57 protein-coding genes, 2 tRNA genes and 1 other RNA gene (2 of these 60 only partly in view) are annotated in these 54712 nt (G+C 69.5%); 30 read left to right on the top strand and 30 right to left on the bottom strand.

Going from position 1 to position 54712, the window contains the following annotated elements:
• The 10 genes from pruA to ACLQ2T_RS05275 all read right to left on the bottom strand — a co-directional run.
• Positions 1-1300 carry the 5' portion of an L-glutamate gamma-semialdehyde dehydrogenase gene (pruA, locus tag ACLQ2T_RS05320; protein WP_425764829.1) on the bottom strand. 326 nt of this gene lie to the left of the window's left edge, so the window shows 1300 of its 1626 coding nt (coding positions 1-1300); the start codon lies at positions 1298-1300; its stop codon lies beyond the left edge, outside the window.
• A gap of 19 nt (positions 1301-1319) precedes the next feature.
• Positions 1320-2249 carry a proline dehydrogenase family protein gene (locus ACLQ2T_RS05315; protein ID WP_425764828.1) on the bottom strand — a complete coding sequence of 310 codons (930 nt, stop codon included), beginning with the start codon at positions 2247-2249 and terminating at the stop codon, positions 1320-1322.
• 1 nt (position 2250) lies between these two features.
• A complete protein-coding gene (locus ACLQ2T_RS05310) occupies positions 2251-3198 on the bottom strand; it encodes a carbon-nitrogen hydrolase family protein (protein WP_425764827.1) in 948 nt (315 codons plus the stop codon).
• Between the two features lie 28 nt (positions 3199-3226).
• The gene (locus ACLQ2T_RS05305) at positions 3227-4465 is read right to left on the bottom strand and encodes an amidohydrolase family protein (protein ID WP_425764826.1); all 1239 of its coding nucleotides are present in this window, start codon (positions 4463-4465) and stop codon (positions 3227-3229) included.
• 17 nt (positions 4466-4482) lie between these two features.
• Positions 4483-5178 carry an ABC transporter ATP-binding protein gene (locus ACLQ2T_RS05300; RefSeq protein WP_425764825.1) on the bottom strand — a complete coding sequence of 232 codons (696 nt, stop codon included), beginning with the start codon at positions 5176-5178 and terminating at the stop codon, positions 4483-4485.
• Complete coding sequence (locus ACLQ2T_RS05295; RefSeq protein WP_425764824.1) at positions 5165-5959, bottom strand: ABC transporter ATP-binding protein; 795 nt, start codon at positions 5957-5959, stop codon at positions 5165-5167. The genes ACLQ2T_RS05300 and ACLQ2T_RS05295 overlap by 14 nt, the downstream gene beginning before the upstream one ends.
• Positions 5956-6984, bottom strand: a complete 1029-nt coding sequence (locus ACLQ2T_RS05290) for a branched-chain amino acid ABC transporter permease (protein ID WP_425764823.1) — start codon at positions 6982-6984, stop codon at positions 5956-5958. The genes ACLQ2T_RS05295 and ACLQ2T_RS05290 overlap by 4 nt, the downstream gene beginning before the upstream one ends.
• On the bottom strand, positions 6981-7856 hold the full coding sequence (locus tag ACLQ2T_RS05285) for a branched-chain amino acid ABC transporter permease (RefSeq protein WP_425764822.1): 876 nt from the start codon (positions 7854-7856) through the stop codon (positions 6981-6983). Before ACLQ2T_RS05285 ends, ACLQ2T_RS05290 begins: the two co-directional genes overlap by 4 nt.
• 66 nt (positions 7857-7922) lie before the next feature.
• A complete protein-coding gene (locus ACLQ2T_RS05280; protein WP_425764821.1) occupies positions 7923-9158 on the bottom strand; it encodes an ABC transporter substrate-binding protein in 1236 nt (411 codons plus the stop codon).
• Positions 9149-9664, bottom strand: a complete 516-nt coding sequence (locus ACLQ2T_RS05275) for a hypothetical protein (RefSeq protein WP_425764820.1) — start codon at positions 9662-9664, stop codon at positions 9149-9151. Before ACLQ2T_RS05275 ends, ACLQ2T_RS05280 begins: the two co-directional genes overlap by 10 nt.
• A 137-nt stretch (positions 9665-9801) precedes the next feature.
• Between ACLQ2T_RS05275 and ACLQ2T_RS05270 the strand changes: the two genes are divergently transcribed.
• Positions 9802-10392 carry a TetR/AcrR family transcriptional regulator gene (locus tag ACLQ2T_RS05270; protein ID WP_425764819.1) on the top strand — a complete coding sequence of 197 codons (591 nt, stop codon included), beginning with the start codon at positions 9802-9804 and terminating at the stop codon, positions 10390-10392.
• Between the two features lie 46 nt (positions 10393-10438).
• Here the strand turns inward: ACLQ2T_RS05270 and ACLQ2T_RS05265 are convergent, their stop codons facing one another.
• Genes ACLQ2T_RS05265 through ACLQ2T_RS05250 form a run of 4 tightly spaced genes read right to left on the bottom strand, consistent with a single transcriptional unit; the run spans position 10439 to position 12571 of the window.
• Positions 10439-10969 (bottom strand): hypothetical protein, encoded by a 531-nt coding sequence (locus ACLQ2T_RS05265; RefSeq protein ID WP_425764818.1) that lies wholly within the window; start codon positions 10967-10969, stop codon positions 10439-10441.
• 40 nt (positions 10970-11009) lie between these two features.
• Positions 11010-11567 (bottom strand): hypothetical protein, encoded by a 558-nt coding sequence (locus tag ACLQ2T_RS05260; protein ID WP_425764817.1) that lies wholly within the window; start codon positions 11565-11567, stop codon positions 11010-11012.
• A gap of 42 nt (positions 11568-11609) precedes the next feature.
• A complete protein-coding gene (locus ACLQ2T_RS05255) occupies positions 11610-11807 on the bottom strand; it encodes a DUF397 domain-containing protein (RefSeq protein WP_425764875.1) in 198 nt (65 codons plus the stop codon).
• Positions 11804-12571, bottom strand: a complete 768-nt coding sequence (locus tag ACLQ2T_RS05250) for a Scr1 family TA system antitoxin-like transcriptional regulator (RefSeq protein ID WP_425764816.1) — start codon at positions 12569-12571, stop codon at positions 11804-11806. The genes ACLQ2T_RS05255 and ACLQ2T_RS05250 overlap by 4 nt, the downstream gene beginning before the upstream one ends.
• A gap of 420 nt (positions 12572-12991) precedes the next feature.
• On the opposite strand from ACLQ2T_RS05250, the gene ACLQ2T_RS05245 reads away from it, so the two are divergent.
• A complete protein-coding gene (locus tag ACLQ2T_RS05245) occupies positions 12992-13252 on the top strand; it encodes a flavin reductase (RefSeq protein ID WP_425764815.1) in 261 nt (86 codons plus the stop codon).
• 111 nt (positions 13253-13363) lie between these two features.
• Here the strand turns inward: ACLQ2T_RS05245 and ACLQ2T_RS05240 are convergent, their stop codons facing one another.
• Together ACLQ2T_RS05240 and ACLQ2T_RS05235 are read right to left on the bottom strand one after the other, a co-directional pair.
• On the bottom strand, positions 13364-14668 hold the full coding sequence (locus ACLQ2T_RS05240; RefSeq protein WP_425764814.1) for a hypothetical protein: 1305 nt from the start codon (positions 14666-14668) through the stop codon (positions 13364-13366).
• Positions 14665-15006 carry a PadR family transcriptional regulator gene (locus ACLQ2T_RS05235; protein WP_425764813.1) on the bottom strand — a complete coding sequence of 114 codons (342 nt, stop codon included), beginning with the start codon at positions 15004-15006 and terminating at the stop codon, positions 14665-14667. Before ACLQ2T_RS05235 ends, ACLQ2T_RS05240 begins: the two co-directional genes overlap by 4 nt.
• A gap of 950 nt (positions 15007-15956) precedes the next feature.
• On the opposite strand from ACLQ2T_RS05235, the gene ACLQ2T_RS05230 reads away from it, so the two are divergent.
• The gene (locus tag ACLQ2T_RS05230) at positions 15957-16832 is read left to right on the top strand and encodes a DUF4231 domain-containing protein (RefSeq protein ID WP_239089175.1); all 876 of its coding nucleotides are present in this window, start codon (positions 15957-15959) and stop codon (positions 16830-16832) included.
• 127 nt (positions 16833-16959) lie between these two features.
• On the opposite strand, the gene ACLQ2T_RS05225 is transcribed toward ACLQ2T_RS05230, so the two are convergent.
• The 3 genes from ACLQ2T_RS05225 to ACLQ2T_RS05215 all read right to left on the bottom strand — a co-directional run bounded on the left by ACLQ2T_RS05225 (position 16960) and on the right by ACLQ2T_RS05215 (position 19035).
• Complete coding sequence (locus ACLQ2T_RS05225) at positions 16960-17514, bottom strand: cysteine hydrolase (protein WP_204292915.1); 555 nt, start codon at positions 17512-17514, stop codon at positions 16960-16962.
• 4 nt (positions 17515-17518) lie between these two features.
• Entirely contained in the window at positions 17519-18685 is a 1167-nt protein-coding gene (locus tag ACLQ2T_RS05220; RefSeq protein WP_425764812.1) for a hypothetical protein, read from the bottom strand.
• Between the two features lie 128 nt (positions 18686-18813).
• A complete protein-coding gene (locus tag ACLQ2T_RS05215) occupies positions 18814-19035 on the bottom strand; it encodes a helix-turn-helix transcriptional regulator (protein WP_146017628.1) in 222 nt (73 codons plus the stop codon).
• 558 nt (positions 19036-19593) lie between these two features.
• Between ACLQ2T_RS05215 and ACLQ2T_RS05210 the strand changes: the two genes are divergently transcribed.
• The 12 genes from ACLQ2T_RS05210 (at position 19594) to ACLQ2T_RS05155 (ending at position 29350) form a co-directional block, all read left to right on the top strand.
• Positions 19594-19842, top strand: coding sequence for a DUF6284 family protein (locus ACLQ2T_RS05210; protein WP_425764811.1), 249 nt, complete (start codon positions 19594-19596; stop codon positions 19840-19842).
• On the top strand, positions 19842-20216 hold the full coding sequence (locus ACLQ2T_RS05205; RefSeq protein WP_425764810.1) for an RRQRL motif-containing zinc-binding protein: 375 nt from the start codon (positions 19842-19844) through the stop codon (positions 20214-20216). Before ACLQ2T_RS05210 ends, ACLQ2T_RS05205 begins: the two co-directional genes overlap by 1 nt.
• A complete protein-coding gene (locus ACLQ2T_RS05200; RefSeq protein ID WP_425764809.1) occupies positions 20213-21088 on the top strand; it encodes an ABC transporter permease in 876 nt (291 codons plus the stop codon). The genes ACLQ2T_RS05205 and ACLQ2T_RS05200 overlap by 4 nt, the downstream gene beginning before the upstream one ends.
• A 90-nt stretch (positions 21089-21178) precedes the next feature.
• A complete protein-coding gene (locus ACLQ2T_RS05195; protein ID WP_425764808.1) occupies positions 21179-21646 on the top strand; it encodes a DUF3307 domain-containing protein in 468 nt (155 codons plus the stop codon).
• 95 nt (positions 21647-21741) lie between these two features.
• Positions 21742-23955: a cell division protein FtsK gene (locus ACLQ2T_RS05190; protein ID WP_425764807.1), complete on the top strand. Its 2214-nt coding sequence runs from the start codon at positions 21742-21744 to the stop codon at positions 23953-23955.
• Positions 23956-24099: 144 nt separating this feature from the next.
• Positions 24100-24342 carry a hypothetical protein gene (locus tag ACLQ2T_RS05185; RefSeq protein ID WP_425764806.1) on the top strand — a complete coding sequence of 81 codons (243 nt, stop codon included), beginning with the start codon at positions 24100-24102 and terminating at the stop codon, positions 24340-24342.
• A complete protein-coding gene (locus tag ACLQ2T_RS05180; protein ID WP_425764805.1) occupies positions 24339-24632 on the top strand; it encodes a hypothetical protein in 294 nt (97 codons plus the stop codon). The genes ACLQ2T_RS05185 and ACLQ2T_RS05180 overlap by 4 nt, the downstream gene beginning before the upstream one ends.
• A gap of 182 nt (positions 24633-24814) precedes the next feature.
• Entirely contained in the window at positions 24815-25726 is a 912-nt protein-coding gene (locus ACLQ2T_RS05175; protein ID WP_425764804.1) for a bifunctional DNA primase/polymerase, read from the top strand.
• The gene (locus ACLQ2T_RS05170; protein ID WP_425764803.1) at positions 25723-27324 is read left to right on the top strand and encodes a YfjI family protein; all 1602 of its coding nucleotides are present in this window, start codon (positions 25723-25725) and stop codon (positions 27322-27324) included. The genes ACLQ2T_RS05175 and ACLQ2T_RS05170 overlap by 4 nt, the downstream gene beginning before the upstream one ends.
• 339 nt (positions 27325-27663) lie before the next feature.
• Positions 27664-27861 carry a hypothetical protein gene (locus tag ACLQ2T_RS05165; RefSeq protein WP_425764802.1) on the top strand — a complete coding sequence of 66 codons (198 nt, stop codon included), beginning with the start codon at positions 27664-27666 and terminating at the stop codon, positions 27859-27861.
• Positions 27858-28067 (top strand): helix-turn-helix domain-containing protein, encoded by a 210-nt coding sequence (locus ACLQ2T_RS05160; protein ID WP_425764801.1) that lies wholly within the window; start codon positions 27858-27860, stop codon positions 28065-28067. The genes ACLQ2T_RS05165 and ACLQ2T_RS05160 overlap by 4 nt, the downstream gene beginning before the upstream one ends.
• 17 nt (positions 28068-28084) lie before the next feature.
• Positions 28085-29350 carry a tyrosine-type recombinase/integrase gene (locus tag ACLQ2T_RS05155; RefSeq protein WP_425764800.1) on the top strand — a complete coding sequence of 422 codons (1266 nt, stop codon included), beginning with the start codon at positions 28085-28087 and terminating at the stop codon, positions 29348-29350.
• Between the two features lie 89 nt (positions 29351-29439).
• Here the strand turns inward: ACLQ2T_RS05155 and ACLQ2T_RS05150 are convergent.
• Positions 29440-29524: transfer RNA gene (locus ACLQ2T_RS05150), tRNA-Ser, on the bottom strand.
• 81 nt (positions 29525-29605) lie between these two features.
• Here ACLQ2T_RS05150 and ffs point away from each other — a divergent pair.
• From ffs to ACLQ2T_RS05105, 9 genes are all read left to right on the top strand, one after another.
• Positions 29606-29695: signal recognition particle sRNA small type (gene ffs, locus ACLQ2T_RS05145), an RNA gene on the top strand.
• A gap of 193 nt (positions 29696-29888) precedes the next feature.
• Positions 29889-32663: a DNA polymerase III subunit gamma and tau gene (locus ACLQ2T_RS05140; protein WP_425764799.1), complete on the top strand. Its 2775-nt coding sequence runs from the start codon at positions 29889-29891 to the stop codon at positions 32661-32663.
• 254 nt (positions 32664-32917) lie between these two features.
• On the top strand, positions 32918-33226 hold the full coding sequence (locus ACLQ2T_RS05135) for a YbaB/EbfC family nucleoid-associated protein (RefSeq protein WP_327027373.1): 309 nt from the start codon (positions 32918-32920) through the stop codon (positions 33224-33226).
• 8 nt (positions 33227-33234) lie between these two features.
• On the top strand, positions 33235-33828 hold the full coding sequence (gene recR, locus ACLQ2T_RS05130) for a recombination mediator RecR (RefSeq protein WP_425764798.1): 594 nt from the start codon (positions 33235-33237) through the stop codon (positions 33826-33828).
• Between the two features lie 349 nt (positions 33829-34177).
• Positions 34178-35842 (top strand): ABC transporter substrate-binding protein, encoded by a 1665-nt coding sequence (locus ACLQ2T_RS05125; protein WP_425764797.1) that lies wholly within the window; start codon positions 34178-34180, stop codon positions 35840-35842.
• Between the two features lie 77 nt (positions 35843-35919).
• A complete protein-coding gene (locus ACLQ2T_RS05120) occupies positions 35920-36924 on the top strand; it encodes an ABC transporter permease (protein WP_425764796.1) in 1005 nt (334 codons plus the stop codon).
• Complete coding sequence (locus ACLQ2T_RS05115) at positions 36921-37889, top strand: ABC transporter permease (RefSeq protein WP_425764795.1); 969 nt, start codon at positions 36921-36923, stop codon at positions 37887-37889. Before ACLQ2T_RS05120 ends, ACLQ2T_RS05115 begins: the two co-directional genes overlap by 4 nt.
• 4 nt (positions 37890-37893) lie before the next feature.
• Entirely contained in the window at positions 37894-38982 is a 1089-nt protein-coding gene (locus tag ACLQ2T_RS05110) for an ABC transporter ATP-binding protein (RefSeq protein WP_425764794.1), read from the top strand.
• Positions 38979-40082, top strand: coding sequence for an ABC transporter ATP-binding protein (locus ACLQ2T_RS05105; RefSeq protein WP_425764793.1), 1104 nt, complete (start codon positions 38979-38981; stop codon positions 40080-40082). The genes ACLQ2T_RS05110 and ACLQ2T_RS05105 overlap by 4 nt, the downstream gene beginning before the upstream one ends.
• Positions 40083-40145: 63 nt before the next feature.
• On the opposite strand, the gene ACLQ2T_RS05100 is transcribed toward ACLQ2T_RS05105, so the two are convergent.
• Entirely contained in the window at positions 40146-40577 is a 432-nt protein-coding gene (locus tag ACLQ2T_RS05100) for a hypothetical protein (protein ID WP_425764792.1), read from the bottom strand.
• Positions 40559-41221, bottom strand: a complete 663-nt coding sequence (locus ACLQ2T_RS05095; RefSeq protein WP_425764791.1) for an HNH endonuclease family protein — start codon at positions 41219-41221, stop codon at positions 40559-40561. The genes ACLQ2T_RS05100 and ACLQ2T_RS05095 overlap by 19 nt, the downstream gene beginning before the upstream one ends.
• A 108-nt stretch (positions 41222-41329) precedes the next feature.
• Here ACLQ2T_RS05095 and ACLQ2T_RS05090 point away from each other — a divergent pair, with 108 nt between their 5' ends.
• On the top strand, positions 41330-42763 hold the full coding sequence (locus ACLQ2T_RS05090; protein ID WP_425764790.1) for an MFS transporter: 1434 nt from the start codon (positions 41330-41332) through the stop codon (positions 42761-42763).
• A 62-nt stretch (positions 42764-42825) separates the two neighbouring features.
• Here ACLQ2T_RS05090 and leuA read toward each other — a convergent pair whose 3' ends face one another.
• From leuA to ACLQ2T_RS05075, 3 genes are all read right to left on the bottom strand, one after another.
• Positions 42826-44604, bottom strand: a complete 1779-nt coding sequence (gene leuA, locus ACLQ2T_RS05085; RefSeq protein WP_425764789.1) for a 2-isopropylmalate synthase — start codon at positions 44602-44604, stop codon at positions 42826-42828.
• A gap of 220 nt (positions 44605-44824) precedes the next feature.
• Positions 44825-45373 carry a nitroreductase family protein gene (locus tag ACLQ2T_RS05080; RefSeq protein ID WP_425764788.1) on the bottom strand — a complete coding sequence of 183 codons (549 nt, stop codon included), beginning with the start codon at positions 45371-45373 and terminating at the stop codon, positions 44825-44827.
• A gap of 83 nt (positions 45374-45456) precedes the next feature.
• A complete protein-coding gene (locus ACLQ2T_RS05075; RefSeq protein ID WP_425764787.1) occupies positions 45457-46281 on the bottom strand; it encodes a hypothetical protein in 825 nt (274 codons plus the stop codon).
• A gap of 260 nt (positions 46282-46541) precedes the next feature.
• On the opposite strand from ACLQ2T_RS05075, the gene ACLQ2T_RS05070 reads away from it, so the two are divergent.
• Entirely contained in the window at positions 46542-47807 is a 1266-nt protein-coding gene (locus ACLQ2T_RS05070; RefSeq protein WP_425764786.1) for an aspartate kinase, read from the top strand.
• 5 nt (positions 47808-47812) lie between these two features.
• Entirely contained in the window at positions 47813-48874 is a 1062-nt protein-coding gene (locus ACLQ2T_RS05065) for an aspartate-semialdehyde dehydrogenase (protein WP_425764785.1), read from the top strand.
• A 100-nt stretch (positions 48875-48974) separates the two neighbouring features.
• Here the strand turns inward: ACLQ2T_RS05065 and ACLQ2T_RS05060 are convergent, their stop codons facing one another.
• Positions 48975-50393: a diguanylate cyclase gene (locus tag ACLQ2T_RS05060; RefSeq protein WP_425764784.1), complete on the bottom strand. Its 1419-nt coding sequence runs from the start codon at positions 50391-50393 to the stop codon at positions 48975-48977.
• 195 nt (positions 50394-50588) lie between these two features.
• Here ACLQ2T_RS05060 and ACLQ2T_RS05055 point away from each other — a divergent pair, with 195 nt between their 5' ends.
• Complete coding sequence (locus tag ACLQ2T_RS05055; protein ID WP_425764783.1) at positions 50589-51368, top strand: phosphodiesterase; 780 nt, start codon at positions 50589-50591, stop codon at positions 51366-51368.
• Positions 51369-51652: 284 nt separating this feature from the next.
• Positions 51653-52111 (top strand): lamin tail domain-containing protein, encoded by a 459-nt coding sequence (locus tag ACLQ2T_RS05050; protein WP_425764782.1) that lies wholly within the window; start codon positions 51653-51655, stop codon positions 52109-52111.
• A 69-nt stretch (positions 52112-52180) separates the two neighbouring features.
• Here ACLQ2T_RS05050 and ACLQ2T_RS05045 read toward each other — a convergent pair whose 3' ends face one another.
• The 3 genes from ACLQ2T_RS05045 to ACLQ2T_RS05035 all read right to left on the bottom strand — a co-directional run bounded on the left by ACLQ2T_RS05045 (position 52181) and on the right by ACLQ2T_RS05035 (position 53782).
• On the bottom strand, positions 52181-52513 hold the full coding sequence (locus ACLQ2T_RS05045) for a hypothetical protein (protein WP_425764878.1): 333 nt from the start codon (positions 52511-52513) through the stop codon (positions 52181-52183).
• A gap of 125 nt (positions 52514-52638) precedes the next feature.
• A tRNA-Pro gene (locus tag ACLQ2T_RS05040) sits at positions 52639-52715 on the bottom strand.
• A gap of 173 nt (positions 52716-52888) precedes the next feature.
• On the bottom strand, positions 52889-53782 hold the full coding sequence (locus ACLQ2T_RS05035) for a metallophosphoesterase (RefSeq protein ID WP_425764781.1): 894 nt from the start codon (positions 53780-53782) through the stop codon (positions 52889-52891).
• A gap of 25 nt (positions 53783-53807) precedes the next feature.
• Here ACLQ2T_RS05035 and ACLQ2T_RS05030 point away from each other — a divergent pair, with 25 nt between their 5' ends.
• Positions 53808-54263: a GatB/YqeY domain-containing protein gene (locus ACLQ2T_RS05030; RefSeq protein ID WP_425764780.1), complete on the top strand. Its 456-nt coding sequence runs from the start codon at positions 53808-53810 to the stop codon at positions 54261-54263.
• A 103-nt stretch (positions 54264-54366) separates the two neighbouring features.
• Here the strand turns inward: ACLQ2T_RS05030 and ACLQ2T_RS05025 are convergent, their stop codons facing one another.
• Positions 54367-54712 carry the 3' end of a penicillin-binding protein gene (locus ACLQ2T_RS05025; protein WP_425764779.1) on the bottom strand. Its footprint extends 2111 nt past the window's final position, so 346 of the gene's 2457 nt are visible here — the last part of the coding sequence; its start codon lies off the right edge, out of view; the stop codon is at positions 54367-54369.

The raw sequence follows: 54712 nt of genomic DNA, 5'->3' as shown, positions 1-54712 counted from the left end.
GCACCGCGAGGATCGGCCCGAAGTACTCCGTCGTGAAGACCTCGTCGGTCGGGTCGGTGCACTCGATGATCGTGGGCCGGACGAACCAGCCTTCGCTGTCGTCGTACCCCCCACCGGCGAGGATCTCGCAGCTGGCGGTGGCGCGGGCCCGCTCGATCGCTACGGCGTGCCGGGCGAAGGCCCGCCCGTCGATGACCGCCCCCATGAAGTGGGACAGGTCGGTGACGTCGCCCATGGTCAGCGACTCCACCTCGGCGATCAGGTCCTCACGCAGCTGGGGCCAGAGCGACCGGGGCACGTACGCCCGGGAGGCGGCCGAGCACTTCTGCCCCTGGAACTCGAACGCCCCCCGGATCATGGCGGTACGCAGCACGTCGACGTCGGCCGACGGGTGGGCGACGATGAAGTCCTTGCCGCCGGTCTCGCCGACGATCCGCGGATAGCCGCGGTAGCTGCCGATCCGCTCGCCGACCGTGCGCCACAGGTGCTGGAAGGTGGCGGTCGAGCCGGTGAAGTGGATGCCGGCCAGGTCCGGGTCGGCGAGTGCCACATCGGAGACGGCCAGACCGTCACCGGTCACCATGTTGATGACACCGGGCGGGAGGCCGGCCGCCTCCAGCAGGCGCATCGTCCACCATGCGGCCAGCTGCTGGGTCGGCGACGGCTTCCACACCACCGTGTTGCCCATCAGGGCGGGGGCGGTGGGCAGGTTTCCGGCGATGGCGGTGAAGTTGAAGGGCGTGATCGCGTAGACGAAACCCTCCAACGGCCGGTGGTCGACCCGGTTCCACACCCCGGGCGAGGACTGCGGCTGCTCGGCGCGGATCTGCCGGGCGAAGTGCACGTTGAAACGCCAGAAGTCGATCAGCTCGCAGGCCGAGTCGATCTCCGCCTGGAAGGCCGTCTTCGACTGGCCCAGCATGGTGGCCGCGTTCAACGTCTGCCGCCACGGTCCGGCGAGCAGATCGGCGGCCTTGAGGAAGACCGCCGCCCGCTCGTCGAAGGAGAGCGCCCGCCAGTCACCGGCGGCCTGCTTCGCCGCGTCGACCGCCGCCCGGGCGTCGTCGTGGGTGGCGTTGCCGAGGGTGCCGAGCACATGGCGGTGGCGGTGCGGCTGGACGACGTCGATCCGGTCGCCGCCGCCCATCCGGCGTCGACCACCGATGGTCATGTCCAGTTCGAACCGCCGGCCGGCGAGGTCGCCCAGCTTCGCGGCCAGCCCGGTGCGTTCCGGGCTGCCCGGCGCGTACGAGAGGTTCGGCTCGTTGACCGGTGCAGGGGTGGTGGTGATGGCGTCCATCAGACTGGCTTGCTCCTGGTCAGTTGCGGCTGGTGAGAGCCCGGAAGAAGAACATGAGGTTTGCCGGGCGCTCGGCGAGACGCCGCATGAGGTAGCCGTACCACTCCTCGCCGAACGGCACGTACACCCGGACCTGGTGGCCTGCTTCGGCGAGCCGCCGCTGCTCGGCAGGGCGGATGCCGTACAGCATCTGGAACTCGTAGCCGGTGACGCCGCCGGGGCGGTCGGCGGCCAGCCGGGTGCCGGCCAGGATCAGCTCGGGGTCGTGCGTGGCCAGCATCGGGTAGCCGGGACCGGCCATCAGGATCTCGGCGCAGCGGAGGTACGCCTGGGTCACCTCGGCGCGAGCCTGGTAGGCCACGCTCGCCGGCTCCCGGTAGGCACCCTTGCAGAGTCGGACCCGCGAACCGGCGGTCGCCAGGTCACGGCAGTCGCCTTCGCTGCGCCGCAGGTACGCCTGGATGACCGCGCCGGTCTCCGGGAAGTCCCGGCGCAACTGGGCGACGATGCCCAGCGTCGAGTCGGTGGTCGTGTGGTCCTCCATGTCCACGGTGACCGTGGTGCCCGCCCGGGCGGCGGCCGCGCAGATGCGGGCCGCGTTGTCCAGCGCCACGGCCTCGCCCTCGCGGGGCAGGGCCTGACCGAGCGCGGACAACTTGATCGACACCTCCGCCATGCCGGTCAGCCCGGCATCGGCGAGCCCGTCGAGCAGCGCGACGTACTGCCCGGTGACGTGCTCGGCGTGGGCCCGGTCGGTGGTGTCCTCGCCGAGGTAGTCCAGGGTGGCGAGACAGCCGGTGCCGTGCAGCCCCTCCGAGGCGCGTACGGCGGCGGGCACGTTCTCACCGGCGACGAACCGGTCCACCACGGCACGGGTGAGCGGGGTGGCCTCGATCGCCCGCCGGGCGCGGCGGCTGGCCGCGGTCTTCAGGATGACCTGGCGCAGCATGTCAGCCGACCTTCTGGTCGAGCGGACCGCGCGGGGTGGGCGCGGGACGGTCGGTCGGCGCGTACGGGTCGGTGGCGACGATCGGGCCGTAGAGGTCGGGACGCCGGTCCTGGATCAGGTTCAGCCCGAAGAAGCCCTCGGTGCGGCTGGCCAGGGTGGTGGCGTCCAGGTCGGCGGTGTGCGTGACCAGGCCCTCCTCGTCGGTCAGCATCGCGACGACCTTGCCGTACGGGTCGACGATCTGGCTGTGCCCCCAGTAGTCGAGCCCAGCGGTGTAGACGCCCTTCTCACAGTGGTTGGAGACGACCAGCCACATCTGGTTGAAGAAGGCGTTGGCCTGGGCGGAGAGGTCCATGGCGAAGCCGTGGTAGTCGTCGGCCGGGTCGTGGCCCTTCATCGGCCACGCCGTCGACATCAGGCCCAGCGTCGCGCCCTGCAGCGCGAAGACCCGCATCAGCTCCGGGAAGGCCAGGTCGTAGCAGATCAGGCTGGCGGCGCGGGCGAACGGCAGGTCGAACACCGGGGTGGACTGGCCGGCGTTGAAGTACGGGAACTCGAAGGTGTTGTGGGTCTTGCGGTACACGCCCACCACGCCGTCGGGGCCGATCAACGCGGTCGCGTTGAGGATCACGTTGCCGTGCCCGGCCCGCTCGGCGAGCCCGAGCTGGACGTACATGCCGTGCTCGGCGGCCTTGGCCCGGATGGCCTCGGTGGCCGGGCCGGGCACCGGCTCGGCCTCGCGGAAGTAGTACTGCTTCTGCGCGGCGGTGCCCTTGTCGCCGAGGCCGAACGCGAAGTCGGCGTAGCCCTGGAGACCGACCTCCGGCAGCACCAGCACGTCGACGCCCTTGGCGGCGGCCTCGTCGATCATCTCCAGGAACTTGGCCAGGTTGCGCGCCTTGTCGTGCTCGATACGCACGTTCGCGGCGGCGAGGGTCACGGGGGCCATGGTTTTCCTCCTCGTCAGGGGTGTCAGATCAGGAGAGCTCGTACTTGACCAGGTCGCCGCCCTTGATGACCACGGGCACGGCGGTGGGGTCGGCGAAGACCGCGATGTCCTCCCAGGGGCGTCCGTTCACGACGATCAGGTCGGCGAGCTTGCCGACCTCGACCGTGCCGAGCCGGTCGGCCAGGCCGAACAGCTCCGCGTTGACGCGGGTCGTGGCGATCAGCACCGCGGCGGCCGACATGATCTCCGCCTTGAGGGACAGCTCCCGGTGCTTGTGCACGAACATCGGCCCGAGCAGGTCGGAGCCGCTGGCGATGCGGACGCCGGCACGGTAGGCGTACTCCAGCGAACGCAGGCCCTGCTCGTGGGCCATCCGGATCTTCTCCAGCGGCTCCGGGGCGACCCCGTGCTCGGCACCCTGACGGTGCAGCAGTTCGTAGGTGGAGAGGGTGGGCACCAGGTAGGTGCCGACCTCGGCGAGCAGCGCGGCGGTCGCCTCGTCCATCAGGTTGCCGTGCTCGATCGAGCGGACACCGGCTTCGACGCAGTTGCGGATCGCGGCGGAGGAGTAGGCGTGCGCCAGCACGTACTTGCCGGCCGCCTCGGCGGTCTGCACCGCCATCCGCAGCTCGTCCGGGCTGTACTGGATGGTGTCCAGCTCGTCGGCGGGGGACATCGCGCCGCCGCTGGCCATGACCTTGATCTGGTCGGCGCCGGTACGGATGTTCTCCCGTACGCCCTTGCGGATCTCCTCCGGGCCGTCCGCGACGATCGCGTTCATGCCCACCTGGGAGCAGCACTCGACGGTGTTGCCGCGCTCGGTGGGACGCCGCCAGTCGGCGTGACCTCCCGTCATGGACAGCGGCGCGTTCGACACCAGCAGCCGGGGGCCGAGGATGTCACCCTGCTCGACGGCCTGCCGGAAACCCGCGTCGCAGCCACCGGCGTCCCGCACGGTGGTGTAGCCCTGCATCAGGGTGCGGTTCAGGATCCGCCCCATCTTCAGCGCCGCGTGGCTGGTCTGGTAGTTCCGGTGCTGTTCGAGGATGTTGACGTCGATCGCGCCGATGTGCACGTGTGCGTCCATGAGGCCGGGCATCACGGTCCGGCCGCCGCAGTCGATCACCCGGTCGGCGCTGTTCGGCACCGCGCCGCCGGCCGCTACGTCGACGATCACCTCGCCGTCCACCACGACGGTGGCACCCTCCACGGGCTCCGCGCCGGTGGCGTCGAAGACAGTGGCGTTCGTCAGTGCGATGGTGCTCACGTGAGTCCTTTCGATTGTCAGTGATGGACGCCGAACGCGTCGGCGACGAGCTGGTCGACCTGGGCGGTGTTGGCGGTGTCGACGACCCGGTCGACCGTGCCGACGCGCAGCAGGACGAGTTCGTCGGCGATGCTCGCGGCCCGCGCGACGCTCTGCTCGACCAGCAGCACCCCCATGCCGCGCGAGCACAACTCGGAGATGTAGCGGTAGATCTCGTCGATGACGACCGGGGCCAGGCCCAGACCCGGCTCGTCCAGCAGCAGATATTTCGGGTCGCGCAGCAGCGCCCGACCCAGCGCCACCATCTGCTGCTGCCCGCCGGAGAGCAGCGACACCTTCTGGTGGGTACGCCCCTGCAACGCCGGGAACAGGTCCAACACCTCGTCGACGCGGGCCCGCTGCGCCCGGTTCGCCCCGACCGTCAGGTTCTCCAGGACGGTCAGCTGGGACAGCAGGCCGCGGCCCTCGTGGACGACCGAGATGTGGTGGTCGTTGACCCGCCGGTGCGTCGGCTTCGCGGTGACGGTCTCGCCGTCGACGCGCACCGATCCTTCGGTCCGCACCGCCCCGAGGATCGCCCGCAGGGTGGTGGTCTTGCCGGCGCCGTTGGTGCCGACCAGGGCGACGGTCTTGCCGGGCGGCACACTCAGGTCCACCCCGAACAGGGCCTGGGTCGAGCCGTACCAGCCCTTAACCGAGTCAAGCGTCAGCACTTGCGGCCCTCCCGAAGTACGCGAGCTGCACCTGCCGGTCACCGAACACCTCGGCCGGGGTGCCGTCGCGCAGGAAGGCACCGGAGTCGAGGGCGATGACGTACGAGCAGAGGCTCTTGACCAGGTCCACGTCGTGCTCGACGACGACCATGGTCGACGGATGGTTCTGGTGGACCCGGGTGAGCACGGCGGCCAACTCCTGCCGCCCCTCCTGGTCGAGACCGGCGGCCGGCTCGTCCAGCAGGATCACCGACGGTGAGGAGACCAGGACCCGGGCCACCTCCACCAGGCGGCGGCTGGCGAACGGCAGTTCGTCCACCCGGCGGTGCGCCTGCCGGGTCAGACCCAGCAGGTCGAGCACCTCGGTCGCCGCCGCCATGTCCCGGTTGCGGGCGCGCCACTGGGACGGCAACGCGAGGAACTGGGCCAGGGGGTTCGGCTGCGGCAGCCGCTCGGTCCCGACCAGCACGTTGGTCAGCACCGACTCGCGTTCCATCAGCCGTACCGTCTGGAAGCCGCGGACGACCCCGGCGAGGGCGCGACGGCGCGTCCCGAGCGCGGTGATGTCGCGGTGGCCGATGTGCACGGACCCTTCGGCGATCGGCGTGAAACCGCTGATCGCGTTCAGCAGGGTCGTCTTGCCGGCCCCGTTGGGTCCGATCAGGCCGCTGATGCCGCCCGCCGGCAGGGTGACCGTGACCTCACGCAGGGCCTGGAAGGCGCCGTACCGGACGGTCAACCCCTCGGTGCGTACGTGCGGTGGAACGTTGGCCGCGCTCATTTCGGTTCCTCCTCGTCTGCGCGTGCTCCCCTGAGTCGACGCCACACGCCGCGCCCCAGCCCGACGATGCCGTCGGGCACCAGCAGCGCCACGATCGCCAGCAGGGCGCCACCCACGATCGGGTAGAGGTTCGGCTGGCCGGCCAGGGTGAACACCTCGGGCATCAGCACCACGTACGAGGCGCCCAGCCAGGCCCCCAGCACGGTGCCCGCGCCGCCGATCACCACGGCGACGAAGAGGTACACCGAGGCGAACAGGTCGAAGTCGGGCGGTGCGATGAATCCGGTGATGCCGGCGTAGAGCCAGCCGGCGACGCCCGCGTACACGGCGCTGATCAGGAACGCGGTGATCTTCGTACGGGCCACCGCCACGCCGACCGACTCCGCGGCGAGTTCGCTGTCGCGTACGGCCAGCATCCGGCGGCCGAGCTGGGTCCGGCCGAGGTGCACGGCGAACGCGGTCGCGATGGCCGCGGGGACCAGCGCGATCAGGTAGGCGTGCAGCGGTTCGCTGGAGTCCAGCCGCCCGAACAGGAACGGGTCGACCGAGGCCCCCTGGGTGCCGCCGGTGAGGTCGGTGGTGTTCCGGATGGCCCAGGCCAGCAGTTCACCGAAGGCCAGCGTCACCAGCGCCAACCGCATCCCGGACAGCCGCAGCGTGGGCACGGAGACGACCAGCGCGGCGATCGCCGCCACGCCGATCACCGCGGCGAGCTGCATCGCCGGCCCGTAGCCGTACGACGCCATGACGTAGGTGGTGTAGGCACCCACGCCCATGAAGGAGGCGTGCGCCAACGACATCTGCCCGGTCCGCCCGTACAGGATGTCCAGGCCCAGGGTGGCCACCGCGAATGCGAGGACCTGCGCCGCCATGAACACCCAGTAGTCGTCGAAGAACAACGGCGGGACTGCGGCGATCACGGCGAAGACGGCCACCCGGGTCAGCACGCGGGGTACGCCCCGGCCCTTGCCCACCGTCGGGCTCTTCCCGTCGCGGCGGGGCCGCGTCATGGTGGTGCCGGTCATGCTCGCACCTCGTTCCGCTCGTTGACGAACCGCTTCGGCACCAGCGCCAGGACGACGATGATCAGGAGGAAGACCGCCGGCGTGCCGGCGCTCGCGCCGAGCAGGTAGACCGCCAGCGACTCGTAGACCCCGAGCGCCACGGCGACCACCAGCGGCAGCCAGAACCGGTCGAGACCGCCGATCATCCCGGCGATGAACGCCTTGATCAGGAACGGCGTCATGTAGAACGCGTCGACGGACAGTCGGCTGGCGACCAGGATGGCGACGACCCCGGCGATCAGACCGGCCACCGCCCAGGTGGCGGTCCGCAGCGCGCGGACGTTCACGCCGGCCGCCTGCGCGATGCCGGCGTCCTCGGCGCTCGCCCGCAACGACGTGCCCAGGCTGGTCCGGTTGAGCAGCAGGTACGCCGCCAGGACGGTCACCACGGTCAGGCCGATGACGATGCCGTCACTCATGCTGACCACCACTCCGGCGACCTCGGTGCGGGTGTCCGCGCCGAGCGAGACGAAGGTGTGCGCGTTGGCGTCGATCAGCTGCTGCATGACGGCCGTGATGAGCAGGAAGATGCCCAGGGTGACGACCAGGTCCAGGCCCGGCCGACCCGCCGGGATCCGGCGAATGGCGGCGAAGTCGATCGCGCTGTTCACGATCACGGCGAGCAGCACACCGATCACCAGCGCCACCGGCACGGGCAGGCCCTGCTCGGAGTAGAAGAACCATGCGCTGAAGGCGGCGATCATGCCGACCTGCCCGTACGCGAAGTTCATGCTCTTGCTGACCTGGAAGACGATCAGCACGCCCAGCAGGAAGAGTGCGTAGAGGCTGCCGGTGGTGATACCGCCGAGAATGATCTGACCGAGGTCACCCACGTGGACTCCTGGTCTCGTACTGGTCCGGGGGTGGGTCGGACTACGCCGGACCCACCCCCGGAGGGGTCACTTCTGCAGGGACTTGGTCTCTTCGAGGACGACGAGCTTGTCGCCCTTGATCTGACCGATGCCGACCGCGTCAACGCCGGCGCGGTCGCCCTTGCCCCAGGTCACCGGGGGCAGAATGCCGGTCTCGAAGTTCTCGAAGGTCTCGAGTGCCTCGACCACGCAGCCGCGGTTCAGACCCTCGGCCCGCTTCAGCGCCTCGGCGGTGAGCTGCGCCTGCACCCAGCCGAGCTGGTTGAACTTGCTCGGCGCCTTGCCGGTCTGCGCGGTGAAGTCCGCGACGAACTTCTTCACCAGCGGGTTGTCGCTCTCCAGCGACGAGGTCTCCAGCGCGACCAGCATGTCCTGCGAGAGGGCACCGAACTCCTTGATGTAGGAGTCGTCGCTCATCCCGGCCCAGGCACCGGTCTTCGGGGTGTACCCGATGCGGGACATCGCCTGGAGCAGGCCGCCGGTGTCGGCGTTGGTCAGGATGAGGAACACGTACTCGGCGTCGAACTGCTTGAGCTGGGTGGCGATCGGGGTGAAGTCCGTGGTGCCCGGCGTCTCGGGGACGTAGAGCAGCTCGATGCCCTTGCCTTCGAGGGCCTTCTCCATGCCCAGCTTCGCGTTGTCGCCGACGTTGCCGGCCACGCCGACCAGCGCCATCTTCTTCGGCGTCTCCTGGTCGAGCACGTAGTCGGTCAGGATCTCGAATTCCTGGATGTAGTCGACCGTCGCCATGAAGACGTGCTGGTTCTTGTCGCCGCCGAGCTCGTCGCTGGGTGCGTACGGGGCGATGGCCGGTACCTTCTTGCGGTCGAGGTACGGCACGGCGCCGAGGAAGTTCGGGGTGCCCTCACCGCCGGAGACGACGAGGATCTCCTCCTTCTCGACCAGCTGGCGCATCTGCTTCTGAGCGGTCGACGGGTCGTACGCGTCGTCCAGGATGATCGGCTTGATCTTCCGGCCGTGTACGCCACCCTCGGCGTTCAGCTTGGCGTAGTACGCCTCCTGCCCTTCCTTGGTGCCGAGACCACCCGCGGCACCCGAGCCGGACAGCGGCATGGTGGTGCCCACCCGGATCTCGCTGTCCGTGACACCCGGACCGATCTCCTTGATGTCGCACCCGTTGGCCGACGAGCCCGACGAGCCCGACGACGAACTCGAACCACCGGTCGCGTTACCGCACCCGGCGGCGAACAGCATGCAGGTGCTCGCCAAGGTGGCGACGACCAGCCTTCCCTTCAACCGCATGTCTTCTCCCTAGTAGTGCAATCTGTTGGTGCGAACACCTCGGCCGGGTGAGCGTCATCGGTGATCTTGGATAGGACCCGGGTGGCGACGGCCAGGGCCACGTCCACGGCGGATCGGATGCCGTGCGTCGTGATGCCGGTGGAGTCGGCGGTGAGCAGTTGGTACTCTCCGGCGACTGCGGCGAACTGCAGGGCTCCCTGGGGCACGGCGATCGGCGCCCAGGGACGGACTTCGTGGTCGAGTGCGCGGGTCCAGTGCAGGCCTACGGAGTAGCCCGACTCGACGGGAAGGATCCCTACATGCAGATCCCAGAAGGATCGGCCGGTGAAGCCCAGGGCACTCCAATCCCAGCTCGCCCCGGCGGCACGTAGCGCCGCTGCGGCGGGAAATGGGTCCTGGGCCAGATCCGGGCCCCAGAAGGCCTGGATCCGCGGTTGCCCGGCGAGGGCCTCGCGCAGCCCGTCATGGACTGCGACCAGGCCTTTTGATGCTTCACCATCCGGCATGTGTCACCTCCCCAGCGACCCCGACCGACCAGTCGGTACGTTGAGGAGGACGGTACCGGACCGACCGGTCGGTCCGATAGCCTGAAATTGAAACGTAACCCGCTCGCATTCGACCGGGTCACTGAAAGGGACAATTGATGCGAACGAGGAGCGAAGACACGCGGGCCCGCATCCTCACCGCCAGCGCCGATCTGTTCGCGCGGCAGGGGTATCACGGCACGGGCCTGGCTGAGCTGCTCGACGCGGTCGGTCTGCAGAAGGGCGGGTTCTACCACCACATCTCCAGCAAGGAGGAGCTGCTGCTGGAGATCATGCTCGATCCGATCGACCGAATCCTGATCAGCAGCGACCGGATCCTGGCCTCCGACAGCGACGCGGCCAGCAAGCTGCGGCAGCTCGGTACGGACCTGGGCAACGCCATGGCCGCCGACCTCGCCGCCTGGACGGTCTTCCTACGCGAGTACAGCGTCCTCGGGGCGGACGGCAAGGCGCAGATCCTTCAGCGTCGCCAGCAGTACCTCGACCACTGGCGGCGGGTCCTGGAGGAGGGGGCGAACGCCGGCGAGTTCAGGTCGTTGGACCTGGCGTTCGTGGAGGGGGTCCTGGGGCTGTTCATCTATACGTTCGTCTGGGCCCCGGCGTCCACGCCGCCCGAGGAACTGACCCGCTCGATCATGCACGTATTGATGCACGGCATCTGCCTCCACCCGGTCCCGCAGCCCCGCTGACGGTCGGCATCACGCTGACCTCAGGGCCTGGGCGGACGTTGCCGGGTCAGCAGGGGCCGTGACCCTCGACGAAGAGGCGATGGGCCCAGCTGGCGTAGCCGGCGATAATCTTCTGGACCGTCCGGCCGTCGTGCAGGAAGAGGTAGGCGCGGTCGCCGTCGCGGGCCAGCAGACCGTCGAAACGGTACGTCCCCTGTGGAGCACGCAGCTCCCGTACGGTCGGATATGCGGCCCGGACCTCGGCGATCGGTGTGCCGGCGGTGATTCCCTCCGGGGTGCGGGCCGGGTCACCGGCCCAGAGCAGCACCAGCCGATCGTCGATGAAGATCGGACTGACCATGGCGTGTCCGGCCAGGGTCGGGCCGCAGGCATCGACATCAGTACGCAGGATCCCGCGCCGGGTCAGCTCGGCCTCGGTGTCGCCGAAGTCCACATCGGTCAGCCCGTCGAGATCGACCACGGTGACCGAGGCGACCGGTTCGGGCAGGGCGATGCCCTCCGGTGGCATGGGTCCGCTGCCCGATACCGAGGCAGCCAGAAGTAGTGCGGCGATGAAGCCGAATTGTCGCAATTTCATCAGAATCCCCCAAGTCCCCAACGGGACGGGAGCGCTGAGGTTATTGCCGGGCTTCCCATTCCTCGGCCAGCTCGTCCCAGTAGTCGGCGCTGAGCCCTCGTCGCCCGTGCGCCAGCCACCCTTCGGTGCTCCGCTCGACGTGTAACCCCAGCTCGGCGAAGGGGTCGATCCAGTTGCCGGGCTCCGCGCCCAACTCGATCAGAGCGGCGTTGATCGGCCACTGCGGGCGCGACCGGTCGAAGGTCGAATCGAAACGCGGCCCCCAGGCCAGCGCGCCGTCCAACCAGACCGCCGCCGCCTGGCGTCCGACACCACCGGCGAACTCCGCCTCGAGGTACGCCACCGGCCCGCGCCGCGACCAGCGGGCCAGTATCTCGGTCAACGCGGGGGAGAAGGTCAGCGTGAAGGGCTGCTCCGGGCCGGGCTCGTCGGTCGCGTAGTCCGGCGCGGTGCCGGTCAGCTCCTGCACCAACTGCGGGGTCACCGGCAGCAGGGCGAAGTCCTGCCGCAGCTCGCCGAGGACGGCATGATCAAGCTCGCGGGTCTCCTCGCGGAGCAGTTCGGCGTCCGCGACAATCGCGCTGAGCTGGTAACTCACCCGGCGTCCACAGCCTGTGGATAGAACATGTGTACGACGGGATCAGTTCTTGTCGATCTCAGCGAGGAAGGCCCGCCAGGCGGTGGGGGTGAAGACCAGCGCCGGCCCGGTCGGATCCTTCGAGTCGCGTACCCCGATCAGGCCCGGCAGGTTGTCCGCGACCTCGACGCAGTCGCCGCCGTTGCCGCTGCTGCGGCTGCTCTTGCGCCACCGGGCGCCGGTCAGCCGGACTTCGTTCAGCTCCACGACTCCGCTACCTCCCTGATCAGATCGACCGACTGCCAGCGCGACAGGGTCTCGCCACGCACGTTCTCCCACACGGCCAGTATCGCCGCGATGTCGTCCTGTTCGCTAACCACCTGGCCCTGCAACTGGTTGTCCAGGTAGCCCGCGATGCGGTGATCATCTGCGGTGGCCAGCACGAAGGGCCCATTGATCCCCGCATATTCCCCTACAGTGGACGGCACCACGTACACCCGCATGTTCGGCTGGCCGGCGGATTCGGCCAGGGCCAGCAACTGCTCGCGCATGACGGCCGGGCCGCCGACCGGGCGGCGCAGCACCGCCTCGTCCAGCACCACGGTCAGTCGCGGCGGCTCCTCCCGTTGCAGAATCAGTTGGCGGGACATTCGGTGGGCCACCACCCGCTCCACCTCGCTGCGGGGGATCAGGCCGCCGCCGCTGAGCACCGCGCGGGCGTACTCCTCGGTCTGGAGCAGGCCCGGCACGACCAGGGGTTGATACGAGCGCAGGGTGGTCGCCTCGCGTTCGATCTCCTGCCAGGGGCGGAACCAGACCAGCGCCCGACGCCGTGAAATGTCCGGCCAAATGTCCGAGACATTCTTCTGGAGCGCATCTGCCGCCGTGAGCCGGTGCCGGGCATGTGGGATCCGATCTTCGAGCAGCCACCGGCTGACTGTCTTGGGGTCGACCCCGACGCGATCCGCTAAGGACTCGATGGTGTGCCCGGTGTCCCGCAGGGCGACCCGCAGCGCGTCATTCATGGTGCCTCCTACCTGGATGTCCCGAATATCTGGGCACCATATAGCTACGCCATGTAGTTGTCCCGTCACCTGCGCCAAATTGGGGTATCGACGGCGTGGCCGGTGGAGGTTCATCCCCCTTGACCCGGCGGCCACGGCGTCCGGGGGCCGCCGTCGGCGACCAACGGCGGCGGCTCCCATCCACTCTCAGCAGGCCCTGTCGAGCTGACAGCACGAACGGATCACCGCGACCGGTGGCGCCCGTGCCCATCGGCTCGGCCGGCGAGCAGATCGAGGTGAGACCGTGCCGCAGCAGGTTGAACGCCCTCGGCGGAAGCAGGCAATTGGATGCCCTCGGCGGGGTCAGGCGACCGGAGTCCCTCGGCGGGGGCAGGCAATTGGATGCCCTCGGCGGGGGCAGGCAGTCGGGGGCGAGGGGCGATGAGTCGGCGTTGCTTACACCCGTCACATCGCCGGGAGCACCTGCCGTCGCGCCCGTCGTGGCGGTGCCGGGCCTGCGGCAGCGCGTGGCCGTGCAGTGCGGCCAAGCTGCGACTGCTGGGGCGGTACCGGGAGGACCGGGCCGGACTGTTGACCCACCTGGCGGCGCTGCACGAGGAGGCCGCCGCCGAACTCGGTGACGTCATCTCGGCCGTCATACTGCTCGACCGCTTCGTGTCCTGGGCGCGTGTCCGAGGGTAGGAGGCTGTCCGCGTACCTCCGGGGGTGCTGGAACCGGCGACCAGCGCGAGTGAACCACGACCGGAGGCCGCGCGGCGTCGCCGGCGGCCCCCTCCCCCGTTGTCGTCGCGATCAGCCCGCCGCGACCGCGGATTGTGGTGGTTGCTCACCGGGCCGGGCCACGAGTACCGCCACCACGACGGCCAGCAGCCCGGCGATGCTCAACCCGAGGATCAGCCAGGCCGGGCCCGCCGGGTAGTAGTAGGCGCCCGGGGTGAAGGCACTATGCACGGTCAGCAGCCCGCCCTCGTCCGCACTCCTGCCCAACACCCGCACCAGGTTGCCGTAGAGCGCGACCGCCGGCAGCGCCAGCGCAAACAACGCCAGCCCCCAGGCCCCGGCGGCGATCACCCGCCGCCCGGGGGCAGTCCCTGCTATCCGGTACGCGACGGCCGCCGCGATCAGCCAGCCGACGACCAGCCCGAGAAGGGTGCCGACCAGGACCAGAGGCAGAAACGCGGCGGTACGCGTCTGCCGGGCATCGACCGAGACGGTGCCCCGATCCTCGGCCAGGTACCCGCGAACCTCGATGATCAGCCCGTTGGATTCGGCGGTGAACCGATCCCCGCTCAACGGGGTCTCGACCACGGTCTTCCCGCTCTCGTCGGTCGTGACACTCTTGCCGGAGAGTGGAGTCAGCCCGGAGACCGCCCAACCCGCATCGGCGAACCGCTGCCGCACCTGCTCGGCATCCCAGCCCGAGGCGGACCCGGTAGCGTCGACCCGCCCGGCGTGCCAATTCGTGCTCTGCCGGTGGGCCTGCACCTCACCGGTCGCCCCGGCCTGCTGGGCCAGCCGGGTCATCGCGGCGTCGTCCGGCAGGCTCGTGAAGGTCTGGGCACCCAGCCACGAACCGGCGGCGGCACCGAAACCGCCCAGGGTGAGCGCGGTGAGCAGCGCCGCGACCACCATGATCGGACGACCGGCGGGCAACCTGAACCGCAGTCGCAGACCGCTGCCGACCAGGTGCAGGGCATCGCCGAGACGGGGACGGCGCTGCCCGGGTGCGGCCATCTCCAACAGGGTGGTCACCAACTCCGTGCCGTGCCGGTGCCGGTGCCGACCCGGATAGGCCAGCAGCAACCGCCGGTACCCGCGCTCCAGCCGCTCATCCGCCGCAGGCCAACCGACCGCGTCGACCCCTGCCTGCTGCGCGGCGATGGTGTCGTGGTCTGCCTGGTGCTGTAGCCCGGCGGTGGTGTTGTCTGATCGCGACTGTTGCCCGGCGGCGATGTTGCGGTCGGCTCGCGGCTGTTGCGTGGCGGTGGGGTCGGGTACCCAGGCGGTGGTGTTGCGGTCGGGGCGCGGCTGTTTTCCGGCGGTGGGGTCGGGCAGCCAGGCGGCGCTGTGGTCGGCCGGCGGCCAGGCGGCGGTCATGCGGTCACCGTGCCGAAGCTCAGGGCATTGCCCAGGCGCTTGCCGAGCTGGGTCTCAGCGGCGGCGGCGTGCCGGCGCAACCGCTCGACCTGTGCCTTGAGGGCGGCGGCCCCCGGATCACTGAGCCGGTAGTAGCGGCGCAGCCGGCCCTCGACGGCCTCCTCCCGGTCCACGGTGACCAGGCCCTGCTCCGCCAACCGGTCGAGGGCGCCGTAGAGGGTGCCCGGTCGCAGCTTGACCTCGCCCCCCGACAGTTCATCGACCGCTCGGATGACCCCGTAGCCGTGCAGCGGCTGCGCGGCGAGTGCAGTGAGGATCAGAAAAGTGGGTTCCTGCATGTCATCGACAGTACGCCCACCGTTATATACCGTCAACCGAGTGCTGATGTTGACTCTGGGGGACCTCGCCGTTACGGCGAAACGGCGGGATCCCGCCGAGCCGGAGACCGCCATTACGGCGTAACGGAGTCGATCACTCCATCCCGTCGCTGACCGGGAGAGTGCCGGCCACCCGCTCGGCGGCTTCGACGCGCAGATCGTTGCGATCTGCCGCTCCCAGGCGGCCACCCTCGCCACCCGCAACCTGAAGGATTTCGCCAACACCGGCATCGTCACGGTGGATCCCTGGGAAGAGCCATCTGGCTGAAGGCGTCCGTCGTCTGGCGATCAGGCCGACTCGGAGTCAGTCGCCATGCGGTCAGCCACTGAGACGGGGCGACCGGTAGAGACGACTCAGGGCCGGTCCCCGTGGGGCCGGCCCTGTCGTTCGTGCTGCTCAAGCGAGCGGAGGATACGAGATTCGAACTCGTGAGGGTGTTAACCCAACACGCTTTCCAAGTCTGCTCGGCCGAGTCCGTGCGTTGACGGGCATGGTCGCTGTCCTGGTCGTCTGCCTCTGGGAGGACGGTCGTGGCCCGTGGTGGACCGTCATGAACGAGACGACGTTTGAGACGAGCAATCCGGTGGACTTGCATCCGGTCCGGCTCGCCACCTCTGAAGCCTACCGACGAGCCACGCCCAGAGAGCGGGGCGTGGTCAAAGCACTGACCCTCCGGAACAGTTGTTGTCGGCCGCAGCCACCGGCGTCCCGGCGCTTGGCTGTGCTAAGTGCGGCGTCTACAACCCCCGTGAGACCAAGACCACTGTCCCGCTGCCCCGGGATAGAGCAGCACCTCAGCGGGTCGGGCTCGATGATGAGGGTCATGCACGTTGCGAAGCAACTGACAAGTGTCGATAACCCGACCCGCCTGTGGCTTGCTTGCTCGATTCGGTGATCATACCGTCGCACTATGTGGTCGCGGATCGCTCAGTCTAGGGGTGGCAAGAGTGAATCGAACGAAGAAAAATGGACCAAGTTGACTGACGGCAAGTCTGAAAGTTGGGACATCGACCATGTGCGCAGCGCAATTATCGATGCAGAAGATAAGCTCCATCTTCAAGAAGTGTGGCGAAGAATCGGAAAGGTCTGGACTTTCGTCGGAAACGTCGCCCTTGTGGCTCTCGCAGGATCTGCCGCCCTATCGGGCATTGATCAGATTGCCCGGTTCTCATTGCTGATATACGCCGTGTGTGCCACCTCGCTGCTCGCCTCACCTGTGCTGATCTACCGGCAGTACAAGCGCACGAGGGCGACACGCATCATGATCAAAAAGCTTCATGTCCTACGTCGACGCATCTTGTCGGACATGGACGACAGTTCAGATGGTCAGACCGACTCAGCGCTGCCAGCGCAGAAGCGCTATAGGGACGATATTCCGGACCTGATTTCTCAATTTCGAGAAGACGCTAGCAGTACGCGGAGGATACACAATCGTCTGCAGAGCGTCATCATCGTTGGCTCTGTCGTCACCTCCGCGATTGCTACAGCATCAGTCTCCTACGGTGCCGCGCGATGGGTGACGGTCGGAGCCAGTACTCTCGTGGGATTGGCCGCAGGATTCATGGGTTACTACAAATATCACGAGCGGAGCTTCAACTCGCAGCAAACAGCAGACGCAATCGAGCGAGAGTATGAGGCTGTCGAGCTTCGCGTAGGAAGCTATACAGATTTGGACGAAAAGAAAGCGTATGCCCTTTTTGCGGCTAACGTCGAACGACTTCGTGATGAACAGAACAAGCGGCAGCAACAACTCGACCAGCCCGTTGAGGTGAAGCGGGAGGAGTGATTGAGACGTTCGCCGGGCAGCCAGTGGGCCGGACCGAACGCACGTTCTCACGCCTGTACCCTGTTCCTGTGTCGAACGGAAAGCGCACCTAAGACCTTACTCCTAATAAATGCGCTCGCGGCGCACGTCAAGGGCGGCTGCTGCCAATGAGTGATGACGGTATTTCCTTCCGCGTAATCACCTGTCCCGGGCCGATGAAGCGTCTCGCTACCAAGAGGCCAGCGGTATGCGCCTCTGGGCCGGCGTGGCTAGCCGAAGCGTCGGCGATTAGCCATGGTGTGAAGCCGCGCTCGAAGGCGTCTACTGCACCTTTCAAGACACAGCTTTCTGTGGCTATGCCGCAGAAGTAGAACTCCGTCCAGCCCTTCCGCCGAAATAGCTCCTCTCCGTCCGATGTGAAAGGGCTATATATTCTCTTGTCGAGGACTGCGCTGGCCCGCAAGTAGGACTGGAGCTCTGAGATGATGTCGGTTTCGGGTGCAGTTTGTAGCTTCCGCCAACCGAAGAAGCGTTCAAAGGGACTACCTGGATAGTTGAGGTAACGTGTGAAAAGGACGTCGCCTTCTTGCGCCTGCCAGCGGCGTACCAGGTCGGCGATGACAGGAACGATGTGGGCTGACTGCTCGCGTACGAAGCCGTTTTGCATGTCGGTTACGACAAGTACCGGGCGACCGGATGTCATTGGCTCAACCTCGATCCGTATCACGGAGGGTTTCGATGGCTTGGTCTAGGGCTGGCATTAGGTCACAGGTTCGCAGGATTGCTCGGCGCATTGCCTGATGCTGTCCGGTTTCCCGTAGGCGGGAAACAGTGAGCCGGGAGCGGACTCCCCGAAGGTATCGCCATCCATGTTCCGGCGGCACCTGTGGGTCTCGCCCCTGCTCTACCTGACGGGCGATCGCGTCGCTATATGCCCACATGGATTGGATCGCAAGCTCGCACGAGATTATTTCGGGCTCCGTTAGGGATCGCTCGGCGGAGATCGGGTGGTACACGACTCCGGACCATGAGGCGTAGCCCACAGAGATTCCCGGCACGCCGAATGATTCGATGCCTGTGTGGTCGTACGATTCGGCTAGCAACGACTGCTCGACCAGTTCGGCATGCGCCAAGTGTTCGTCATCCATCGGCCGATCGCGGTGCAACAACACCTTCGGCGTTGACATGATGCGGAGCGCGGTTCCTAGTAGCTCTGCCGGCCACGCTGGCTCAACAACCCAATGAGCACCAAGGACGTACACCGCAGACTCATCCTCAACAGGCGCGACGGGCGCGAGGTAATCGATAGCCCATTTGATGTTGTCGCCATAGGAGGCGACTCGCCACGCGGCTAGCGCCGCGATCGTGGACAATTGCACAGGCTCGACAAGGTGGAAAACCACCGACCCGCACGGCCAGACGTACAGGGTGCAGCCGCCTTCCGGGTGCTCGACTGGTGCCGAGTGGCAGGTGTGCCACTGTCCCGCGGCCGGCGTGCAGCCGGCGCTCTCCCGCAACCGGGCGGCCCCCTCAGCGCCAACGAACGCCGTCACGAACTTGTGAGATCGTGCCGTGAAGTGCGGACGGTCCTCGGCGTTGCCGGTCAGTTCGCCGAACAGGTCGTGGGGCTTCGCGTCGTACGCCAGGCAGTAGAGCTGCCGGTAGATGGGGTCGGTGACCGCCACACGCCCGGTCTCGTGGCGGTACATCGCCTTTTCGATGGCCTCGACCGTGGGCGTCTCGCGGATGCCGCGTTGTTGGCCGACGCGGTGCAGCTCTCGCGCGGCGCGCTTACGCGACTCCCAACCGGCGGCCTTGCGGCGGTTGACCAGCACGAGATTGGGCTTGTACTGCCGTGGGACCTCAGTGGACATAGGCCGTGTCCTTCGTGTCCGTGCGTAGGACCTGCCCGAATCGCCGCCCGGCGGGCAGTCTCATTGGCAGGCGAGCAAGGTGCCGCCGCAGACGGGAGCCGAGGACAGGAGGCACCAGATGATCCGACCTAGCCGGTGGTGCCTTTACGCGGCCTCTCGGCCTGCCACTTCCGGATGGTGTCGGGCTGCCACGCCGGGGACCGGCCGAACATCCGGTCAGGAGCGGGAGCCTGTCCGCGTGAGACGTAAGAAGCCCAGGTTGCGCGACTGATCGGGGCACCTACCGAGGCGAGGTAGGTGCGTACGTGGTCCGTCGTCCACCAGTCGGCGGGCAGGTCAGCGTCAGTCATCAGTACAAGCCTACGTGGTACAGGTGCTTGCGCGAATACAACGTGGCGTTGTAGCGTCACGAATACAACGCCACGTTGTATCTCGTCAGTTGGGGTCCGGGGAAGGCAGTGCGTAACAGCACTGCGCGCCTACGTCCCGCTGTGCGGTTGGTCATTGAGAACTTCAGAGCAGAAGCGCCGCGTTTGATCTGGCTTGCGGTATTCCCGCCTTGAGTCACACGGTGGCCGACCTCGGTAGATCCCGAGCGAGCGGGCCGAGCGGGCCGGATCTTGGCGCGCGGAACGTCTTCTGCCTCTCTGCACCTGTCCCGGGGTGGGTTGTCGCGCTGATAGCGCGCGGCCTCACCCCGGGCTTTCCCGTCTTGATCCCCGCTTGTGGAGGTGAGCCGTCATGACCGTGAGCGTCTTCGCTGCCGTTCGAGTGACCACCCGCAACAGCGCCGTATGGCGTACCTGCAACCGCTGCGGACGGCTCGCCCCGCTGGCACCCGACGAGCGTCACTGCCGGTCCTGCCCGCCGGCCGCACGCTCCCGCCGATCCGGAAGGAACCGATCGAAGTGATCACCAACCTCCCCGCCGTCACCGCCGAGCCGACCGCCGCCGACCTGGCCGCGATCGACACCGAGTGGCCGCTGATCGCCGCCGAGCTGGACGTGCTCGACGCGCAGATCACCCTGATCTACGCCGAGGACCACGGCGGCCCGACCGCCCTGGACTGGCGCAGGCTGCGTCGGGCCGAAGCCCGCGTGACCCGCGCCGCCGCCGAGGTGGCCACCCGCACCACCGACCCGCAGCGTGCGGCCTGATGTCCCGTATCCGTGCCGCCTACTACGACCCGGACGGGACGAAGTACGGCATCCCGACCTACTGGTGGCGCGGCGCACCTGCCGGCTACGCCACCCGCCGTCAACTGCGCGCCGCCGGCCTACGCCCCGGTGGTCAACCGGTCGCCGCGCAGATCCTTTGGCGCGGCGTCGGTGGCACCCGCACCGCCTACCTGTACCGGGTCGATTTGGCCCGGCCGAAGCGCCCCGCCACCCCCGCCCAACTGCGCGCGATCGACGCGGCGTTGACCGCCCGCCGTACCTGCCCGACCTGCCGGGTTGTCCGGCCCTACTGCATCCCGCGCTCGCTCGGCGAGTGCGTCGACTGCGCCTACCCGATGGAGGAAGCAGCATGACCGCCCCCACGATCAACGGCACCCGCTACCCGCAGCCCATCGAGAAGTTGTTGCCCGCCGCCCGCGCTCTGCCCCTGCCGGACGGGCAGGAGTTCCCGTCGCGTAACCGGTTGATGCGGGAGTTCCGCATCGGTGCGCCGAAGGCCGATGAGTTGTTGGCCCGGCTCAAGTCCGAGCACGCCGAGCGGACCCGGACCGACACCCTGCGGTCCGCGATGGCGGTCCGGGGTTCCCTGCTGGCACCACAGACCGACACCGACGCCCCGGCTGCGCCTCGGTTGGACTACGCCGAGCCGATCGGCCCGGACCCGGCACCCGTACCGGCCGTGCCCGAGCACACGCCACCCGCCGCCGAGCAGCCGATGATCCCCCCGGCCGAGCCGGTTGCCGAGGCCAAGACGGTCGGTCACCCGGACACGCCCACCCCACCGGCCCCCGGCAAGCCGGGCCGCCCGGCGGTGGTGTGGCCGGTGATCCTGCTGGCGCTTCCCGCGTTCGTGGCTATCTGGTCCGGGTGGGTCGGACTCGGAGGACTCACCGGATTCGGGGTGGTGCACCCGCTGCCCGGTATCGCGGACGGGTTCGCCATCAACACCGCGATCACCCTGCCGATCGGCGTCGAGACCTACGGCGCTTATGCCCTGTACGTGTGGCTGTCCGGCCGGGTACCGGACCGGGCACGCCGGTTCGCGAAGTGGTCTGCCATCGCGTCGCTGCTGGTCGGCGCGCTCGGCCAGGTGGCGTATCACCTGTTGGTCGCTGCCGGAGTGCAGATAGCTCCGTGGTGGATCACCACCGCCGTTGCCTGCCTGCCGGTGGCGGTGCTCGGCATGGGTGCCGCGCTGGCGCACCTCGTTCGGTCGCACGACTAGCTACGCCCGGCAGCGCAGCACGGTTCCTAGGCCAAGAGCTGCGCTGCCGGCCTCACCCCTCAACCCTCACGGACCTTGGGAGAGACATCCATGCTCGCAGACCCGACCGGCGCGCACGCCGCCGCCTTCGCCGCTGTGTTCGCCACCCTCTACGCCGCCCACCAGGTAGCCGATCACTGGATTCAGACTCAGGACCAGGCCGACTGCAAGGGACAGCCCGGATGGGCAGGCCGCCTCGCGTGCGCCGCGCACGTCGCCACCTACACGGCTACGGCGGTGCTGGCGTTGGTGTTCCTGATCGCCGGCACCGGCCTCCGACTCGACCCGGCAGGCGTGACGGTCGGACTGGGCATCTCCGCCGTGACGCACTACATCGCCGACCGGCGCACCCCGTTGCGGTGGATCGCCGACCGTACCGGCAGCGCCCGGTTCTACCGCCTCGGCACGCCCCGGCCCGGCCGCGACGACAACCCGTCACTCGGGACCGGGGCGTACGCCCTCGATCAGTCGTGGCACGTCGGGTGGCTGTTCATCGCCGCCCTGTTCTGCGCCATCTAGCCCAACCCGGCGGCACGGCCCTCCGGCCTCGCAAACCACGGGCCGTGCCGCCGGCCCCCTACCGATCCGACAGACCCGTTGGAGGAATCCCCATCATGACTGCCCCTGATGATGACCGGTTCGACTGGCAGGCCGCCGAGCGCGACTTGACCGACGACGCCACCGGGCCGGATGCCGAGGTGGTCGACCTGGACGCGGCCCGTTCCCGCCGCGCCGGTGTCGACCTCGGCGACGACGACACCGCCGAGGGTGGGCCGGTGCTGGTCGACAGCATCGACGCGCAGCGGCGCCCGCGGTTCACCCTGACCGGGTTCCGCGACGCGCAGCGCCGGCCGATCCTGCCCGGCTGGCTACGCTCCCGCACCGAGTTCGCCGGCAACCTGACATGGGCCGCCGGCCTGACCGCGCACGCCACCGGCTACCACCTGCTACGGGCACCGAAGTACGCCGGCAAGCTCGCGTGGCGTGCCCCGGTCGGTGTGTACCGGGTAGGGCGCGGCTACGTGCGGTGGTTGTTCGACCTGGAAGGCGAACCCGTCCGCCAATCCGTCGTCCGCGCCGCCATCGACCGGCCGGAAGAGGCCCGCCTGTACCAAACCCTTGCCCGGCAACGGGATCGGCGGGTGCGGTGGCGCGGCCTGACCGCCGTCCCCACCGCCGCCGTGCTGCTGGTCGGCCTCGGCCTGCTGGCCACCGCGCCGGCCGCCGCCGTGGCCGCCACCCTGGCGGGTGTGGTGGTGGTGTTCGGGCTGCTCGGCGCACCCGCCGACCGGCCGCTACTCGACACGGCGGTGGTGCGCAACCCGGTCACGCCGTTGACCTCGGATGAGGTGGTGCGCGCCCTGGCCGCGCTCAACATCTCCGGCATCAACCAGGCACTACGCCGAGGCGACACCGGCAAACGGTGGTTCCCCGCGCCGATCCAGCGGGAGAACGGCACCGGATGGCGCGCCGACGTGGAGCTACCGCGCGGGGTGACCGCCTCGGCGGTGGTCGAGAAGCGGGAGGAGCTGGCCGCCGCGCTCACCCGCCCGCTCGGCTGCGTCTGGCCCGAGGCCAACGCCGAGGTACACCCCGGCCGCCTCGTGCTGTTCGTCGCCGACAAGGACCTCTCCCGGTCGAAGCAGAACCCATGGCCGCTGCTCAAGTCCGGGGCGGTGGACCTGTTCAAGCCGTTCCCGTTCGGCACCGACCCGCGCGGCCGGGCCGTCACCCTCACCCTGATGTTCGCCTCCATGATCGTGGGCAGCATCCCGCGTATGGGTAAGACGTTCTCCCTACGTCTGGCCATGCTCGGCGCGGCACTCGACCCCCGCGCCTGGATCCTCGCCTTCGACTTGAAGGGCACCGGGGACCTGTCGCCTTTGGAGCCGATCAGCCACCGCTACCGCGCCGGTGACGAAGACGAAGACATCGCCTACGGCCTGGCCGCCATGCGAGAGATTCGCACGGAGTTGCGCCGCCGGACGAAGGTGATTCGGGAGTTGCCGCGTGACCTGTGCCCGGAGAACAAGGTCACCCCAGATTTGGCCAGCACGAAGCGCCTCGGGTTGCAGCCGATCGTGATCGGGGTGGACGAGTGCCAGGTGTGGTTTGAGCACCCGAAGTACGGCGATGAGTTCGAGGAGATCTGCACGGACCTGATCAAGCGTGGCCCGGCCGCCGGTATCACGCTGATCCTGGCCACCCAGCGCCCGGACGCGAAGAGTCTGCCGACCGGCATCTCCGCCAACGCGGTGCTGCGGTTCTGCTTGAAGGTGATGGGGCACACCGAGAACGACATGGTCCTCGGCACGTCGATGCACAAGGCCGGCATCAAGGCGACCATGTTCTCTCGGCGGGACCGGGGTATCGGCTACCTCGCCGGTGAAGGCGACGATCCGACGATCACCCGCACGTTCTACATCGACGGGCCGACCGCAGAGCAGGTCATCCGCCGCGCCCGCACCCTCCGCGAGGCGGCCGGAACGCTGACCGGCCACGCGGCCGGGCAGACCATCGACACCGCGACCGTGCGCCGGGACACGCTGCTGGACGACATCGCCGCCGTCATGTCCGACAGCGAGGCCAAGCTGTGGTCCGAGGTCGTCTGCGAACGTCTCACCGGCCTACGGCCCGAGGTCTACGCCGGGCTGACGCGGGAGCAACTGACCGCCGCGTTGAAGCCGTACGGCGTCACCACCGGACAGGTATGGGGCACCGACCCCGACACCGGCAAGGGAGCCAACCGACGCGGCATCGACCGCGCGCACATCCTCACCGCCATCACCAAGCGTGACCGCGACAACGGCAACCGCGCCGCCAGTTAGCCGCGCCGATCGCCGCTAGGTCTAGCGGCCAGCCCCGCTAGACCTAGCGGCACCACTAGCGACCAATCCGAAACCTGGCCAGCGCCCTAGTCCCTAGCGGCGTGATCTTCACACACCCTGAAAACGGCCTGATGGAGGCGTTTCGTGGTCACCCTCGCCCTACTAGCTAGCCTCACCGCCGCCGGTTACGCAGCGTGGCACCTGATCCTCTGCTACGCCGCGCCGATGCCACGCTGCCGCGCCTGCCACGGCACCGGCGAACGACGCGGCCTGATCATCCGGGCACTGCATGAGTGCCACCGCTGCCACGGCACCGGCCGCCGGCCGCGCCTCGGCCGCCGGCTCATCGAGTACATCCGCACGGAGTACCGGGCAGGCCAGCAATGACCGGCCGCGACCGGCACACCGGATGGTGCGCCGGTGGCCACCGATGCGGCCTCGGCGAACACCGCTCCGACGAAATCGTGGTCGACATCCCCGGCCGCGCCCGCGCGGTGCTCGTGCGCGTTCGCAGCGCTGCCGGCCGCGACCACGCCGAAATCCGGCTCCGCGTGGCGCTCGCCCCCGGCGACGTGGCCGCCCGGCGTCAGTTGGTCGGACTGCTCGGCGACGTGCGCCAGGCCGTCACCCGCGCAGCGATCGCGGCCCGGCCTCGGCCCAGGCGGGCCGGGCCGTGACCCGCGGCCGGTGCGGTCACTGGATCGGCACCGCTGACCGCTACTGCCACCACACCGACCGGCTACGGCCCTACCTGCAAGGGCCGCGCTGTCCCGCCCACACACCCGCCGCCCTGGCCGGGCGGCCGGAACCTGCGTCAACGCCTATCCACGCCCCGACCATCCCGCAAGGGAGCCTCACCATGACCACCAATGACCTGCTTACCGCCGCGCTAGGCCACGCCGAACGCGGCTGGCACATCTTCCCGCTACGCCCCGACGACAAGCGGCCCGCGTTCCCCGACCACGCCGCCGACCGGTGCACCGGCCGCGACCCACGCTGCCGCACCGGTGGCCGGCACGTGGGGTGGGAGGAACGAGCCACCACCGACCCCGACCGCATCCGGCGAGCGTGGTCGACCCGCCCCTACGGCATTGGCATCGCGTGCGGGCCGTCCCGCCTGGTCGTGATCGACCTGGACACGCCGAAGGAACCCGAGGCGGACGGGCGCGACGGCGTGGCGGTGCTCGCCGAGCTGGCCGCCACGCACGGCGCAAGCATCGACCCGACCTACACCGTGACCACCGGCCGAGGCGGCACCCACCTCTACTACCGGCATCCCACCACCGGCCCGGCACTGCGGAACACGGCCGGGACGCTCGGCCCGATGGTCGACACCCGCGCTCACGGTGGCTACGTCGTGGCGGCCGGTTCCACCGCCGCCGGCCGCCCCTACACGGTGGCGGTTGACGGCGACCCGGTGCCGCTGCCCGCCTGGCTGGCCGGGCTGCTCGCACCGGCACCGTTGCCGCCGCAACGGCCCGTGGTGGTCGACCTGCCCACCGACCGGGCCGGCGCGTACGTGCGGGCCGCCATCGGGCGGGAAGTCGACCGGGTGGCCGGCGCCGCACCGGGCGAGCGCAACCGCAGCCTGTACGTGGCCGCGGTGGCGCTCGGGCAATTGGTAGCCGGTGGCGCGCTCGCCGAGGACGACGCGCAAACCGTGCTGGAACAGGCGGGGATGACGGCCGGGTTGCGCACCGCCGAGGCGTACCGCACCGTCCGATCCGGCCTCACCGCCGGTGCCCGCCGGCCCCGGCAGGTGGCCGCATGAGCGCCGCACGGTTGCACCTGGTCACCGACCACCCGCAAGCCACCGCCGAGCCTGCCGGTGGCGGGCCGCTGTGGGATGTTCCAGTGCCCTTGACCGGCCCCACCACGACGCCGCCGCCGTTCCCGGTCGAGGTGTTCCCGCGCTGGCTCGCAGACATGGTCACCGGCGTAGCCCGGTTCACCGCCACCGACCCGGCCATGGCCGGCACCCTTGCCATGGCCGTGCTCTCCGCTTGTGCCGGTGGCCGGCTGGAAGTCGAACCCGTGGCCGGATGGCGGGAACCCGTCAACATCTTCGCCGCCGTCATCGCCGGCCCCGGCGAACGCAAGTCACCCGTGCACCGGGCGATGACCGCACCCCTGTTCGCCGCACAGTCCACCCTCGCCGAGGCGGCCCGCCCGAGGATCGCCGAGGCCGCCGCCCTACGGGACATCGCCGACCGGCAAGCCGAGCAAGCCAAAGCCGCTGCCGCAAAGGCCACCGACCCCGGTAAGCGCGATGACGCTGCCGCCGAGGCGGTTGCCGCCGCGATCGCCGCCGAGGCGATCACCGTTCCCGGTCTGCCGAAACTCATCGTGGACGACGCCACCCCCGAAGCGTTGATCGGGTTGATGGCCGCCAACGGCGGACGCATGGCGATCATCAGCGATGAAGGCGGCATCTTCGACACCCTCGCCGGCCGATACTCCGGCGCGCCGAACCTTGACCCCTACCTGAAAGGTCACGCCGGGCAGCCGATGAGCAACGAACGGCAGACCCGCGAAGGTGCCTCGGTCGACAAACCCGCGCTCACGGTGTGCGTGATGGCGCAACCGACCGTGCTGCGCAAGTTCGGCGGGAATGCCGACCTGGCCGGACGCGGCCTGCCGGCCCGATTCCTGTTCGCCCTACCCCGCTCGCTGGCCGGGTGGCGGCCGGTCGACACCCCGCCCGTGCCGGAGCAGGTGACCGCCGGCTACCGCCACCGCGTTCACGACCTGGCCGCCACCCTCGCCGAGTGGACCGACCCGGCCGTGGTGACTTTGACCGACGACGCCGGCAACGTCCGCCGGGCCGCCGCCGAGCAGGTCGAAGCCGAGCTACGGCCCGGCGGAAGCCTCTACGACATGCGGGAATGGGGCAACAAACTCTCCGGCGCCACGCTGCGCCTAGCCGGCCTGTTGCACGTGGCGCATCACCCGGCGGACGGGTGGCGGAAGCCGATCGACGCCGACCGGATGGCCGACGCCGTACGGCTCGCCGAGTTCTTCGCCGCGCACTACCGGGCCGCCCTCACCACCATCGGCACCGACAGCGCGGTGGAGAACGCCCGGTACGTGCTCGGCGTCCTCACCGGCAAAGGCATGACCACCTTCACCCGCCGGGAACTACACCGCCGCGTGTCCCGCCGGCTACCGAAATCCGATGACGTGTCGGCGGTGCTCGCCGAGCTGGTCGCGCTCGGATGGGTCCGCCACGGCCCGGACGGCCGCTACGAACTCCACCCACGGGCCACCGCCGAGCAGGAGCCCGGAAGCGTTGACACGCTGACACCCCACCCCGGCAGTGACGTTTCCGCAGGCCACGACACACGCGAGGGTGTCAACGGGCCGCGTTGACAGCCGCTGACAGGCGTTGACACTCCACCCGCCGGCCCGCCCGGTGTCAACGGGTGTCAACGCCTGTCAGCGGGGACCGCTGACACCCTTGCACCCGCCGCCACCTGCGGAAACGGCCGTATCACGGCGGGTTGTCAGCGTGTCAACGCTTCCCGGCCCACCGCCGGACGCCACTGGCTACCTGACCGGCCCGCCGATGCATGGAATCGGCCCGCTGAGAGCGACTGAGAGCGCCACGCCCTACGCCCAACACCGGGACACCCGAGATCTTGCCTCTGCGGCGCTCTCAGCGGGCCGTTCTACACCCTTCTGTGGTGATACCTCCCTGTTCCCCAACAAATGAACGCCATCGATCGGAAGGCCCTCACCGTGCGAATCAGGCTGCACGGCACACCCGCTGAAACAGCCGCAGCACTCGACGCCATCGCCCAAGTGCTGCACATCCGCCACGTCTCCCGGCCCTACCCCGACCGCCGATCCCCGATGTTCCAGCGCCTCTACATCGACGCCACCCCGAGGGAGGACACCCGCCGATGAACACCCCCGACAACCGCGTGGTTTTGACCATCGAGCAAGCCGCAGAGCGACTCGGTATCGGCCGCACCACGATGTACGCCCTGATCAAGACCGGCCAGATTCGCACCGTCACCATCGGCCGTCTGCGCCGAGTGCCGACGTTCTGCCTTGACGAGTACGTACAGAGCCTCCTGTCCAACCCGACGCAACTCGACCACGCCGCCTGACGAAAGGAGCCCGACGAGTGGGAAGAAAGCCGAACGGCGCATCCAGCATCTACAAGGGCGGTGACGGCTACTGGCACGGCCGGGTAACGGTCGGCGTCAAGGACGACGGCAAGCCGGACCGGCGGCACGTTCAGGCGAAAACGGAGGCCGAGGTAATCCGCAAGGTGCGTGCTCTGGAACGGGAGCGCGACAACGGCACGGTCCGGAAACCGGGTAGCCGCTGGACGGTCGAGAAGTGGCTAACGCATTGGGTCGAGAACATCGCCGGCCCGGTGGTGCGGACGAACACCCTTGACGGCTACCGGGTCGCCGTTCGTCGGCATTTGATTCCCGGTGTCGGTGCCCACCGCCTTGACCGCCTGGAGCCGGAACACCTGGAGCGCCTGTACGTCCGGATGATGGCCAACGGCAGCGCGGCCGGCACCGCCCACCAGGCACACCGGACCATCCGCACGGCACTCGGTGAGGCGGTCCGCCGTGGGCACCTCGCCCGGAACCCTGCCGCGCTGGCCAAGCCGCCCCGCCTGCCGGATTCCGAGGTGCAGCCGTACTCCGTTCCGGAGGTACAGGCGATCCTGCGTGCGGCATCGTCACGGCGGAACAGCGCGCGATGGGCGGTGGCACTGGCGCTCGGTTTGCGCCAGGGCGAAGCGCTCGGCCTGAAATGGTCGGACGTGGATTTGGACAACGGATCGTTGACCGTCCGCCGGGCACTGCTTCGGCCGAAATGGCGGCACGGCTGCGACGGGAAGTGCGAACAAAAGTTGCCCGGTCAATGCCCCGAGCGGGTGAACGAACGCCCGGTTGCGGCTGACACGAAATCGCGTGCTGGTCGACGCTCAATCGGTCTGCCGGATGCGCTGGTCGACCTGCTGCGGCGGCACCGAAAAGAACAGGACGCCGAGCGCGAAACCGCCGCGCAACTCTGGCGGGACGAAGGATGGGTATTTGCCTCGCCGACCGGCGAGGCAATCCACCAGGCAACGGACTACGACGAGTGGAAACGGCTTCTCAAGCTCGCCGGAGTGCGGGACGGCCGACTGCACGACGCTCGGCATACCGCCGCCACCGTGCTCCTGGTCCTCGGCGTCTCCGGCCGTGCCGTGATGGGCATCATGGGCTGGTCTAACTCGGCGATGGCCGTCCGGTACCAGCACATGACCGACCAGGTACGCCGGGACATCGCGCAGCAACTCGGCGGACTGCTCTGGGGCGACCCACCGAGCGGGCCGGGGGAGAAGGCCACCGAGCCGCCGCCCGACCAGCCGGAACAGGGCAAGTGAGACGACAACTGAGACGAGAGCGACCGTAGACACGACTCAGGGCCGGTCCCTTCGGGGGCCGGCCCTGTCGTTTTTCCAGCTCTGACGAGCGGAGGATACGAGATTCGAACTCGTGAGGGTGTTAACCCAACACGCTTTCCAAGCGTGCGCCCTAGGCCTCTAGGCGAATCCTCCGCGAGCCAGGATACAGGTCCCCGAGACGTTGCCCACCCCACCACCCCCTGAAGATCGACGACGGGTCGGGTAGGCTGGGGCTACCTCCCGTGCGGCGGTACCTCGTGAACCTCCCCAGGGCCGGAAGGCAGCAAGGATAAGCGAGCTCTGCCGGGTGCACGGGAGGCCTTTCTGTCTCAAGGCCCCATGATCGACCTCAAGGCCCCATGATCGACGCCGTTACGGCGGTATGGGGGTGTCCCTGGCCCGTCGATGCCCCCACAACGGCGTAACGGAGTCGATCTCAGCTCAGGGCCCGGCGGGGTGGGTGGTCAGTCGGGCGCGGGCAGCGGAGAATGGCGCGGTCGAGAGGAGGCGGGACGCCGTGGCATTGGCGCTCTACCGCAAGTACCGGCCGCGTACCTTCGCCGAGGTCATCGGGCAGGAGCACGTCACCGAGCCGCTGTCGCAGGCGCTCCGCAGTGGGCGGCTCAACCATGCGTACCTCTTCTCCGGGCCGCGTGGGTGTGGCAAGACCTCCAGCGCCCGGATCCTGGCCCGCTCCCTCAACTGTGAGCAGGGTCCCACCCCGGAGCCGTGTGGGGTCTGCGCGTCGTGCCGCTCGCTGGGCAGCGACGGGGCCGGCTCGATCGACGTCATCGAGATCGACGCGGCCAGCCACGGTGGTGTGGACGATGCCCGTGAGCTGCGGGAGAAGGCCTTCTTCGCGCCGGCCAGCAGCCGCTTCAAGATCTATGTCATCGACGAGGCGCACATGGTCTCGTCGGCCGGCTTCAACGCCCTGCTCAAGCTGGTGGAGGAGCCCCCGGAGTACGTCAAGTTCATCTTCGCCACCACCGAGCCGGAGAAGGTCCTCGGCACGATCAAGTCGCGGACCCACCACTACCCCTTCCGCCTGATCCCGCCGAAGGTGCTGCGGCCGTACCTGGAGCAGCTCTGCCAGGCCGAGGGTGTGCAGGTCGAGCCGGCGGTGTTCCCGCTGGTCGTACGGGCCGGTGGGGGCAGCGCCCGGGACAGTCTCTCCGTACTCGATCAGCTCATCGCCGGTGCCGGTCCGGATGGTGTCACCTACGCGCGGGCCGCCGCGCTGCTCGGTGTCACCGACTCGGCGCTGATCGACGAGATGTGCGACGCCCTGGCCGCCGGGGACGGCGCCGCCGCGTACGCCACCGTCGACCGGGTCGCCGAGGCCGGGCACGATCCGCGCCGGTTCGCCTCGGATCTGCTGGAACGGCTGCGTGACCTGATCGTGCTTCAGCAGGTGCCGGACGCCGCCGCCAAGGGCCTGATCGACGGCCCGGACGACCAGATCGAGCGGATGACCGCCCAGGCCCAGCGGCTGGGTCCGGGCACCCTGTCCCGGTGCGCCGACATCGTGCACGACGGCCTGGTGCAGATGCGCGGTACGACCGCCCCTCGGCTGCTGCTGGAGCTGATCTGCGCCCGGCTGCTGCTGCCCGGGGTGGACGACTCCACCGGCGGCCTGCTCCAGCGCCTGGAACGCATGGAACGTCGGCTCACCCTGGCCGGCACCGAGACCCCGTCGGCCGCCGCCGACTCCGCGCCGGCCACCCCAGCCCCGACGGTACGCACCCAGCCTCCCGCCCCGCCCGCGGCTGCCGCCGCGACCCGGGCCGCCACCGCCGCTGCCGCGTCGGCTACCGCCAACGGCGCCGGGGCGACCCGGGCTGTCTCGCCGGCTACCGAGACCCGGGCCGGAAGTGATGCCGCCTACGACGGTGGAGCTACTCAGGCCGGCCTCGGAGGGCCGACTGCGACCGACAACGGCTCGGTCCCGGCGGGCGAGGCAGCACCCACCCCACGTCGGCAGGTTCCGCCGTCGGCCGTGATGCCCGATCCGGTCACCCCCGAGCCGCCCCGGCCGGGCGCGGTGACTCCCGGGGTGCTCGACGCGGTCGCGGTACGGCGGGTCTGGCCGGAGGTGGTCGGCAAGGTCAACCGGAGCAACAAGAAGATCGCGGCGCTGATGCGTGACGCGGTCGTACGCGACCTCGACGGCGACACCCTCGTGCTGACCGTGAAGTCGGCTGTACTGGCCCGGATGATGTCCGACCACGCGCAGGTGCTCACGGACGCGCTCTACGAGGAGTTGGGCGGGCGCTGGCAGATCCGGTTCGAGGTGGCCGGCGAGCGGAGCGGGATGTCACCCGGCAACCCGCGCGCCACCGCTCCCGCGCCGTCACGTCCCCAGTCTCCGGCACCCCCGAACGGCACGACCCCCGCTGCACCACCGGTGGCTGCGCCCCCGTCGGCCGGGGCCCCGGGCGGAGGTCGCCCCGCAGTTGGTCCCGCAGCGGGTGGGGGATCGGCCGAGGAAGACGAGGGGTGGCCCGAACCGGCCCGACCCGGCGGCGCTGCCGCCACCGGAGCTGCCGAGGTGGGCGAGGCGGACACCGACTGGCCGGAGGCGGCTCGCCCCGGTGGCGCCAGCGGTGTCGGCTCCGCTACCCCCACGCACGATGCTTCCGACGGAGCCCGGTCGACTGCGGTGGACCTGGGCCAGGCAGGTCGGGTCGGCGCAACCGGGTCGGACAGGTCCGCTACCGGCGGCATGCAGCCGGGCGGGCCGGCCTCCGGCGGAGCGCAGCCCGGCGGGCTGGCCACCGGCGGGGCACAGTCGGGTGGACCGGCCACCGCCAGGGCCCAGGCGGGCGGGGCAGGACCGACCAGGTCGGCCGCAGGCGTGGCGGCGAGCGCGCGGGCGGGTGCCGGGACTGCGGTCGCAGCCGGTGGCCCGGCAGCCGGGGTGAGGACGACCCGGTCGGAGGTACCGGCCCACGGAAGCGGCAGAAGCGCACCGGCGAGCAGCGCGATCGCGGCAGCCCGTGCGGCGGCGGCCGGACGGGGCACCCGTACCGGCCAGGTGGCTCGGCAGACCGCCGACGCCGAGTTCGCCGGCGAGCCGCCGTACGATCCGGATTTCGACGGCCCATTGCGCGGCGGCGGCGTCAGTGCGGCCCCCACGGCCGCCTACGAGGGGTTCGATCCGGGCGACGAGCCCCTGGACGAGATCATCGACGAGAAGACCGCCCGCCAGTCGAGCGAGGAACAGGCGCTACGCCTGCTCCGCGAAGCCTTCGCCGGCACCGAAAAAATCAGCGAATCCGACACCCGCTAGCCCACCCCACCCCACCCCGCCCCACCCCACCCCACCCCGCCCTCCCCGCCCGCCCTCTCTCCGCGATCTTGCACTTTTGGTCGGGACAAATACCGCACTCAGGGGCAATAAGGCGACCGAAAGTGCAAGATCGGCGGGAAGGGGTGGTGGGGGTGCGCGGTGGTGGGGTGGTGGCGGAGGGGGCGGTTAGGGTGGGCGTGAATTACGTAGCCGAGTCATAGGGAGCCGTCGTGCGGCCTGGTGGACAGCCGAACATGCAGCAGATGCTGAAGCAGGCGCAGAAGATGCAGCAGCAGATCGCCAAGGCGCAGGCCGAGTTGGCCGAGGCCGAGGTGTCCGGCACCGCCGGTGGTGGTCTGGTCACCGCGACGGTCTCCGGTGCTGGCGAGATCAAGAGCATCAAGATCGATCCGAAGGCGGTCGACCCGGAGGACGTGGAGACCCTGGAGGACCTGGTCGTCGCGGCGCTGAACAACGCCAGCGAGGCGGCCCGCCAGTTGACCGAGCAGAAGATGGGCCCGGTGGCGGGCGGGATGGGCGGCCTCGGCCTGCCCGGGTTCTGAGCCCGCAGATGTACGAGGGTGCCATCCAGGACCTGATCGACGAGTTGGGTCGGCTGCCGGGCGTCGGCCCCAAGAGTGCCCAGCGGATCGCCTTCTACGTGCTGTCCGCCGACCCGGCCGACGTCAATCGGCTGGCGGGCGCGTTGCGGAAGGTCAAGGAGTTGGTGCGGTTCTGCACCAACTGTTACAACGTCGCCGAGTCGGACCAGTGCCGGATCTGCCGCGACCCGCGCCGCAGCGACGAGGTGGTCTGCGTGGTCGAGGAGCCGAAGGACGTCGTGGCGATCGAGCGGACCGGTGAGTTCCGCGGGCGCTACCACGTGCTCGGCGGAGCGATCAATCCGCTGGAGGGCATCGGTCCGGACAACCTGCGGATCCGGGAGTTGATGACCCGGCTCGGTAGCGGTGTGGTCCGTGAGCTGATCCTGGCCACCGATCCGAACACCGAGGGCGAGGCGACCGCGACCTATCTCGCGTTGATGGTCAAGCCGATGGGGATCTCGGTGACCCGGCTGGCCAGTGGCCTGCCGGTCGGCGGCGACCTGGAGTACGCCGACGAGATCACTCTGGGGCGTGCCTTCGAGGGACGTCGGGCCGTCTGAATCGGTCACCGGACCGTCTAAAAGGTGCCCGTGGGTGAGTCCACGGGCATCTTGCGGGCCGTGTCCGCGTGCTGCGGGCACGGCCCGACGGGGGGTTCGCCGGGGTGTGACAGTGCCTCGATCTAGGGGCCGATCGATGTAACAGAATGATATCGATTGCCGTGGGCTTATTAGGCTGTTTGTCCGATAGTCCGAGGGGTCGCATTACAGCGGCTGGTCACTAAGGACACGATCCGGTACCAAGAGCCTGTCGTGACGTTTCCGCTCCGTCCGAACGGGAGCTATGGTCACCGCCAGCGGTGACCCTGTCACCACGTAGTCCGTACCCCCTAGGACGAGGTGAAGCACCATGCGTGCATCCAGGCCGAAGGTCGCTATCGCGGCCATGGCGGCCGCGGCCCTCGCGGTAGCAGGCTGTGCCGAGAGCGACCGCGAAGAAGGTTCCGGCGGTAGTAAGAAGGACACCCTTGTCTTCGGCGTTGCCGGAGACCCGAAGGTGCTGGACCCCAGCCTCGCCAGCGACGGTGAATCGCTGCGCGTGGCCCGTCAGGTGTTTGAGACTCTGGTTCGCCCGGAGGAGGGCGGCACCAAGGTCAGTCCCGGTCTCGCTGAGTCCTGGGAGCCGGACGCCGCCGGCACGACCTGGACGTTCAAGCTGCGTACCGGCGTGAAGTTCCACGACGGCGAGGAGTTCAACGCCGAGGCTGTCTGCTACAACTTCAACCGTTGGTACAACGCCAAGGGCCTCATGCAGAGCCCGGACGTGACGGCGTACTGGCAGGACATCATGGGCGGCTACGCCGCCAACGAGGATCCCACTCTCGGTGAGAGCCTCTTCAAGTCCTGCACCGCCACCGACCCCACCACGGTCAGCCTGGCCTTCACCCGGGTCTCCAGCAAGATCCCGGCCGCCCTGATGCTGCCGTCCTTCTCCATCCACAGCCCCAAGGCGCTGGAGCAGTACGACGCCAGCAACATCTCGGGCAGCGCGGATGACATCAAGTACCCGGCGTACGCGACCGCGCACCCGACCGGTACCGGTCCGTTCAAGTTCAAGTCCTGGGACGTCCCGAACAAGACGCTGACCCTGGAGCGCAACGAGGACTACTGGGGCGAGAAGGCCAAGCTCAAGAGCCTGATCTTCAAGACCATCTCGGACGAGAACGCTCGTAAGCAGGAGCTGCGTTCCGGCGGCATCCAGGGCTACGACCTGGTTGGTCCGGCCGATGTGGAGCCGCTGAAGGGCGAGGGCTTCAACGTCCTGACCCGTCCGGCCTTCAACATCCTCTACCTGGCGATCAACCAGAAGGGGAACCCGAAGCTGGCTGACCTCAAGGTCCGGCAGGCGCTCGCGCACGCGGTCAACCGCCAGGCCCTGGTCGACTCGAAGCTGCCCCCGGGCGCCCAGGTCGCGGTGAACTTCTTCCCGGACACCGTCGAGGGCTGGAACGGCGACGTCACCAAGTACGACTACGACGTCGAGAAGGCCAAGGCCCTGCTGGCCGAGGCCGGTGCCTCCGACCTGACCCTGCGGTTCCACTACCCGACCGAGGTCACCCGGCCCTACATGCCGAACCCGAAGGACCTGTTCGAGCTGATCTCGGCGGACCTCCAGGCGGCCGGCATCAAGATCGAGGCGATCCCGCTCAAGTGGAGCCCGGACTACCTCAACGCCACCACCTCCGGTAACAAGCACGACATCCACTTCCTCGGGTGGACCGGCGACTACGGCGACGGTTACAACTTCATCGGTACCTTCTTCGACCGGCAGAAGGACGAGTGGGGCTTCAACAACCCGGCCCTGTTCGAGAAGTTCAAGAAGGCTGACAGCACCGCCGACATGGCGGAGCGCACCGCGCTCTACAAGGAGCTGAACGCCGACATCATGAACTTCCTGCCCGGTGTGCCGATCTCGCACTCGCCGCCGGCCATCGTGTTCGGCAAGGACGTGACCGGGGTCAAGGCGAGCCCGCTCACCGACGAGCGGTTCTCCACCGCCGAGTTCAAGTCCTGACCTGAAGCACCGACCGCGGGCGGGCGCTGTTACCCACAGCGTCCGCCCGCGATCCTCAGCACACCCACGAGGCGGCCGTGTTCCGGTTCATCGTCAGACGCCTACTACAGCTGATACCCACGCTGTTCGGGCTCTCCATCCTGTTGTTCATCTGGCTCCGGCGGCTGCCCGGCGGCCCCGAGACCGCCATCCTCGGCGAGCGGGGTACGCCCGAGATGCGGGCCGCCATCCGTCGTAACCTCGGCCTCGACGAGCCGATCCTGATTCAGTACGGCCGGTTCGTGAAGCGGCTGGTCCGCCTCGACCTCGGCACCTCCATCTCCACCAAGCGCGAGGTGACCACGGAGTTCCTCCAGCGCTTCCCCGGCACGATCGAGCTGACCATCACCGCCATGGTGATCGCGATCGGCATCGGCATCCCGCTGGGCTACCTGGCCGCCCGCAAGCGCGGCCGGTTCCTCGACTACGCGTCCGTCGGCGGGTCCCTGATCGGCATCTGCATCCCGGTCTTCTTCCTGGCGTACGTGCTCAAGGCGATCTTCTCGGAGAACCTCGGCTGGTTCCCGTCCAGCGGTCGGCAGGATCCGATCCTCGGGGCCACCCGGATCACCAACTTCTTCGTCCTGGACGGGCTGATGACCCGGGAGTGGGACGCCGCCGCCGACGCCCTCTGGCATCTGGTTCTGCCGGGCATGGCCTTGGCCAGCATCCCCTTGGCGATCATCGTCCGGATCACCCGGGCCAGTGTGCTCGAGGTGCTGGGCGAGGACTTCGTCCGCACCGCCGAGGCCAAGGGCCTGACCGAGAACGTCGTACGCCGTCGGCATGTGCTGCGTAACGCCATGCTGCCGGTGGCCACCTCGATCGGTCTGCTCACCGGCGGCCTGCTCTCCGGGGCGGTGCTCACCGAGACGGTCTTCGCCTTCAGCGGGATCGGGGCCTTCCTCGCCGAGTCCATCAGCAATCGTGACTATCCCGTCCTGATGGGCTTCATCATGATCATCGCAGTGGTCTACGTGCTGGTGAACCTGATCGTGGACCTGTCGTACAGCCTGATCGACCCGAGGGTGAGGGTCCGATGACGATCATCAGCGGGAAGAAGCGCGAGAAGATCGACCGCCTCGCCGAACTGGCCGCCCGGGAGGACGAGCGCGGGGTCAGCCTCTGGCAGGACGCGTTCCGCCGGCTGCGACGTAACCCCGCCGCCATCGTCGGCGCGGTCATCCTGGCCATCTTCGTCCTGGTAGCCGTCTTCGGACCGTTCTTCGTGCCGTACGGCCCGAAGGACACCATGGGCATCCGCGAGGGTGTGGTCAAGGTGGGGCAGGGCCTCATCCCCGGCCCCTCCTCCGAACACTGGCTCGGCTACGACCATCAGGGTCGGGACGTGTTCAGCCGGATGGTCATCGGAGCCCGGCAGACCCTGCTGGTCGGCGTGGTCGCCACCATGATCGGGCTGGCACTCGGCGCGCTGATCGGTGGGGTGGCGGGTGCTGCCGCCGGGCTCGGCGGCCGCTGGGGCCGCTGGGTGGACACCGTCCTGATGCGCTTCATCGACATGCTGCTGGCCCTGCCCAGCCTGCTGCTGGCGGTGAGCATCGCGGCGCTGCTCGGGCCGAGCCTGATCACCGTCATGATCGCCGTGGGTATGGTCTCGGTGCCGATCTTCGCCCGGTTGCTGCGCGGTTCGATGATCGTCCAGGCCAACAAGGAATACGTGCTGGCGTCCACCTCCCTGGGTGTCAGCAAGTCGAAGATCGCGGTGGCGCACGTGCTGCCGAACTCGCTGGCCCCGGTCATCGTGCAGGCCACGCTGACGCTCGCCACCGCGATCATCGAGGCCGCCGCCCTGTCCTACCTGGGCCTCGGTAACCCGGACTCCTCCGTTCCCGAGTGGGGCGTCATGCTGGCCGACGCGCAGCCGTGGCTCGGCATCCGGCCCGCACTGGCCATCTATCCGGCGGTCGCCATCATCATCACCGCGCTGGGCTTCACCCTGCTCGGTGAGGCGATGCGTGAGGCCCTCGATCCGAAGCTGCGGAAGTAGAAAAATGGCACTACTTGAAGTGGAAGACCTTTCGGTCAGCTTCGCCCGGCGCGGTCAGCGCACCGTACGCGCCGTCGACGGGGTCTCCTTCAGGGTCGACACCGGTGAGGTGGTCGGCCTGGTCGGTGAGTCCGGCTGCGGTAAGTCGGTGACCTCGCTGGCCATCATGGGGTTGCTGCCCAAGCAACCCGGTCTGGCGGTGGGCGGCAAGGCCGTCTTCGACGGCACCGACCTGCTGCAACTCGACGACCGGGCCCGGCGGGACATCCGGGGCCGGGACATCGCGATGATCTTCCAGGACCCGCTCTCCTCGCTGAATCCGGTCATCCCGATCGGCCTCCAGGTCACCGAGGTGCTGACCCGGCACCGCGGGATGAAGGGTGACGCGGCGGCGAAGGAAGCCGCTCAGCTGCTGGACCGGGTGGGCATCCCGGATCCGAAGCGGCGGCTGAAGGAATATCCCCACCAGCTCTCCGGTGGGATGCGGCAGCGGGCCCTGATCGCCATGGCGGTGGCCTGCCAGCCTCGCCTGCTGATCGCCGACGAGCCGACGACCGCTCTGGACGTCACCATCCAGGCGCAGATCCTGGAACTGCTGAAGGACCTGGTCCGTGACTCCGGCACCGCCCTGGTGATGATCACTCACGATCTCGGTGTGGTGGCCGGCATGTGCGACACGATCAACGTCCTGTACGGCGGCCGGGTGGTGGAGACCGCCCGACGGCGTCCGCTGTTCCGCGAGCCCCGGCACCCGTACACCGTGGGTCTGCTCGGGTCGGTGCCGCGTCTGGACGCCGGACGCGGCGAGCGGCTCAACCCCATCCCGGGCTCGGTACGGGATCTGCTGCCCTGGGCGGAGGGTTGTGCCTTCGCCCCGCGCTGCACCCGGCGGGTGGACGCCTGTGTGGGGCAGCCGCCGGAGCTGGTGTCGGCTCACGACGGCCGCAGCTACCGTTGCGTCAACCCGGCTCCGCCGGCGGGTGCCACCCCGGCAGCGTCATCCGTCGACCCGGCGGCACCGGTCGACCCAGCGGCTGAGGCGACCTCGGCCGGTGGCCAGGTGCCGGCGCCGCGCGAGGAGGAGAAGCCATGACCGACAGCGACATCCTCGTCGAGGTACGGGACCTGAAGGTGCACTTCCCGATCAAGCGGGGAGTGCTGTTCGACCGGACGGTCGGCCACGTCAAGGCGGTCGACGGGGTGGACCTGCGCATCCCGCGAGGCAAGACCTACGGCCTGGTCGGCGAGTCGGGTTGCGGCAAGTCCACCCTCGGGCGGGCGCTGCTCCAGCTCAACCCGCCGACCGCCGGGCAGGTCAGCTTCGACGGTGTCGAGCTGACCACCCTCGCACCGAACAAGCTGCGCGCCATGCGCAGGCGGATGCAGATGATCTTCCAGGATCCGATGTCCAGCCTGGATCCCCGGCAGAACATCGAGTCGATCCTGACCGAGGGCCTGCAGGCGCACGGCATCGGGGGCGGCCGGGAGGAACGCCGGAAGATCATCTCGGAGACCCTGGACAAGGTCGGGCTGCCCCGCTGGGCCCTGTCCCGCTACCCGCACGAGTTCTCCGGCGGCCAGCGGCAGCGCATCGGGATCGCCCGTGCCCTGGTGCTGGGCCCGGAGCTGATCGTCGCCGACGAGCCGGTCTCCGCCCTGGACGTGTCGATCCAGGCCCAGGTGGTCAACCTGCTCGACGAGTTGCAGGACAGCCTGGGCCTGACCTACCTGGTGATCGCGCACGACCTGGCGGTGGTCCGGCACATCTCCGACACGGTCGGGGTGATGTATCTGGGCGCCCTGGTGGAGGAGGCCCCCGGCGACCGGCTCTACACCGAGCCCCTGCACCCGTACACCCGGGCGTTGATGTCGGCGGTGCCGGTGCCGGACCCCGATGTCGAGGATCGCCGGGAGCGCATCCTGCTCACCGGTGACCTGCCCTCACCGGCCAATCCGCCGGCCGGCTGCCGCTTCCACACCCGGTGCCCGTGGGCCCAGCCGACCCGCTGCGCGGATGAGCGTCCCGTGCTGCGGGAGATCGGCGAGAGTCGGGTCGCCTGTCACTTCGCCGAGCGGATCGCCAGCGGCGAACTGCGTCCGCACAAGGTGAGTGTGGAGATCGTCCGGCCGGCCGGCGAGGGCGAGGAACCCGAGGTCGTCTCCGCCCCCAGCGAACCCGGCTCCTTCGTGTGAAGCAGAAGCCCCTTCCGGTGCGCCTCGCGTGCCGGAAGGGGCTTCTGTCCACGTCTGCGGCGCTCAGCCCTCGGGGCGGTCCAGCAGGCCGACCGCGATGCTGTGCACCGCGTCCAGCCCGGAAGCGGCCTCCAGCGGGGCCTTGCCGCCGCTGACCACGTACCACTCGTCCGCGTCCTTGTACTGGACATGCAGGGTGACCTGCCCGTCGGCGAACTCCGTGCGCAGGGTCAGCTCGCCGGTGACCACCCCGACCTCGTCGGTCATCACCCCGCCCGGGCCGGCCACGATGTCCGTGGTGCGGCTCTGCGGACCGGCCGGACCTGCGGCGTCGGCGGTCATTCCCGCGCCCGGCACCTCGACCTCGCTGGCAGCGGCGCCGTCCGCGGTCATCCCCGCGGTTGTCGGTCCCGAGCTGCCGGTCGCCGCCGCGTCCGCTGTACCGGAATCGGGCGTCGAGCCGCCGTCGGCCCCGGCTACGGCTTGCTCTCCCATGTGCAGCCCTCCAACATGTCGGCCAGCGCGGCTTTCTCGGCACTGGTCACCGTCAGCTGCCAGTGGTGCTTGACCGCCACCCAATCCCCGGCGTATTGGCACCAGTATGACTGGTTTGGCGGTTTCCACTGGGACGGATCCTGGTCACCCTTTGCCCGGTTGGAAGAGGCGGAAACCGCGAAAAGATGCGGCCGGTCGAGGTCGTTGGCGAAATCACCCCGTTTGGTGTCGTCCCACTCGTCGGCACCGGATCGCCAGGCGTTGGCCAACGGAACCATGTGGTCGATGTCCACCTGCGACGGATCGGTGAAGCTGCGGCCGTCGTACACACTCTCCCACTGGCCGCCCACGACGTTGCAGCCGGAATGCTCGATGCCCTTGCCGTCCCGCTCCAACACGGTGTCGCGGACGTCGCAGTTCTGGCCGGTCTTACGCCAGTGCGGGAAGCGCTTGCGACTGTAGCCGCGCATCGAGCCGGCCTCGGCGACGGTGAGCTGGGAGAGCATCTGGTCAGCGGTGCCACCCCCGCTGCTGGGTCGCGCGCCCGGCTCCTCTTCGAGCGGGACACACCCGGCCGCGCCGAAGGTCAGCACCGCGACGAGCGCGAGCGCCCCCAGGGCACGGGGTCCTGATCTGGTACGCACAGACGACACCTCTCCAGCTTGCGGGCATTCGCCGATCCCGCACAGTACCCGTACGGTGTTTTAGCGTTTCGTGGTGTCTGGCAGATGGTGCACGGCAGATTGGTAGACATGGCTGAACCCGTACCCGTGCTCCGGTTGAGCTCGGCAGCCGGCCGGGGCACCCTGGCGGCCGCCGTACTCGCCTCCGGCATGGTCTTCCTGGACAGCACCGTGGTCAACGTGGCGCTGCCTCGGCTCGGCGCCGATCTCGGGGCCTCCGTCTCCGGCCTACAGTGGACGGTGAGCGGGTACCTGCTGACCCTGGCTGCCTTCGTACTGCTCGGAGGTGCCCTCGGAGACCGGTTCGGCCGGCGGCGGATCTTCCTGCTCGGCGTCATCTGGTTCACCGGCGCCTCGGTGCTCTGTGGCCTGGCACTGCGGACCGACTGGCTGGTGGCCGCGCGGCTGCTTCAAGGGGTCGGCGGTGCCCTGCTGACCCCGGGTTCCCTGTCGTTGCTGCAAGCCAGCTTCCATCCCGACGACCGGGCGAAGGCGATCGGCGCCTGGTCCGGCCTGTCGGGTGTCTCCACCGCCCTGGGGCCCTTCATCGGTGGCTGGCTGATCGATGCCCTCTCCTGGCGGTGGATCTTCTTCCTGAACGTGCCGCTGGCCGTGCTCGTGGTGTTGGCCGCCCTGCGTTGGGTACCGGAGAGCCGGGGTGACGAGAGCACCTCGCGAACCCGTGGGTCGGGCCGGCGGTTCGACGTGGCCGGTGCGCTGTGGGGTGCGCTGGCTCTGGCCGGGGTCACCTACGCCCTGGTCGACGCGCCGGAGCGGGGAGCGGGTGCCCCGCCGGTGGTCGGGGCGGCCCTGGTAGCGGTGCTCGCCGCGGTGGTGTTCGTCCTGGTGGAGCGAAGGCGCGGGGAGACGGCGATGCTGCCCACCGGGCTGTTCGGCAGCCGACTCTTCTCGGTACTGAACCTCTTCACCGTGCTGGTCTACGCCGCCCTCGGCGGGTTCACCTTCATCATCGCGGTCTACCTTCAGAACGTGGTCGGCTGGTCGGCGCTGGGGACCGGCCTCGCGTTGTTGCCCGTGACCCTGCTGCTGCTGGTCGGTTCACCGGCGGCAGGAGCGCTGTCGACCAAGATCGGGCCACGGTTGCTGCTGACTGTCGGTCCGGTCCTGGCCGCCGTCGGTCTGCTGCTGCTGCGTGAGGTCGGCCCGGGCGCGTCGTACTGGCGGCAGGTGCTGCCCGGGGTGGTGGTGTTCGGGGTCGGCCTGACCATGGTGGTGGCACCCCTGACCGCCTCCGTGCTGGCCGCGGTCGCCGACCGGTTCGCCGGGGTGGCCAGCGGCTTCAACAACGCCGCCTCCCGGGTGGGCGGGCTGCTGGCGGTAGCCGCCCTGCCGCTGCTGGTCGGACTCTCCGGCACCGGGTACGAGCAGCCCGCCGAACTGACCGCCGCCTACCGGGGCGCCCTGCTCTGGTGCGCCGGGCTGCTGCTGGGCGGGGCGATCATCGCAGCCCTGCTCGTCCACCGCCCACCCCGCAAGGAGTGAGGCCGGCGGGCGGTGGGTGCTGAGGAAGGGCCCCTTGTCGCCAAAGGGCCCTTCCTGGCAGCTCAGTGGTGGGCGCGGTTGACGGCGCTGGTGACCGCCTTGATGGAGGCGGTGACGATGTTGGCGTCCATGCCGACCCCCCAGACCGCACGACCGTCGACCTCGCACTCGACGTAGGCGGCGGCCTGTGCGTCGCCGCCCGAGGAGAGGGCGTGCTCGTGGTAGTCGAGCACCCGTACCGCCACCCCGGTCGAGCCGAGGGCGTTGACGTACGCGTCGATCGGGCCGTTGCCGATCGCGGTGAGGGCCCGGGGCTCCCCGGCGAGGGCGACCTGCGCGGTGATCTCGACCTTGCCGTCGGCGGTGCCGATGGCGTACTCGGTCAGGTTCACCTTCGGGTCGCTCTGGTGGTCGAGCAGGTACTGCCCGGCGAAGATCTGCCACATGGTGTCCGGGCCGACCTCGCCACCGTCGTGGTCGGTGACCTGCTGTACGACGCCGGAGAACTCGATCTGGAGCCGGCGGGGCAGGTCCAGCTGGTGCTCGGTCTTCATGATGTACGCGACCCCGCCCTTGCCGGACTGCGAGTTGACCCGGATGACCGCCTCGTAGCTGCGGCCCAGGTCCTTCGGGTCGATCGGCAGGTAGGGCACCGCCCAGGTGAAGTCGTCGACCGGTACCCCGGCCGCCGCCGCGTCGGCGTTCAGCGCGGCGAAGCCCTTGTTGATGGCGTCCTGGTGGGAGCCGGAGAAGGCGGTGTAGACCAGGTCACCGGCGTACGGGTGACGCTCGTGCACGGGCAGTTGGTTGCAGTACTCGACCGCCCGCTTGATCTCGTCGATGTTCGAGAAGTCGATCATCGGGTCGATGCCCTGGGAGAACAGGTTCAGCCCCAGGGTCACCAGGTCGACGTTGCCGGTGCGCTCGCCGTTGCCGAACAGGCAGCCCTCGATCCGGTCCGCCCCGGCCAGCAGGCCCAGTTCGGCGGCGGCCACCCCGGTGCCCCGGTCGTTGTGCGGGTGCAGGCTGAGCACCAGGCTGTCGCGGCGGGGCAGGTGCCGGTGCATCCACTCGATCGAGTCGGCGTACACGTTCGGCATGGCCATCTCGACCGTGGCCGGCAGGTTGATGATCAGCTTGTGGTCCGGGGTCGGGTCGATCACCTCGATGACCTTCGCGCAGACCTCCAGCGCGTACTCCAGTTCGGTGCCGGTGTACGACTCCGGGGAGTACTCGTAGTGGATGTCGGTGTCCGGGGTGTGGATCTCGGCGTACTTCTGGCAGAGCCGGGCGCCCGTGGTGGCGATGTCGGCGATGCCGTCGCGGTCCAGCCCGAACACCACCCGGCGCTGAAGCGTCGAGGTGGAGTTGTAGAAGTGCACGATCGCCCGGCGGGCGCCCCGCAGGGACTCGAAGGTCCGGTCGATCAGGTGCTCCCGGCACTGGGTCAGCACCTGGATCGTCACGTCCTCGGGGATCAGATCCTGCTCGATCAGCTGCCGGACGAAGTCGTAGTCGGTCTGGCTGGCCGACGGGAAGCCGACCTCGATCTCCTTGTAGCCCATCTGGACCAGCAGTTGGAACATCCGGCGCTTGCGCTCCGGGGACATCGGGTCGATCAGGGCCTGGTTACCGTCACGCAGGTCGACCGCGCACCAGCGGGGGGCGGCCTCGACGTGCCGGGTGGGCCAGGTGCGGTCCGGCAGGTCGATGCGGAACTGCTGCTGGTACGGCTGGTAACGGCGGAACGGCATCCGGCTGGGCCGCTGCCGGGCGATCTGATCGGAATCGATGTCGGTGGTGCTGGCTTGGTGGGCCATGGCGAAGATCTCCTGGGTCATGTGACGTCAGCAGTGGCTGTCGACGGCGATGCGCCGAGCGGAGGGATCCGGGGACGTGCTGGCGGCGCGGTTCGACTCCGCGACGAGGTGCCGGCCTTCAGGCCTCGTCGCGGCGACCAAGAAGAAGGCTCGCCTGCCACATGACAGAGTCACCCTACGTGATGGGGGCGAAGGTGGGAAGGTGGGTCCGCAGTATGAGACGCAATTCGCATCCGCCCATTCAGGGTGCCGTATCTCCGCAGGTCAGGACCAGTTCGTCGAGGGGCTGCCGGTGTCGCAGGCCGGTTTCCTCAGCCACCAGGTCGGCCGGCAGGCTCAATGGATCACCCAGTTGGCCGACCGCGACCACCACGTACGGTCGCAGGTCGGCGGCCAGGTCGAGGTCTGCTGCCAGGCTAGCGCGATCCAGGTCGGTCACCTGGCGTACGTGCAGCCCCAGTGCGGTGGCCTGCACGGTGAGATGGGCCACCGCCTGACCCAGGTCGTACGCGGCCGTCGGGTGACCGGTGCGGGTGTGCGCGACGAGCACCAGCAGCCCGGCCCGCCCGGCCCAGCGCTGCTCGTTCGGGGACAGGTTGACCAGGATCCGCTTGAAGGTGTCGTCGTCGCGGTGCCCGACCGCGAACCGCCACGGCTGCGCGTTGCCGACCGAGGGGGCCCAGCGGGCGGCCTCCAGCAGCGTCGCCGCCTCGGCCGGGGGTAGTTCGGCGTACGGGTCGAAGGCCCGAGGGCTCCACCGGAAGGCCAGCAGTGGGGTGAGGTCGGTCATGCGACCAGTGTCCCCTATGAGGTGTTTGACCGCTTTGGCGTGGTGGTCGAATGTGGGGTAAAGCACCCGTAACGGATGGCCGATCAGGGCGTTCCGGTGACCTCCTGATCAGGGGATTCACCGGTACCGGTCGGTGGTGCCTCGGTGACCGGGGCCGCCAGGCCCAGGGGGTCGCCCTCCACCACCGGGCCGGCCAACTGCACCGATGCCGGGGCCGGCTCCGGGGTTCCGGCCAGCATCAGCGTGCCGAACGCCGCCCGTACCGCGGTCAGGGTGCCGTCGGCGTCGAAGCAGTAGATCCCCACATCCAGCGGCGGGTTGATCGAGGCCGCGGTGGTCTCCACGGAGTAGCAGGAGCCGCCGGCCCCGGCCGGTGCCACGGCCGGCGAGACGGACAGCGGGGCGCGGCGGTCGGTCAGCACGTCCAGCCAGTCCGTGAACGGGTGCTGCACCCGGGGGTCGAGTCGGCGGGGCAGGGTGTCGTCCCGTTCGCCGAGGCGTACGCAGCTGGGGGGTTCCGGCCGGTTCGGGGTGGGCAGCGCGCACTGGAACAGCCCGTCGGTCGTGGCCGCCAGGGCGATGTCCGCCAGGCCGCCGAGGGCCCCGCCGGGCACGTCCACCCGCCAACTGCCGTCGTTCGCGCTGGTCACCTGGATCAGCCGGTCGGCGGCTCCGTCGACCTGCAGGGTGTAGCGGGCGACCAGGTGCCGATCCTGGGCGGCGGCCGCCAGGGCGGCCAACTCGTCACGGGCGGCGTCCATCCCCACCGGGCGGGGGGCCGAGGTCGGCGGCGTCGGGTCGGCGGGCGGATCGGCCGAGCAGCCGGCGAGCAGCGCGGACAGGATTAGCACGGGCAGGGCAGGCACGAGCGGGGCGACCCGACGGCGAGCCGGACGGTGGGCGTACACCCGGTCATTCTCGGCGTTGTGGGCGTCGCGCGGACACCCCCCGGCGGGCACCCGTTTCCGGCGTGTCGCGCGCCACCTCACCCCCGTACCCGGGCCGGATCGTGGGATCACCTGACCCGGCGGTCAGAGGGGACCGATACGCTGACTTGGTCCGACCCGCGCCGCCGGCCCCGGTGCCGGCGGCGTCGGCACGCTCAGCCCCTGTGCCGGCCGCTCAGCCTGCCGGCACGCTCCGAGCAACCGGGAGGGAGTGCACCGTCGTGGCACTCGTGGTGCAGAAGTACGGCGGGTCCTCCGTCGCCAACGCCGAGCGGATCAAGCGGGTGGCCGAGCGGATCGTGGCCGCCCGTAAAGCCGGCGACGACGTGGTGGTCGTGGTCTCCGCGATGGGTGACACCACGGACGAACTGCTCGACCTGGCCAACCAGGTAAGTCCGCTGCCACCCGGTCGCGAGCTGGACATGTTGCTCACCGCCGGGGAGCGGATCTCCATGGCCCTGCTGGCCATGGCCATCCACAACCTGGGGTACGAGGCCCGATCCTTCACCGGTTCCCAGGCGGGCGTGATCACCACCTCGGTGCACGGCCGGGCGCGGATCATCGACGTCACCCCGGGGCGGCTCAAGGGCGCCCTGGACGAGGGCGCCGTGGTGATCGTCGCGGGGTTCCAGGGGGTCTCCCAGGACACCAAGGACGTCACCACGCTGGGGCGAGGTGGTTCGGACACCACGGCGGTGGCGCTGGCCGCTGCGCTGAACGCCGATGTCTGTGAGATCTACACCGACGTGGACGGCATCTTCACCGCCGACCCGCGGATCGTGCCGAACGCCCGGCACATCAAGCAGATCACCTACGAGGAGATGCTGGAACTGGCCGCCTGCGGTGCGAAGGTCCTGCACCTGCGCAGCGTGGAGTACGCCCGCCGGGCGGGGCTGCCGATCCACGTCCGCTCGTCATACTCGACAAACACCGGCACGATGGTCACCGGATCGATGGAGGAGCTTCCCGTGGAGCAGGCGCTGATCACCGGAGTGGCCCACGACCGCAGCGAAGCCAAGATCACGATCGTCGGGGTGCCCGACGAGCCGGGCGCGGCGGCGCGGATCTTCGACACGGTCGCGGGTGCCGAGATCAACATCGACATGATCGTGCAGAACGTCTCCACCGAGGGCACCGGGCGGACGGACATCTCCTTCACCCTGCCCAAGGCCGACGGGCCCACCGCGATGGCGGCGCTCAGCAAGATCAAGGAGACGGTCAACTTCAAGGGCCTGCTCTACGACGACCACGTCGGCAAGGTCTCCCTGATCGGCGCCGGGATGCGCTCGCACCCCGGTGTCGCCGCCGGCTTCTTCGCCGCCCTGGGCCAGGCCGGGGTCAACATCGAGATGATCTCCACCTCGGAGATCCGGGTCTCCGTGGTGTGCCGGGACACCGACCTGGACGCTGCCGTTCGCGCCATCCACGAGGCATTCGACCTCGGGGGCGACACTGAGGCCGTGGTGTACGCGGGGACAGGGCGGTAGCGCGGGTGGCCGGGCTGCCCACCCTGGCTGTGGTCGGGGCGACGGGAGCCGTCGGCACGGTGCTGTGCGAGCTGCTCTCCGGGCGGCGCAACGTCTGGGGTGAGATCCGCCTGTTGGCCTCCGAGCGGTCGGCCGGGCGCACGATCCGCTGCCGGGGCGAGGACCTGACCGTCCAGGCCCTGACCGAGCAGGCGTTCGACGGCGTCGACGTGGCGATGTTCGACGTACCGGACGAGGTCGCCGCGCACTGGGCACCGATCGCCGCCCGCCGGGGCGCGGTCGTGGTGGACAACTCCGGCGCCTTCCGGATGGACCCGGATGTCCCCCTGGTGGTTCCGGAGATCAACCCCGAACAGTTGCGTCACCGGCCGCGCGGCATCGTGGCCAACGGCAACTGCACCACTCTGGCGATGATCGTCGCGGTGGCTCCCCTGCACCGCGAGTACGGGCTGCGTGAGCTGGTGCTCGCCTCGTACCAGTCGGTCTCCGGGGTCGGTCGGGCCGGTGCGGACACCCTGCACGACCAGTTGACGAAGGTGGCCGGCGACCGGTCCCTCGGCTCCCGCGCCGGCGACGTACGGCAGGCGGTCGGCGACGACCTCGGTCCCTTCCCGGCCCCCCTGGCGCTCAACGTCGTGCCCTGGACCGGCTCACTGGCCGACGAGGGCTGGTCATCCGAGGAGATGAAGCTGCGCGACGAGTCGCGCAAGATCCTCGGGTTGCCTGACCTGAAGGTCTCCGCCACCTGCGTCCGGGTACCGGTGGTGACCGGTCACTCGGTCGCGGTGCACGCCGTCTTCGCCACCGAGATCGACGCCGACGGGGCCCGTGAGGTGCTGCGCAACGCTCCCGGGGTGATCGTGGTCGACGACCCGGCCACCGGCGAGTTCCCCATGCCGATCGACGCCGTAGGCACCGACCCCTCCTGGGTGGGCCGGATCCGCCGCGCCCTGGACGACCCCCGGGCCCTCGACTTCTTCGTCACCGGCGACAACCTCCGCAAGGGCGCCGCCCTGAACACCGCCCAAATCGCCGAACTCCTAGCCAAACACCTAGCCCGCCCCTAACCCTTCCCTTCTTTGCGGGGTTGATCATGAGGTTGGCGGCAGTCTGGAGATCGACAACTGCCGCGAACCTCATGATCAATGCGCAGGGGTGGGGGTGGGGTTAGGCGGCGGAGAGGCGGACGCCGTCGCGGCCTTGGCGTTTGACGGCGTAGAGGGCCTGGTCGGCGCGGCGTAGCGTCAGTTCGGGGGACTCGCCGGGGCGGGGGAGGGCGACCCCGACGCTGATCGTACGGCCGACGCGGCGGGCGGCCGCGGTGAGCCGCTCGGCGACCCGGACGGCTTCCTCCGGGCGGCTGACCTCGATCACGGCTACGAACTCGTCACCGCCGATTCGGTACAACTCGTCGCCTTGGCGCAGCGCGCCTTCCAGGGCCCGGGCCAGGCCGACCAGCACCCGGTCGCCGGCCTGGTGGCCGTACGTGTCGTTGACGGTCTTGAAACCGTCGACATCGATCGCCAGCAGGGCGGTACGTCCCGGCGTCGCGGTGGCGATCCGCTGCCCGAACGGGCCGGTGTGCCGCAGCCCGGTGAGCGGGTCGGAGCTGGCCTGCTCCCGTAACCGGTCCAGGGTGCGCAGCCGGTCCAGGCAGCTCCAGGCCTGGCCGGCCAGCAGCTCCAACAGGTTGACCGTCCGGGGGTCCGGGCGCAGCAGCCGTTCGTCGGCGACCAGCAGCGCCCCGCCGCCCTCGGGTGGCCCTACCGGTACCGCCACCAGGGTTCGTACCCCGGCCCGGACCAGTGGCTCATGCTCCTCGACGGGTGGGTGACCCGCCTCGCCGAGGGTGTGACCGGCGCCGTACCGATGGGCTCGGGCGATGATGGCACGCAGCGCCTGCGGACCGGCCTCGGTCAGCTCGGCGCGCATCCGGGTCTCCAACTCGCCCGGGGTGGCGGTCGGTTCGCCGAGCCGGGGCCCGCTACGGCCGGCGAGTACCAGGATGGCCGCGTCGAGGGCGGACACGTCCCGGGCGGCCCGGATCGCGGTGGCCAGCAGGTCCCCCTCGGTGGTAGCCGAGGTCATCGCGCTGGAGTGCCGGAGCAGCTTCTCGCTGCGGCTCTCCGCCGGCCCGCCGAGCGCCATGATCCGGGCTCCCAGCCGGCCGGCTACCCGCTCGGCGGTCGCCCGCCACGCGGCCAGGTCGGCCGGGCCGGTCCACTGCAAATCGAGTACGCCGATGCGGCGCCCCGCCGGATCACATATCGGTACGCACACCTCGGCGGTGACGTCGGGACGTACCGGAATGTGGTCGGCATCGGCGGTGACGTCCGGGACGATGGCCGGGTTGCCGCCGGTGAAGACCCGGCCGACGATCCCGGCGTCCGGGGCCACGGTGGCGAAGACCTGCCAGGACCCGGTGGCGGCGACGCAGCGGAGTCGGCCGTTTACGTGCAGCAGGACGGCGATGGTCGCGGGGGTGTGCCGGGCCAGCGCGTCGACGCTCGCCTGGCAGACCTCGGCGACGGTCGGCGCCAGAGAGAGACGGACCGTGACGTCACGAATGACTTGCAGGTGATCCACTTGTGCGTCGTTCCAGGTAGGTAGGGGTCCCGGCCGGGTACCGGGGCGCTTATCAAGCGTACTCATGGTGTGCGGAAGCAGGCTGATGCTCGTACACATGTGCTATCCACAGGCTGTGGACGGGGCCTGTGGACCGGCCCTCGCGGAGGGCGCCGCAGCGATAGCGTGAAGGTTCCGGTCGAGTGGAGGCTCTCCATGCTCATCGCCCACCTCAGCGATCCGCACCTCACCGCAGGGGCGCTCGGCGCCGAGCCGGTGGCCGGGCTGCATCACGCCCTGGGTCGGGTCCTGGCGCTGAATCCCCGGCCCGACTGTGTGGTGATCACCGGTGACCTGGCCGACCACGGTCGAGCGGACGAGTACGCCGCCCTGCGGGAGGTGATCGGACGCTTCCCGCTGCCGTTGTACCTGACCACCGGCAACCATGACGACCGGGAGTCACTGCTGGACGCCTTCGGAGGCACCCCCTGCCTGGGGGGCGGCTTCTCGACCTACTACCAGGTCGAGCGGCCCGGGGTGACCCTGGTGATGCTCGACTCGCTGGTCCCGGGATCGAATGCTGGTCGGCTCGGCGCGGAGCAACTCGACTGGCTCAACGGGGTGCTCACGGCCCGTCCCGACGTGCCGGCGGTCGTCTGCCTGCACCATCCGCCGGTCGAGGTGGGGATTCCGGCAGCCGACGAGATCCGCCTCACCGACGGTGACGCCCTGGCCGAGGTGCTGCTGCGCCACCCCCAGGTCGTACGGGTCGCCGCGGGACACCTGCACCGGCCGGTGACCACCGCCTTCGCCGGTACGGTGCTGACGGTCGCGCCGAGCACCTGGCGGCAGGCCACCCTGACGATGACGGAGGAGGAGCAGATCGGCTGGGTGGCCGAGCCGACCGCCCTGCTGCTGCACCAGGTCAGCGGCCGGGGATGTGTCACCCACACCGTGCAGGTGAGCCACACCGCCGGCATGACCTGTGGTTACTGACCAGCCCGGGCATCCACAGTGGCTCCAGTCGGCCGCAGTCGGTTCGGTCGGCTGCGGTCGCTCTTCGGTGGATGTGAATCTGGACGCCGGTCGATCATGATCGTCCAAACTGGTCGATCCGGGCGAGCCGGCCGGGTGCCCGATTCCGCCGCCCGGATCGTATTCCTCGGCGCGACCCTCGTGGATGTTCACGTCGCCGGGCTTCGTCGCTAACCTCGCTGCGGTCACGCGCGTCGGCGTGATCAAACCGCGCCGTTCACGGCGCTCTCAGTGGGGGTAGACGCATGACGAGAAGGCTTCTCGGACTCATCACCGCGGTTGCCATGACGGTGGGTGGCTCGCTGGTCGCCGCCGTCCCGGCGCAGGCCGCCACCCCGGCGATCGAGATCACGAAGGTGTACTACGACTCGCCGGGCAAGGACAACCGCTCGAACGCCAGCCTCAACGCCGAGTACGTGAAGCTGACCAACCGGCGGTCCAGCACGATCAACCTGAAGAACTGGACCCTGCGGGACAAGGCCAACCACGTCTACAAGTTCAGCGGGAACTTCAAGCTCGGCAAGGGCAAGAGCGTCATCATCCGTACCGGCAAGGGCAAGAACACCACCAGCACCCGGTACTGGGGCTCGGGCAACTACATCTGGAACAACACCGGCGACACCGCCTACCTGCGCAACGCCAGCGGCAAGCAGATCGACAAGTGCTCGTGGAGCAAGAAGGGCAAGGGCTACACCAACTGCTGAGCTGGTACCGGTGCTGGCCATCGCATGAGGCCGGCACCGGTCTGGGGCCTCTCGCGCCGGGGAGGGGGTTCAGCCCTCGATCGGCGGGCGGTCGATGTTGAGGTGGAAGGCACGCTCCTCGGCCTCCTGCCGGGCGGCGACGAATTCGCGTTGCCAGTCCTGCGCGTCGTCCGGGATGCGGGCGACCACATGCTCACCACGGATCCGGCCCTCGGCGTCGGTCAGCGCCACCCCGACGACGGTGTGCCCGCGACCCGGGATGGCGTAGTGACGTACCGCCCACCGGGCGGACGCCTCCAGGGCATGGCTTCGTCGTCGGGCGTTGGCCGTCACGACCATGGAGATCAACAGGACGGCGGCCGTCACGACAACGAAGCCGAACACAATCGCGATGATCCGCACCCGGGCCAGGCTACCCGGCATCTCGCCCGCCTGCCCGTCCAAGCCCTGCCCGCCGCTGCGGTACGACCCAAGCGATCAGGGCTGGCTCTCCGTGACGGAAAGCCAGCCCTGATCGCTGGTACCTCTGGTCGGGGTGGCCGGATTCGAACCGACGACCTCTTCGTCCCGAACGAAGCGCGCTACCAAGCTGCGCCACACCCCGAGGCGTGCCGACAAATAGTAGCCCACCCGCCCCGACGGTCAAACTCGGTACCCCGGCCAGCGGTGATCCACTCCGTTACGGCGCAATGGCGGGGTCAGCCGGGGCCGGTTACCGCCGTATCGCCGTAACGGAGTCGATCACCGTGCCACCCGGGCCACCCGGGCCCAGCGGGCTCAGCGTGGAATCAGGGTCAGCAGACTGGCCTCGGGGGGACAGGCGAACCGGACCGGGGCGGTCGGGTGGGTGCCGAGGCCGGCGGAGACGTGCAGCCAGGAGTCGGAGCCGGGCCAGCGGTGCAGGCCCTTCGCCATCGAGCGGGGCAGGCCACAGTTGGTCACCAGGGCGCCCACCCCGGGGACGCAGACCTGGCCGCCGTGGGTGTGACCCGCGAGCAGCAGGGCGAACCCGTCGGCAGCCATCTCGTCGAGCAGGGCGGGCTCGGGGGAGTGGGTCAGGGCGACGGAGAGATCCGCCGAGGCGGAGACCGCGCCGGCCACCGCGCTGTAGTCGTCGCGTTCGACGTGGGGGTCGTCCACGCCGGCCATCTCGATGGTCCGCCCGCCCGCCTTGACGGTCGTCCGCCGGTTGTTCAGGTCCGCCCAACCGGCCCCGACGAGGACGTCCCGCAGTTCCTCGGAGGGCAGCTCGACCCCCTCGGTGTACTCCCGCTCGGGCAGGAAGTAGCTGAACGGGTTCTTCCAGACCGGGCCGGTGTAGTCGTTGGAGCCGAAGACGAAGGCGCCGGGGTAGTCGAGCAGGGGTTGCAGGGCCCGCAGCACCCCGGGCACCGCCTCCGGGTGGGCCATGTTGTCGCCGGTCACCACGACCAGGTCGGGGTCCAGGGCGGCCAGCGAGGCCACCCAGTGCTGCTTGCGTACCTGGTTGGGGGTCATGTGTAGGTCGGACAGGTGCAGGACGCGCAACGGCTCGGTGCCGGCCGGCAACACCGGGACGTCGAAGCGCCGGAGGGTGAACATGTTGCGTTCGACCAGGGAGGCGTACGCCAGGGCGGCGGCGCCCGTCGCGACGGTGGCGGTCGCGAGCCGGAATATTGTGCGCTTTCGCATGGCGATCAGGGTAGTTTGGGCGTCCATGAGCACGTTGAAGGACCGCCTGACCGCCGACATGCGCGTCGCCCTCAAGGCCCGCGACGAGTTGACCACCTCTACCCTGCGGATGGCCCTGGCCGCCGTCGGCACGGCTGAGGTCGCCGGTGAGGCCAAGCGTGAGCTCAGTGACGACGAGGTGCTGGCCGTGCTGACCAAGGAGGCCAAGAAGCGCCGCGAGGCCGCTACCGCCTTCGCCGGGGCGGGACGCGCCGAGCAGGCCGCCAAGGAGACCGCCGAGGGCGAGGTGCTGGAGCGCTACCTGCCGCAGCAGCTCTCCGAGGCGGAGCTGACCGACCTGGTCGCGGGGGCGCTCGCCGCGGGCGGCTTCACCGGCAAGGCCCAGATGGGCCCGGCGATGAAGGCGGCCCAGGCCGCGGTTGCCGGCCGGGCCGAGGGGGGCCGGGTGGCCGCCGAGGTACGCCGCCAGCTAGGCCTCTGACCTGCCGCCAGGCCGGCCTGTGAGCTGTCGGCGGCACAGCACAAAGCGATCGGGCGGGCACTCCGTGAGGAGTACCCGCCCGGTCGGCGTTACGGGGTGACGGTCAGCCGCCAGGCCGGTCCGTCGGTGGACGGCTGGGCGGCCCGCCGGGTCGACCACCGCCGGGTCGACCATTGCCGTCGTCGTCGTTGTTGCTTCCACCGCCACCGGCGCTGACCGTGATCATCACGATGCCGCCCTTGATGGTGCGACCCTCCGGACTGGTGCCGGCGGCGCTGCCGGCCGGGCAGTCCGAGGCGATCCGGCTGCTCGACACGACCGGTGTGAAGCCGGCACCGGAGAGGCGGGACTTCGCCTGATCGATGCTGAGGCACCGGACCCCAGGGATGCTGCGCTGGTCACCCAGGGCGATCTTCTGGCCGGGCGGCTCGAAGTTGATCGCCTTCTTG

It is taken from the genome of Micromonospora sp. DT229, from assembly GCF_049844505.1.
Taxonomy (GTDB): Bacteria; Actinomycetota; Actinomycetes; order Mycobacteriales; family Micromonosporaceae; genus Micromonospora.
This window is presented reverse-complemented; position numbering and strand designations above follow the sequence as displayed.

What these genes read in the sequence shown, in the direction of transcription:
- ACLQ2T_RS05315 (WP_425764828.1), bottom strand. Translation starts at nt 2,249, where the DNA reads ATGCTGCGCCAGGTCATCCTGAAGACCGCGGCCAGCCGCCGCGCCCGG.
- ACLQ2T_RS05310 (WP_425764827.1), bottom strand. Translation starts at nt 3,198, where the DNA reads ATGGCCCCCGTGACCCTCGCCGCCGCGAACGTGCGTATCGAGCACGAC.
- ACLQ2T_RS05295 (WP_425764824.1), bottom strand. Translation starts at nt 5,959, where the DNA reads ATGAGCGCGGCCAACGTTCCACCGCACGTACGCACCGAGGGGTTGACC.
- ACLQ2T_RS05290 (WP_425764823.1), bottom strand. Translation starts at nt 6,984, where the DNA reads ATGACCGGCACCACCATGACGCGGCCCCGCCGCGACGGGAAGAGCCCG.
- ACLQ2T_RS05280 (WP_425764821.1), bottom strand. Translation starts at nt 9,158, where the DNA reads ATGCGGTTGAAGGGAAGGCTGGTCGTCGCCACCTTGGCGAGCACCTGC.
- ACLQ2T_RS05275 (WP_425764820.1), bottom strand. Translation starts at nt 9,664, where the DNA reads ATGCCGGATGGTGAAGCATCAAAAGGCCTGGTCGCAGTCCATGACGGG.
- ACLQ2T_RS05270 (WP_425764819.1), top strand. Translation starts at nt 9,802, where the DNA reads ATGCGAACGAGGAGCGAAGACACGCGGGCCCGCATCCTCACCGCCAGC.
- ACLQ2T_RS05265 (WP_425764818.1), bottom strand. Translation starts at nt 10,969, where the DNA reads ATGAAATTGCGACAATTCGGCTTCATCGCCGCACTACTTCTGGCTGCC.
- ACLQ2T_RS05250 (WP_425764816.1), bottom strand. Translation starts at nt 12,571, where the DNA reads ATGAATGACGCGCTGCGGGTCGCCCTGCGGGACACCGGGCACACCATC.
- ACLQ2T_RS05245 (WP_425764815.1), top strand. Translation starts at nt 12,992, where the DNA reads ATGAGTCGGCGTTGCTTACACCCGTCACATCGCCGGGAGCACCTGCCG.
- ACLQ2T_RS05240 (WP_425764814.1), bottom strand. Translation starts at nt 14,668, where the DNA reads ATGACCGCCGCCTGGCCGCCGGCCGACCACAGCGCCGCCTGGCTGCCC.
- ACLQ2T_RS05235 (WP_425764813.1), bottom strand. Translation starts at nt 15,006, where the DNA reads ATGCAGGAACCCACTTTTCTGATCCTCACTGCACTCGCCGCGCAGCCG.
- ACLQ2T_RS05230 (WP_239089175.1), top strand. Translation starts at nt 15,957, where the DNA reads ATGTGGTCGCGGATCGCTCAGTCTAGGGGTGGCAAGAGTGAATCGAAC.
- ACLQ2T_RS05225 (WP_204292915.1), bottom strand. Translation starts at nt 17,514, where the DNA reads ATGACATCCGGTCGCCCGGTACTTGTCGTAACCGACATGCAAAACGGC.
- ACLQ2T_RS05220 (WP_425764812.1), bottom strand. Translation starts at nt 18,685, where the DNA reads ATGTCCACTGAGGTCCCACGGCAGTACAAGCCCAATCTCGTGCTGGTC.
- ACLQ2T_RS05215 (WP_146017628.1), bottom strand. Translation starts at nt 19,035, where the DNA reads ATGACTGACGCTGACCTGCCCGCCGACTGGTGGACGACGGACCACGTA.
- ACLQ2T_RS05205 (WP_425764810.1), top strand. Translation starts at nt 19,842, where the DNA reads ATGTCCCGTATCCGTGCCGCCTACTACGACCCGGACGGGACGAAGTAC.
- ACLQ2T_RS05200 (WP_425764809.1), top strand. Translation starts at nt 20,213, where the DNA reads ATGACCGCCCCCACGATCAACGGCACCCGCTACCCGCAGCCCATCGAG.
- ACLQ2T_RS05195 (WP_425764808.1), top strand. Translation starts at nt 21,179, where the DNA reads ATGCTCGCAGACCCGACCGGCGCGCACGCCGCCGCCTTCGCCGCTGTG.
- ACLQ2T_RS05190 (WP_425764807.1), top strand. Translation starts at nt 21,742, where the DNA reads ATGACTGCCCCTGATGATGACCGGTTCGACTGGCAGGCCGCCGAGCGC.
- ACLQ2T_RS05180 (WP_425764805.1), top strand. Translation starts at nt 24,339, where the DNA reads ATGACCGGCCGCGACCGGCACACCGGATGGTGCGCCGGTGGCCACCGA.
- ACLQ2T_RS05175 (WP_425764804.1), top strand. Translation starts at nt 24,815, where the DNA reads ATGACCACCAATGACCTGCTTACCGCCGCGCTAGGCCACGCCGAACGC.
- ACLQ2T_RS05170 (WP_425764803.1), top strand. Translation starts at nt 25,723, where the DNA reads ATGAGCGCCGCACGGTTGCACCTGGTCACCGACCACCCGCAAGCCACC.
- ACLQ2T_RS05165 (WP_425764802.1), top strand. Translation starts at nt 27,664, where the DNA reads ATGAACGCCATCGATCGGAAGGCCCTCACCGTGCGAATCAGGCTGCAC.
- ACLQ2T_RS05160 (WP_425764801.1), top strand. Translation starts at nt 27,858, where the DNA reads ATGAACACCCCCGACAACCGCGTGGTTTTGACCATCGAGCAAGCCGCA.
- ACLQ2T_RS05135 (WP_327027373.1), top strand. Translation starts at nt 32,918, where the DNA reads ATGCAGCAGATGCTGAAGCAGGCGCAGAAGATGCAGCAGCAGATCGCC.
- recR (WP_425764798.1), top strand. Translation starts at nt 33,235, where the DNA reads ATGTACGAGGGTGCCATCCAGGACCTGATCGACGAGTTGGGTCGGCTG.
- ACLQ2T_RS05125 (WP_425764797.1), top strand. Translation starts at nt 34,178, where the DNA reads ATGCGTGCATCCAGGCCGAAGGTCGCTATCGCGGCCATGGCGGCCGCG.
- ACLQ2T_RS05115 (WP_425764795.1), top strand. Translation starts at nt 36,921, where the DNA reads ATGACGATCATCAGCGGGAAGAAGCGCGAGAAGATCGACCGCCTCGCC.
- ACLQ2T_RS05110 (WP_425764794.1), top strand. Translation starts at nt 37,894, where the DNA reads ATGGCACTACTTGAAGTGGAAGACCTTTCGGTCAGCTTCGCCCGGCGC.
- ACLQ2T_RS05105 (WP_425764793.1), top strand. Translation starts at nt 38,979, where the DNA reads ATGACCGACAGCGACATCCTCGTCGAGGTACGGGACCTGAAGGTGCAC.
- ACLQ2T_RS05100 (WP_425764792.1), bottom strand. Translation starts at nt 40,577, where the DNA reads ATGGGAGAGCAAGCCGTAGCCGGGGCCGACGGCGGCTCGACGCCCGAT.
- ACLQ2T_RS05090 (WP_425764790.1), top strand. Translation starts at nt 41,330, where the DNA reads ATGGCTGAACCCGTACCCGTGCTCCGGTTGAGCTCGGCAGCCGGCCGG.
- leuA (WP_425764789.1), bottom strand. Translation starts at nt 44,604, where the DNA reads ATGACCCAGGAGATCTTCGCCATGGCCCACCAAGCCAGCACCACCGAC.
- ACLQ2T_RS05080 (WP_425764788.1), bottom strand. Translation starts at nt 45,373, where the DNA reads ATGACCGACCTCACCCCACTGCTGGCCTTCCGGTGGAGCCCTCGGGCC.
- ACLQ2T_RS05055 (WP_425764783.1), top strand. Translation starts at nt 50,589, where the DNA reads ATGCTCATCGCCCACCTCAGCGATCCGCACCTCACCGCAGGGGCGCTC.
- ACLQ2T_RS05050 (WP_425764782.1), top strand. Translation starts at nt 51,653, where the DNA reads ATGACGAGAAGGCTTCTCGGACTCATCACCGCGGTTGCCATGACGGTG.
- ACLQ2T_RS05035 (WP_425764781.1), bottom strand. Translation starts at nt 53,782, where the DNA reads ATGCGAAAGCGCACAATATTCCGGCTCGCGACCGCCACCGTCGCGACG.
- ACLQ2T_RS05030 (WP_425764780.1), top strand. Translation starts at nt 53,808, where the DNA reads ATGAGCACGTTGAAGGACCGCCTGACCGCCGACATGCGCGTCGCCCTC.